The organism is Arthrobacter jinronghuae (genome assembly GCF_025244825.1).
Classification (GTDB): Bacteria; Actinomycetota; Actinomycetes; order Actinomycetales; family Micrococcaceae; genus Arthrobacter_B; species Arthrobacter_B jinronghuae.
Window position 1 is genome coordinate 3,141,281 of the sequence record NZ_CP104263.1, and the last position, 55,942, is coordinate 3,197,222.

General features: G+C 66.5%; 55 protein-coding genes and 1 tRNA gene (2 of these 56 cut by a window edge). 19 read left to right on the forward strand and 37 right to left on the reverse strand.

The window, feature by feature from the left end:
- The 10 genes from N2K98_RS14745 to N2K98_RS14790 all read left to right on the forward strand — a co-directional run.
- A protein-coding gene (locus tag N2K98_RS14745) for a M4 family metallopeptidase (RefSeq protein ID WP_255864863.1) crosses the window boundary here: on the forward strand, positions 1–912 show its 3' portion. Its footprint begins 156 nt before the window's first position; 912 of the gene's 1,068 nt are visible here — the last part of the coding sequence; its start codon lies off the left edge, out of view; it ends in the stop codon at positions 910–912.
- A complete protein-coding gene (locus tag N2K98_RS14750) occupies positions 909–1,190 on the forward strand; it encodes a protealysin inhibitor emfourin (protein WP_255796781.1) in 282 nt (93 codons plus the stop codon). Before N2K98_RS14745 ends, N2K98_RS14750 begins: the two co-directional genes overlap by 4 nt.
- 116 nt (positions 1,191–1,306) lie before the next feature.
- A tRNA-Gly gene (locus tag N2K98_RS14755) sits at positions 1,307–1,380 on the forward strand.
- Positions 1,381–1,499: 119 nt separating this feature from the next.
- The gene (panD, locus tag N2K98_RS14760) at positions 1,500–1,961 is read left to right on the forward strand and encodes an aspartate 1-decarboxylase (protein ID WP_255796780.1); all 462 of its coding nucleotides are present in this window, start codon (positions 1,500–1,502) and stop codon (positions 1,959–1,961) included.
- Between the two features lie 9 nt (positions 1,962–1,970).
- Entirely contained in the window at positions 1,971–2,897 is a 927-nt protein-coding gene (locus N2K98_RS14765) for an AEC family transporter (RefSeq protein WP_255796779.1), read from the forward strand.
- 140 nt (positions 2,898–3,037) lie between these two features.
- Complete coding sequence (locus tag N2K98_RS14770; RefSeq protein WP_255796778.1) at positions 3,038–4,360, forward strand: extracellular solute-binding protein; 1,323 nt, start codon at positions 3,038–3,040, stop codon at positions 4,358–4,360.
- Positions 4,357–5,319, forward strand: coding sequence for a carbohydrate ABC transporter permease (locus N2K98_RS14775; RefSeq protein WP_255864862.1), 963 nt, complete (start codon positions 4,357–4,359; stop codon positions 5,317–5,319). Before N2K98_RS14770 ends, N2K98_RS14775 begins: the two co-directional genes overlap by 4 nt.
- A complete protein-coding gene (locus N2K98_RS14780) occupies positions 5,320–6,162 on the forward strand; it encodes a carbohydrate ABC transporter permease (protein WP_255796776.1) in 843 nt (280 codons plus the stop codon).
- 40 nt (positions 6,163–6,202) lie between these two features.
- Positions 6,203–7,462: an ABC transporter ATP-binding protein gene (locus N2K98_RS14785; RefSeq protein ID WP_255796775.1), complete on the forward strand. Its 1,260-nt coding sequence runs from the start codon at positions 6,203–6,205 to the stop codon at positions 7,460–7,462.
- A gap of 104 nt (positions 7,463–7,566) precedes the next feature.
- Complete coding sequence (locus N2K98_RS14790; protein ID WP_255796774.1) at positions 7,567–8,544, forward strand: hypothetical protein; 978 nt, start codon at positions 7,567–7,569, stop codon at positions 8,542–8,544.
- Between the two features lie 102 nt (positions 8,545–8,646).
- Here N2K98_RS14790 and N2K98_RS14795 read toward each other — a convergent pair whose 3' ends face one another.
- From N2K98_RS14795 to N2K98_RS14840, 10 genes are all read right to left on the reverse strand, one after another.
- A complete protein-coding gene (locus tag N2K98_RS14795; RefSeq protein ID WP_255864861.1) occupies positions 8,647–10,605 on the reverse strand; it encodes an NHL domain-containing thioredoxin family protein in 1,959 nt (652 codons plus the stop codon).
- Positions 10,605–12,815: a cytochrome c oxidase assembly protein gene (locus N2K98_RS14800; protein WP_255864860.1), complete on the reverse strand. Its 2,211-nt coding sequence runs from the start codon at positions 12,813–12,815 to the stop codon at positions 10,605–10,607. Before N2K98_RS14800 ends, N2K98_RS14795 begins: the two co-directional genes overlap by 1 nt.
- A 177-nt stretch (positions 12,816–12,992) precedes the next feature.
- Positions 12,993–13,280, reverse strand: a complete 288-nt coding sequence (locus tag N2K98_RS14805) for an HU family DNA-binding protein (RefSeq protein WP_269440137.1) — start codon at positions 13,278–13,280, stop codon at positions 12,993–12,995.
- 1,283 nt (positions 13,281–14,563) lie between these two features.
- A complete protein-coding gene (gene rpsN, locus N2K98_RS14810; protein WP_227919276.1) occupies positions 14,564–14,869 on the reverse strand; it encodes a 30S ribosomal protein S14 in 306 nt (101 codons plus the stop codon).
- A gap of 2 nt (positions 14,870–14,871) precedes the next feature.
- Positions 14,872–15,039 (reverse strand): 50S ribosomal protein L33, encoded by a 168-nt coding sequence (gene rpmG / locus N2K98_RS14815; protein ID WP_227919278.1) that lies wholly within the window; start codon positions 15,037–15,039, stop codon positions 14,872–14,874.
- On the reverse strand, positions 15,039–15,275 hold the full coding sequence (gene rpmB / locus N2K98_RS14820; RefSeq protein WP_146360594.1) for a 50S ribosomal protein L28: 237 nt from the start codon (positions 15,273–15,275) through the stop codon (positions 15,039–15,041). Before rpmB ends, rpmG begins: the two co-directional genes overlap by 1 nt.
- 373 nt (positions 15,276–15,648) lie before the next feature.
- On the reverse strand, positions 15,649–16,791 hold the full coding sequence (locus tag N2K98_RS14825) for a glucose-1-phosphate adenylyltransferase family protein (RefSeq protein ID WP_255796771.1): 1,143 nt from the start codon (positions 16,789–16,791) through the stop codon (positions 15,649–15,651).
- A gap of 98 nt (positions 16,792–16,889) precedes the next feature.
- On the reverse strand, positions 16,890–17,384 hold the full coding sequence (locus tag N2K98_RS14830; RefSeq protein WP_255864859.1) for a MarR family winged helix-turn-helix transcriptional regulator: 495 nt from the start codon (positions 17,382–17,384) through the stop codon (positions 16,890–16,892).
- A gap of 182 nt (positions 17,385–17,566) precedes the next feature.
- A complete protein-coding gene (locus N2K98_RS14835; protein ID WP_255864858.1) occupies positions 17,567–19,147 on the reverse strand; it encodes an MFS transporter in 1,581 nt (526 codons plus the stop codon).
- Between the two features lie 213 nt (positions 19,148–19,360).
- Complete coding sequence (locus tag N2K98_RS14840; RefSeq protein ID WP_255864857.1) at positions 19,361–20,137, reverse strand: SGNH/GDSL hydrolase family protein; 777 nt, start codon at positions 20,135–20,137, stop codon at positions 19,361–19,363.
- A 129-nt stretch (positions 20,138–20,266) separates the two neighbouring features.
- On the opposite strand from N2K98_RS14840, the gene N2K98_RS14845 reads away from it, so the two are divergent.
- Positions 20,267–21,229: a diacylglycerol/lipid kinase family protein gene (locus tag N2K98_RS14845; protein ID WP_255796767.1), complete on the forward strand. Its 963-nt coding sequence runs from the start codon at positions 20,267–20,269 to the stop codon at positions 21,227–21,229.
- A gap of 30 nt (positions 21,230–21,259) precedes the next feature.
- Here the strand turns inward: N2K98_RS14845 and N2K98_RS14850 are convergent, their stop codons facing one another.
- The 9 genes from N2K98_RS14850 to N2K98_RS14890 form a co-directional block, all read right to left on the reverse strand.
- Complete coding sequence (locus tag N2K98_RS14850; protein ID WP_255864856.1) at positions 21,260–22,159, reverse strand: M23 family metallopeptidase; 900 nt, start codon at positions 22,157–22,159, stop codon at positions 21,260–21,262.
- Between the two features lie 309 nt (positions 22,160–22,468).
- Positions 22,469–23,536, reverse strand: coding sequence for a FecCD family ABC transporter permease (locus N2K98_RS14855; protein WP_255864855.1), 1,068 nt, complete (start codon positions 23,534–23,536; stop codon positions 22,469–22,471).
- Positions 23,533–24,606, reverse strand: coding sequence for a FecCD family ABC transporter permease (locus N2K98_RS14860; RefSeq protein WP_260553714.1), 1,074 nt, complete (start codon positions 24,604–24,606; stop codon positions 23,533–23,535). Before N2K98_RS14860 ends, N2K98_RS14855 begins: the two co-directional genes overlap by 4 nt.
- A gap of 13 nt (positions 24,607–24,619) precedes the next feature.
- A complete protein-coding gene (locus tag N2K98_RS14865) occupies positions 24,620–25,648 on the reverse strand; it encodes an iron-siderophore ABC transporter substrate-binding protein (protein ID WP_255796731.1) in 1,029 nt (342 codons plus the stop codon).
- 72 nt (positions 25,649–25,720) lie between these two features.
- On the reverse strand, positions 25,721–26,722 hold the full coding sequence (locus N2K98_RS14870) for a siderophore-interacting protein (RefSeq protein ID WP_255864853.1): 1,002 nt from the start codon (positions 26,720–26,722) through the stop codon (positions 25,721–25,723).
- 119 nt (positions 26,723–26,841) lie between these two features.
- Positions 26,842–27,753, reverse strand: coding sequence for an ABC transporter ATP-binding protein (locus N2K98_RS14875; protein WP_255796730.1), 912 nt, complete (start codon positions 27,751–27,753; stop codon positions 26,842–26,844).
- Position 27,754: 1 nt separating this feature from the next.
- Entirely contained in the window at positions 27,755–28,828 is a 1,074-nt protein-coding gene (locus N2K98_RS14880; protein ID WP_407079991.1) for a FecCD family ABC transporter permease, read from the reverse strand.
- Entirely contained in the window at positions 28,825–29,913 is a 1,089-nt protein-coding gene (locus tag N2K98_RS14885) for a FecCD family ABC transporter permease (RefSeq protein WP_407080028.1), read from the reverse strand. The genes N2K98_RS14880 and N2K98_RS14885 overlap by 4 nt, the downstream gene beginning before the upstream one ends.
- A gap of 155 nt (positions 29,914–30,068) precedes the next feature.
- Positions 30,069–31,127: a glutathione S-transferase family protein gene (locus N2K98_RS14890; protein ID WP_255864828.1), complete on the reverse strand. Its 1,059-nt coding sequence runs from the start codon at positions 31,125–31,127 to the stop codon at positions 30,069–30,071.
- Between the two features lie 129 nt (positions 31,128–31,256).
- On the opposite strand from N2K98_RS14890, the gene N2K98_RS14895 reads away from it, so the two are divergent.
- Positions 31,257–32,303: an NAD-dependent epimerase/dehydratase family protein gene (locus tag N2K98_RS14895; protein ID WP_255864827.1), complete on the forward strand. Its 1,047-nt coding sequence runs from the start codon at positions 31,257–31,259 to the stop codon at positions 32,301–32,303.
- Between the two features lie 7 nt (positions 32,304–32,310).
- Here the strand turns inward: N2K98_RS14895 and N2K98_RS14900 are convergent, their stop codons facing one another.
- A complete protein-coding gene (locus N2K98_RS14900; RefSeq protein WP_255864826.1) occupies positions 32,311–33,288 on the reverse strand; it encodes an NAD(P)/FAD-dependent oxidoreductase in 978 nt (325 codons plus the stop codon).
- Between the two features lie 65 nt (positions 33,289–33,353).
- Here N2K98_RS14900 and N2K98_RS14905 point away from each other — a divergent pair, with 65 nt between their 5' ends.
- Positions 33,354–34,733, forward strand: a complete 1,380-nt coding sequence (locus N2K98_RS14905) for an APC family permease (protein ID WP_255796725.1) — start codon at positions 33,354–33,356, stop codon at positions 34,731–34,733.
- Between the two features lie 81 nt (positions 34,734–34,814).
- On the opposite strand, the gene N2K98_RS14910 is transcribed toward N2K98_RS14905, so the two are convergent.
- The 8 genes from N2K98_RS14910 to N2K98_RS14945 form a co-directional block, all read right to left on the reverse strand.
- Complete coding sequence (locus tag N2K98_RS14910; RefSeq protein WP_255796724.1) at positions 34,815–35,888, reverse strand: YihY/virulence factor BrkB family protein; 1,074 nt, start codon at positions 35,886–35,888, stop codon at positions 34,815–34,817.
- A gap of 118 nt (positions 35,889–36,006) precedes the next feature.
- A complete protein-coding gene (locus N2K98_RS14915; RefSeq protein WP_255796723.1) occupies positions 36,007–36,318 on the reverse strand; it encodes a PRC-barrel domain-containing protein in 312 nt (103 codons plus the stop codon).
- A 111-nt stretch (positions 36,319–36,429) separates the two neighbouring features.
- Complete coding sequence (locus N2K98_RS14920) at positions 36,430–37,665, reverse strand: mechanosensitive ion channel family protein (RefSeq protein ID WP_255864825.1); 1,236 nt, start codon at positions 37,663–37,665, stop codon at positions 36,430–36,432.
- A gap of 143 nt (positions 37,666–37,808) precedes the next feature.
- A complete protein-coding gene (locus N2K98_RS14925) occupies positions 37,809–38,858 on the reverse strand; it encodes an iron-siderophore ABC transporter substrate-binding protein (RefSeq protein ID WP_255864823.1) in 1,050 nt (349 codons plus the stop codon).
- 159 nt (positions 38,859–39,017) lie between these two features.
- Positions 39,018–40,259, reverse strand: a complete 1,242-nt coding sequence (locus N2K98_RS14930) for an NAD(P)/FAD-dependent oxidoreductase (RefSeq protein WP_255864851.1) — start codon at positions 40,257–40,259, stop codon at positions 39,018–39,020.
- Positions 40,259–40,603 carry a bifunctional 3-phenylpropionate/cinnamic acid dioxygenase ferredoxin subunit gene (locus tag N2K98_RS14935; protein WP_229950529.1) on the reverse strand — a complete coding sequence of 115 codons (345 nt, stop codon included), beginning with the start codon at positions 40,601–40,603 and terminating at the stop codon, positions 40,259–40,261. The genes N2K98_RS14930 and N2K98_RS14935 overlap by 1 nt, the downstream gene beginning before the upstream one ends.
- 53 nt (positions 40,604–40,656) lie before the next feature.
- Positions 40,657–41,160, reverse strand: a complete 504-nt coding sequence (locus N2K98_RS14940) for a MarR family winged helix-turn-helix transcriptional regulator (RefSeq protein WP_255864822.1) — start codon at positions 41,158–41,160, stop codon at positions 40,657–40,659.
- A 108-nt stretch (positions 41,161–41,268) separates the two neighbouring features.
- Positions 41,269–41,898: a TIGR03085 family metal-binding protein gene (locus tag N2K98_RS14945; protein WP_255864821.1), complete on the reverse strand. Its 630-nt coding sequence runs from the start codon at positions 41,896–41,898 to the stop codon at positions 41,269–41,271.
- 200 nt (positions 41,899–42,098) lie between these two features.
- On the opposite strand from N2K98_RS14945, the gene N2K98_RS14950 reads away from it, so the two are divergent.
- Positions 42,099–44,072, forward strand: a complete 1,974-nt coding sequence (locus N2K98_RS14950; protein ID WP_255864820.1) for an acyl-CoA dehydrogenase family protein — start codon at positions 42,099–42,101, stop codon at positions 44,070–44,072.
- Positions 44,073–44,075: 3 nt separating this feature from the next.
- Here the strand turns inward: N2K98_RS14950 and N2K98_RS14955 are convergent, their stop codons facing one another.
- Entirely contained in the window at positions 44,076–44,687 is a 612-nt protein-coding gene (locus N2K98_RS14955; RefSeq protein ID WP_255796715.1) for a TetR/AcrR family transcriptional regulator, read from the reverse strand.
- A gap of 120 nt (positions 44,688–44,807) precedes the next feature.
- Between N2K98_RS14955 and N2K98_RS14960 the strand changes: the two genes are divergently transcribed.
- Genes N2K98_RS14960 through N2K98_RS14970 form a run of 3 tightly spaced genes read left to right on the forward strand, consistent with a single transcriptional unit; the run spans position 44,808 to position 47,990 of the window.
- Positions 44,808–45,596: an SDR family oxidoreductase gene (locus N2K98_RS14960; protein ID WP_255864818.1), complete on the forward strand. Its 789-nt coding sequence runs from the start codon at positions 44,808–44,810 to the stop codon at positions 45,594–45,596.
- Positions 45,597–45,627: 31 nt separating this feature from the next.
- Positions 45,628–46,887 carry an acyl-CoA dehydrogenase family protein gene (locus N2K98_RS14965; RefSeq protein WP_255864817.1) on the forward strand — a complete coding sequence of 420 codons (1,260 nt, stop codon included), beginning with the start codon at positions 45,628–45,630 and terminating at the stop codon, positions 46,885–46,887.
- A gap of 5 nt (positions 46,888–46,892) precedes the next feature.
- Entirely contained in the window at positions 46,893–47,990 is a 1,098-nt protein-coding gene (locus N2K98_RS14970; RefSeq protein ID WP_255864816.1) for a phosphotransferase family protein, read from the forward strand.
- 9 nt (positions 47,991–47,999) lie between these two features.
- Here N2K98_RS14970 and N2K98_RS14975 read toward each other — a convergent pair whose 3' ends face one another.
- The gene (locus N2K98_RS14975) at positions 48,000–49,037 is read right to left on the reverse strand and encodes an NAD(P)-dependent alcohol dehydrogenase (protein ID WP_255864815.1); all 1,038 of its coding nucleotides are present in this window, start codon (positions 49,035–49,037) and stop codon (positions 48,000–48,002) included.
- 118 nt (positions 49,038–49,155) lie between these two features.
- Here N2K98_RS14975 and N2K98_RS14980 point away from each other — a divergent pair, with 118 nt between their 5' ends.
- Positions 49,156–49,668, forward strand: a complete 513-nt coding sequence (locus N2K98_RS14980) for a hypothetical protein (protein WP_255864814.1) — start codon at positions 49,156–49,158, stop codon at positions 49,666–49,668.
- Here the strand turns inward: N2K98_RS14980 and N2K98_RS14985 are convergent.
- The 3 genes from N2K98_RS14985 to N2K98_RS14990 are packed head-to-tail and all read right to left on the reverse strand — an operon-like array spanning position 49,662 to position 51,625.
- Positions 49,662–50,084, reverse strand: a complete 423-nt coding sequence (locus N2K98_RS14985; RefSeq protein WP_255864813.1) for a DUF5956 family protein — start codon at positions 50,082–50,084, stop codon at positions 49,662–49,664. The genes N2K98_RS14980 and N2K98_RS14985 overlap by 7 nt on opposite strands.
- A gap of 33 nt (positions 50,085–50,117) precedes the next feature.
- Positions 50,118–50,219, reverse strand: a complete 102-nt coding sequence (locus tag N2K98_RS17305) for an MFS transporter small subunit (protein ID WP_442860062.1) — start codon at positions 50,217–50,219, stop codon at positions 50,118–50,120.
- Positions 50,219–51,625: an OFA family MFS transporter gene (locus N2K98_RS14990; protein ID WP_255864812.1), complete on the reverse strand. Its 1,407-nt coding sequence runs from the start codon at positions 51,623–51,625 to the stop codon at positions 50,219–50,221. The genes N2K98_RS17305 and N2K98_RS14990 overlap by 1 nt, the downstream gene beginning before the upstream one ends.
- Positions 51,626–51,949: 324 nt before the next feature.
- Here N2K98_RS14990 and N2K98_RS14995 point away from each other — a divergent pair, with 324 nt between their 5' ends.
- Positions 51,950–53,584, forward strand: coding sequence for a hypothetical protein (locus N2K98_RS14995; RefSeq protein ID WP_255864811.1), 1,635 nt, complete (start codon positions 51,950–51,952; stop codon positions 53,582–53,584).
- Between the two features lie 119 nt (positions 53,585–53,703).
- Here N2K98_RS14995 and N2K98_RS15000 read toward each other — a convergent pair whose 3' ends face one another.
- The 4 genes from N2K98_RS15000 to N2K98_RS15015 form a co-directional block, all read right to left on the reverse strand.
- On the reverse strand, positions 53,704–54,459 hold the full coding sequence (locus N2K98_RS15000) for an IclR family transcriptional regulator (protein ID WP_255864810.1): 756 nt from the start codon (positions 54,457–54,459) through the stop codon (positions 53,704–53,706).
- 80 nt (positions 54,460–54,539) lie between these two features.
- The gene (locus tag N2K98_RS15005; protein WP_255864809.1) at positions 54,540–55,169 is read right to left on the reverse strand and encodes a dihydrofolate reductase family protein; all 630 of its coding nucleotides are present in this window, start codon (positions 55,167–55,169) and stop codon (positions 54,540–54,542) included.
- Positions 55,170–55,263: 94 nt separating this feature from the next.
- The gene (locus tag N2K98_RS15010) at positions 55,264–55,812 is read right to left on the reverse strand and encodes an acyl-CoA thioesterase (RefSeq protein WP_255796704.1); all 549 of its coding nucleotides are present in this window, start codon (positions 55,810–55,812) and stop codon (positions 55,264–55,266) included.
- 108 nt (positions 55,813–55,920) lie between these two features.
- On the reverse strand, positions 55,921–55,942 hold the 3' portion of the coding sequence (locus N2K98_RS15015; RefSeq protein WP_255864807.1) for an NAD(P)-dependent alcohol dehydrogenase. It continues 1,085 nt past the right edge of the window; 22 of the gene's 1,107 nt are visible here — the last part of the coding sequence; its start codon lies beyond the right edge, outside the window; it ends in the stop codon at positions 55,921–55,923.

Consider the following 55,942-nt stretch of genomic DNA (forward strand, 5'->3'; position numbering starts at 1 on the left):
GCGCCGCACTCTGCGCCGTCCCGCGGATCAGGCACGGCGTTCACCCCGTCCCTGCGCCGCACGATCTCCGATGCCCTGGGCCTGGAGGAACTGCCGGGCACGGTAGTGCGGTCCGAAGGCCAGCCGGACACGGGCGACCCAGCCGTGGACGAAACCTATGCCGGGCTCGGCGCCACTTACCGCCTCTTCAGCGATGCCTACGGACGTTCCTCGCTCGACGGCGCGGGGCGGGCGTTGGAGGCCACCGTCCACTATGGACGTGCCTATGACAACGCTTTCTGGGACGGCTCCCGGATGGTGCTCGGCGACGGCGACGGCGAGGTGTTTGAACGCTTCAGCAAGTCCCTCACCGTGATCGGCCACGAGCTGACCCACGGCATCATCCAGTACACCGCGCAGCTGGACTACCGCGACCAGGCCGGGGCGCTCAACGAATCAATAGCCGATGTTTTCGGCGTACTGGTCGAGCAGAAACTGCTGGGACAAACAGCGGACCAGGCGAGCTGGCTGGTTGGCGAGGGCCTGTTCACGGATCTGGTGCAGGGGCAGGCACTGCGGTCCTTGAAGGCGCCGGGCACTGCGTACGACGACGACGTGCTTGGCAAGGATCCGCAGCCGGGGTCCATGGCGGACTTTGTGAAGACCGCGGCGGACAACGGCGGTGTGCACATCAACTCCGGAATCCCCAACCGCGCTTTCTACCTGGTGGCTGAAGCCCTGGGCGGGTATGCCTGGGAACGCGCCGGCCAGGTCTGGTACGACACCATCACCGAACGCAATTTCCCCGCCGACGCCACCTTCGCCGTCTTTGCCGCCGCCACGCTCACCGCAGCGGAAAAAAGGTACGGAGCGGGGACGGAGGAAAGTACTGCTGTGCAGGCAGCGTGGAAAGAGGTTAACGTCTTGGTATGAAACTGGTTGTAGTGCGCAGCGGCGGCTTTGCGGGCATGCAGCGCACCTGGAGCACGCAGGTCAGCTCCGAAGAAGCACAGGAGCGGTGGCTGCCGCTCCTCAGCGACCCGCCCGAAGCCCCGGACAGCGAACCGGACCGGTTCATGTACGAGATTTCGGTGGGCCCCACCGCCGTCACCATCCCGGAACGGCAAGTCAAGGGCAGGTGGCGCGAACTCGTGGAGCGGGCCCGGGCCGGCGCCGATTCTGAACCCGGCGAGGGCTCCTCCGGAGACTAGTCCGGCGGTGTTTAGCCGACCAGTCCGGAAACACTTCGGCAGCACCCGCAAACGAATTAGGCAACCGGCAGGTTCCATGTAAAGTTAGGAGCTGTGCCGGATTCCTTCCGGACACTGCGGGCGTAGCTCAATGGTAGAGCGCTAGCTTCCCAAGCTTGATACGCGGGTTCGATTCCCGTCGCCCGCTCCATTTCGGAGCAAGGCTCCACCCCCTCCCCCTCCCCCCTGCACCGCACGGCATGCACTTTCGCTGTCAGCGTGTCAACCCCCGGCTCAAAGTCCGGGGTAATCGGCGTAGACTTGTCCGCGATGAACCGGAAAATGTTTAAGTCCAAAATCCACCGCGCCACGGTGACCCATGCCGACCTGCACTACGTGGGGTCCGTGACGGTTGACCTTGACCTCCTCGAAGCCGCGGACATCCTGCCCGGCGAGCTCGTCTCGATCGTCGACGTCGACAACGGCGCCCGGCTGGAGACGTACACCATCGCCGGCGAGCGCGGCTCGGGGGTGCTGGGCATCAACGGTGCAGCGGCCCACCTGGTGCACGTGGGCGACACGGTCATCCTCATCACTTACGCAGATATGACCACCGAAGAGGCCCGCTCCTTTGTGCCGACGGTAGTCCATGTTGATTCCGCCAATCGGATCCTGGAGCTGGGCACCGACCCGGCCGAGGCCGTGACGGAAGGCACCGAGCGTCCTCCGCTGGCTCTGGACAACACCCAGGTCATGGCCGGCAACCCGGGCGCCGCAGCCGAAGCCAGATAGCAGCATCCGGTGCTGGGGGTACTCACCGGATTCGCCGTTGTCTGGATCATCATCCTCACCGGGTATGCCATCGGCAGGCTCGGCGTACTGGGGGAAAACGCACAGACCGTACTGAGCCGCCTGGCGTTCTTCGTTGCTTCGCCGGCGCTGCTGCTCATTACGCTCAGTGATGCCGATCTGCCCACGGTCTTCTCGTTTCCGCTGCTGGTGGCCGCCGCCAGCGCCTTGGCCACGGCGCTCCTCTACGTGCTCGTTACCCGCTGGTGGCTGCGCCGCCCGTTGCCGGAAATGCTTATTTCCGCCATGTCCTCATCCCTGGTAAATGCCGCCAATCTTGGGCTGCCCATCTGCGTATACGTCCTCGGGGATGCTGCCTATATTGCACCCGTGCTGATTTTCCAGCTCGCTTTCTTCACCCCGTTCTTCCTGATGATGATGGATTCGGCCACCAGCGGCCGGCGTACCTCGGTTCGGGTTTTTGCCGGGCAGGTGGTCCGCAATCCGATAATCGTCGGCTCCCTGATCGGCCTGCTGCTGGCCGCCACCGGCACGCAGCTGCCCGAAATCATCCATGAACCGGTGTCCCTGATCGGCGGTGCAGCGGTTCCCGCCATGCTCCTTGCCTTCGGGCTTTCACTGGTGGGGTCGCGGCCCCTGACCGCCGACGGCGGCAGACGGGCCGACGTCGTCCTCGCCTCTGCCTTCAAGCTCCTGGTCCAGCCGCTGCTGGCTTTCGTACTGGCCCGCTTCGTCCTTGGGATGGAAGGTCACCTGCTTTTCGCCGTCGTGGTCACCGCGGCCCTTCCCACTGCACAGAATGTTTTCGTTGCCGCTGCCCGCTACGAAGAAGGTGTGCTGGTAGCCAAGGACACCGTGCTGCTCACCACCATTGCCTCGCTTCCCGTGCTGGTCCTGGCCGCTGCCCTGCTGACCTGAGGCAACACCCGGTTTGGCCGGTATGGATGTGGCATAAATTACGTTCAAGGCATATGGTCAAAGCGAAGGCCGCTTAGTGTGCGGTACGTTCCATGCAACGCCGCAGGGGACGCTTACGACGAGGTGGAGGCACAGTACCGATGCCAAAGGACGCAAGATACTGGGGGCATACCCGGAAAGGGGCACGGGCTGCTGCCGGCGTTGCTCTCGCCCTGGGTGCGACTCTCCTGACCGGCTGCGGAACCGATGAGGGCGCAGCACCCACATTGACCTGGTACATCAACCCGGATGCGGGCGGGCAGGCAGAACTCGCGAAGCAGTGCAGCGACGCCTCGGGGGGTGCCTACACCATCGAGACCTCCCTGCTGCCAAACGATGCCGCCTCCCAGCGCGAACAGCTGGCCCGACGCCTCGCGGCCGGGGACAAAAGCATGGACATCATGAGCCTGGATCCACCCAACGTCCCCGAGTACGCGGAACCGGGATACCTGGCACCCGTACCGGACGACGTAGCGGAGCGGACCACCGAGGGTGTGCTGGAAGGCGCCCTCGCTGGAGCAAAGTGGAAAGACGAAGTGGTGGCCGTTCCCTTCTGGGCCAACACGCAGATCCTCTGGTACCGCAAATCCGTTGCGCAAGCCGCAGGTCTTGACATGACCCAGCCGGTAACCTGGGACGACATAATTGCCGCGGCCGAGAGCCAGGACAAATACATCGGCGTCCAGGGCGCCCGGGCCGAGTCCATGACGGTGTGGGTGAACGCACTGGTGGCGTCCGCCGGCGGTGAAATTGTGCAGAACCCTGACGCATCGGCGGATGAACTCAAGCTAGGACTCGACTCCGATGCCGGAAAGCAGGCGGCGGACGTAGTCTCCACGATCGGCAAGGAAGGCCTGGGCGGTCCCGGACTGCCCACGCAGACGGAAAACACCTCCATGATCCAGTTCCAGGGTGACCAGGGATCGTTCATGGTCAACTATCCCTTCGTCTGGCCGGCCACCAACGCGTCGGTCGAGGAAGGCGCGCTGCCTGAGTCCCTCATCGAGGACATCGGCTGGGCTCTTTACCCGGCCATGAACGAGGGCGAGGATACTGCTCCCCCGCTGGGCGGCATCAACCTCGGAGTGGGCTCCAACAGCCAGCACCCTGATCTGGCGTTCCAGGCCATTGAATGCATCGTCTCGCCCGAGAACCAGGCGCAGTACTTCACCACCAACGGCAACCCGCCGTCGAACGAAGAGGCCTACAACGCACCGGGGATCGAAGAGACATTCCCGATGGCCCCGGTCATCCGGGACTCGCTGGAACTGGCCGTGCCGCGGCCGCAGACGCCGTACTACAACGAGATCTCCACGGGCATCCAGCAGACCTGGACTCCGCCGAGCGAGGTCAACCCCGACACCACCCCGGCCGAGAGCCAGGAATTCATTCTGGAAGTCCTTAGAGGGGAGAAACTGCTGTGAGCACTTCCGTCGAAGCGGTCCGGGAAGCCCCGGCCAAGCCCACCCCGTCCAAACAACCCCTCAGTGACCGCGCCAAAGCGGAGCGGCGGCTCGGTTTCTGGCTCGCCGGGCCCGCCTTCATCATCATGCTGGCGGTCACCGCCTATCCGATCCTTCTGGCGCTCTGGGAATCGCTGTTCAAGTACCGTTTGACCGCTCCGGCGGACCGGGAGTTCGTGGGACTGGGCAATTACGCCACCATCCTTTCGGACGGATTGTTCTGGCGGGACCTGGGTGTCACGGTGCTGATCACGGTCATCACCGTCGTCATTGAGCTGATCCTCGGTTTTGCCCTGGCCCTGGTGATGAACAGCGCGCTGAAGGCCGTCCGCGGGTGGCTGCGCACCGCGATCCTCGTGCCGTACGGCATCATCACCGTGGTTTCCGCCTTCGCCTGGTTCTATGCCTTCGACATCAACTCCGGGTACATCAACAGCTGGTTCAACTGGGTGCCCGGGATCGATTCGGACCTGAACTGGTTTGCCGACACCTGGACGGCTCTCTCCGTCATCATGGCCTCGGAAATCTGGAAGACCACCCCGTTCATCTCCCTGCTGCTGCTCGCGGGCCTGGCCCAGGTTCCCGGGGAGCTGACGGAAGCGGCAGAGGTGGACGGCGCTTCCTGGTGGCAGCGGATGTCCAAGGTGATCATCCCCAACATGAAGGCCGCCATCATGGTCGCCGTCCTGTTCCGGGCACTGGACGCCTTCCGCATCTTCGACAACGTGTACATCATGACCAACGGCGCGTACGGCACCGAGGTGCTGTCGCTGCTGGCCTACCGAACCTCGATTACCCGCCTGGAAATCGGCATGGGCTCGGCCGTTTCGGTCCTGCTGTTCATCTGCGTCATCATCATCTGCTTCATTGCCATCAAGCTGTTCAAAGTGGACCTTTCCGGTGCTCGAGGGGGTAAATAAGTGAAGTCCTCACCTGCCAAACGGCGGACCGTTTGGACCATTGTTTCGATACTGGTCGTCCTCTACGCACTGTTCCCGGTGGCGTCGATCCTGGCGACTTCGTTCAAGCTGCCCAGCGACCTGACGTCCGGGACCTTCCTCCCGACCAACTGGTCATGGAGCAACTACGAACAGATCCTGGTCGGCGACGCGCAGGGCCTGTTCCTGAGCAGCCTGCGCAACTCCATCGGCATCTGCCTGATCGCCACGTTCATCGCGGTCATCCTGGCCACCCTCTGCGCCTATGCCATCGCCCGCCTGGACTTCCCGGGCAAGAAACTGGTGCTGACCACGGCTCTGGGTGTCTCGATCTTCCCGGTGATCTCCATCGTGACCCCGCTGTTCAACCTGTGGCGCAACATCGGTCTCTATGACACCTGGCCCGGCCTCATCATCCCCTACCTGTCCCTGACGCTGCCGATCTCCATCTGGACCCTGGCAGCCTTCTTCCGGCAGATCCCGTGGGAGTTGGAGCAGGCAGCCCAGGTGGACGGGGCCACCACGTGGCAGGCGTTCCGCAAGGCCATTGTTCCGCTCGCTGCACCGGGCGTCTTCACCACCGCGATCATTGCGTTCTTCATCGCCTGGAATGACTTTGTGTACGGCATTTCGCTGACCTCCACCGAGGCGGCGCGGCCGGTTCCGGCAGCCCTGGCGTTCTTCACCGGCGCTTCACAGTTCGAGGAGCCCACCGGCGCCATTTCCGCCGCGGCGATCATCGTCACCATTCCCGTAGTTGTCCTGGTGCTCGCGTTCCAGCGCCAAATCGTCTCCGGCCTAACCCAGGGCGCCGTCAAGGGCTAGTTCCCCTCGGCACCCGGACTGAAGAAAAGGATCCCTAACCATGGCATCTATTACCCTTAACCACCTCGTCAAGAAATACGGCGACGGTTTCCCGGCCGTCAACGATGTCAGCCTGGATATTGCCGACGGAGAGTTCATCATCCTGGTGGGCCCCTCCGGCTGCGGCAAGTCGACACTGCTGCGCATGATCGTGGGCCTCGAGGACATTACCTCCGGTGATCTGCTGATCAACGGAGAGCGCGTCAATGACAAGGCACCCCGCGACCGCAACCTGGCCATGGTGTTCCAGAACTACGCGCTCTACCCGCACCTCACGGTCTACGAGAACATCGCGTTCCCGCTGCGGCTGAACAAGGGCAAGTACAACGACGAGCAGGTCCGCAAGCTCGTGACCGACGCAGCAACCACGCTTGAACTGACGGACCACCTGGACCGGAAACCGGCCAACCTCTCCGGCGGCCAGCGGCAGCGGGTGGCCATGGGCCGTGCCATCGTCCGGCAAGCCGATGCCTTCCTCTTTGATGAGCCGCTCTCCAACCTGGACGCCAAACTGCGCGGCCAGATGCGTGCCGAGATTGCGCAGATGCAGCGCCGTCTAGGCACCACCAGCGTTTACGTCACCCACGACCAGACCGAGGCCATGACGCTGGGAGACCGGGTAGCAGTGCTGAAGAAGGGCATCCTGCAGCAGGTCGCTTCCCCGCGCGAGCTCTACGAACAGCCCATCAACCTTTTCGTGGCCGGCTTCATCGGTTCCCCGTCCATGAACTTCCTGCCGGCAACGCTGGAGAACGGAGTGCTGAAGACAGCCGTCGGCGACCTCCGCATTCCCGAGGAAAAGGCAGCGAAGGCCGCCGGCAGGCAGGTTGTCCTGGTGGGCATCCGTCCCGAGTTCTTCGAGGATGCTTCCCTGGTGGAGGAACACAAGCTGCAGCACGGCTCCACGTTCACGGCACCGATCACGCACACGGAGTGGCTGGGCAACGAACAGTACGGCTACATCCACTTCGATCCCACTCCCGAGGTCCGTGAGCTGCTGAACAACCTCGCGCGGGACATGGATGCCGACGAACTGCGCCCGCAGGTGGTGGTTACGCTCGACGCCGCCAGCCGGATCCGCGGCGGCCGCGACGCCGAACTGTGGCTGGACACCCGCAAGGTGCACCTCTTCGACCCCGAGACCGGCGAGAACCTGACCCGCGATGCGGCTGCCGGTGCGGAGCTGACGGAGGAAGCCAACGCCCACCGTGCCGAGGAGATCGCCGCTGCCCACGAGTCGGTCCCAGCGGCCGCTTCCTAGCCGCCCTGTCAGGGACACAGGTGCCCGGCCGGGGCACCTGACACGAAGGCCGGAGCGGGAAACCGATCCGGCCTTCGTCCGTCCGGGCAGGTAACGTAAGAGCAGTGCAGGGAACATCACCGGTAATCAAGGCAGTAGCCGCCTGGCTGCTTGCCCTCATGCTCACCATCGCGGCCGCCGTCGTCGTGATCTACTTCGTTAACACCAAGGCGTACGGCCCCGAGAAGCAAGTCGATAGCTATCTGCAGAAGCTGGCCGACGGCGAGGGCGAACAGGCGCTGGGGATGCTCAACGCGCAGGTCCCCGAGGCAAACGCCGCACTGCTGGACGGCGATGCGCTCCGTGCCTCCGTGAAGGGGCAGCAGGTGCGCGAAATCGGTGACGCCGAGGAGATCGGCGGGAACCGCGTCGAGGTTGCGGTGGACTACGCCTACGGCGAGGCCGAGGGAACCACCAGGTTCGTGCTGGAGAACACCGGCAAACGCTGGCTCTTCTTTGACACCTGGGACTTCGTGCCGGCCACGCTGCCGACCGTGCAGGTCACCGCCCCGGCACTGCGGGAAGCGACCCTCAACGGTGTCCGGGTAACGCTCCCGGACGGTGCCAATACGTTCGCTGCCTTCCCTGCCTCGCGGGTGGCGGCCTCCTATGAGAGCCAGTACCTGGCCGCTGCGGAGCGGGAGATCCTGGTGTCCGACGACGGCGAGCCGCAGCTCACCCTCGTGCCGGAGGCAACCAAGGAACTGGTTTCCAAGATTGATGCCGGTATCCGCGAGTTCCTCGACGGCTGCACGGCCGCTGACCGTCTGGCGCCTCCGGGCTGCCCGTTCTACCATCTCACCAACAACCGGGTGGACCAGCCGATCAGGTGGAGCATCACCGACTACCCGGACGTTGAACTCACGCAGGCTGAGGGTGCCTGGGTGCTCAGCCCGTTGAGCGGCACAGCGCAGGTCACGGCCACCCAGGTGGATCTCTTCAGCGGCGACAAGAGCCCGCTGGTGGCCGACGAGCCCTTCACGTTCAATGCCTCCCTCAGGGTGGACGGGGAAAACGTGACGCTGAGCCCGCAGGTCGACTAGCAGCTCCTGAACAAAGCGCAGGCGGCGGCTTGGAAATCCATGCCGCCGCCTGCGTCGTTAAGCAGATCCAGTCCGGGCAGCCCGGTCCGTGAAGAGCGGTGCTCAGTCCAGTCCGCGCAGGTCCAGGACCAGCTCGGACTCGCCTCCGGCCTGCAGCACTACCGGAATGCCCCAGTCCTGCTGGTACATGTGGCAGGCCGCGTGGTCAGGGATCTCCCCGCCCGGCTCTCCGTCGCAGGCGGCAGCACGGGCGGTGATGTGGAGTACTCCCTCCGTCACTGTGTCTGAAAGCACGAGTTCACGGGTCAGGCCCGTAGCCGTGCCGCCGCCGGAGACAAGCAGCCCCTCCGGGGAGGCGGAGATCTTCAGCTGCGTGGGATCACCCCAGCGGTCATCCAGCTTCTGGCCCTTGGGTGCGGCGAAGCGCACCGTCAGCGACATTGGGCCGGCTTCCACGGCGGTCTTCGGGCGCTGCGTCTGCCGGGCGCCTTCATCCACGGACTGGGCTTCCTTCGGAATGGGCAGGCGGACCAGCTGGTGCCGGTTGGACTCGACCACAATCAACAGCGGTTCGGCGGCACTGTTGTCCACCAGCACGTCCGAAGGCTCGGAGAGTCCGCGGGCAAGGGTGGAGACGGTGCCCGTCACCGGATCGTAGCGCCGCACCGCGCCGTTGTAGGTGTCCGCAACCGCCACGGAACCATCCGGCAGCACCGCTACACCCAGCGGGTGCTGCAGCCGGGCCACAGAGGCGTCACCGTCGCGGAAGCCAAAGTCGAACAGGCCGGTGCCGACGGCGGTTTCCACTTGGACGCTTCCGCCGGTGCCGTCCAGGTTCAGCCTGCGCAGCGCGGATGTTTCGGAATCGGCTACCCAGAGGTTGCCGTCGCCGTCTTCGGCAAGGCCGGAGGACTGGGCAAACCAGGCAGCGGAGGCTCCGCCGTCGAGCAGGCCTTCCAGTCCCGTGCCGGCCAGGACGGCTACGGCCCCGGTCACCGGATCGAAACTGAAGATCTGGTGGGTGCCGGCCATCGCGATGACCAGCCGCTGCAGCTTCGAGGACCAGACCAGGTCCCACGGCGAGGACAGCGAAATGTTGAGCGGGTCGGCGCCCAGCAGATCGGAGGAATCGGAGGGGGCGCTGTCCCCGGCGGCTTCACCGGACCCGGCGGATGCCGCACCCGCCTTCGTCTGGTTCCCGGCGTCCAGCAGCCGCTGCACTCCGTTGCCGGCGATGGTCTGAACGGCACCCGTAGCGAGGTTCACCGAGCGCAGACGGTGGTTGACCGTGTCCGCCACAACGACGTCGTACCCTGCCTTTTCCGCCACGTCGGCAGGCAGCAGGGCCACACCCTGGGGTTCGTTGAAGCGGGCGGTCCCGGCATCGCCGTCCTGCCAGCCCTTGGTGCCGTCGCCGATGGTCCGGCGGACGCCCGCCAGGTCCGCATCCAGCTCCACGAGGCGGTGGTGGCCCGTATCGGCGACCAGGAAGGTCCCGCCGGGCAGGGCGGTCACCTTTCCCGGGAACCGCAGGTCTCCGGCGGTGGGTTCTGCCGGGACGTAGGGGCCGTCGCCGCGGTGCAGCGTCCCCTTGGCCTCGTGTTCCTCCACGAGCTCTGCCACAAGCGATTCCAGGCCCGCTGCGTGTCCTTCACCGGACAGGTGCGCCACGATGTACCCCTCGGGGTCCAGGACCACCAGGGTGGGCCAGGCGCGGGCCGTGTAGGCCTGCCAGGTGAGCAGCTCCGGGTCATCCAGCACGGGGTGGTGGATTTCGTAGCGCTCCACCGCGGCGGCCAGGGCCACCGGGTCCGCTTCGTGCTCGAACTTCGGGGAATGGACTCCCACCGTGACCAGCACGTCGGAGAACTTTTCCTCGAGGGGCCGAAGCTCGTCCAGCACGTGCAGGCAGTTGATGCAGCAGAAAGTCCAGAAATCCAGCAACACGATCTTGCCGCGGAGATCCTCCAGGTTCAGCTGCCGGCCGCCGGTGTTCAGCCAGTTGCGGCCCTCGAGCTCCGAGGCCCGCACCCGGTATCCGGCGCGCACGGTTTCAGTCATTAACGATCTCCTTGATCCGGGGTCCCGGCATCACGCTGTGCCAGGTTTGCAAACATGTTGTTGTAAGCAGTCAGATCGGCGTCATTATTCCGCTCTGCTGCGCGGTCCAGCCGCTTGGTTTCCCTGGCATCGCTCTTGGACCACTGATAAGCCACCCCGATGGCCACGAACAGGGTCGGGATTTCACCGATGCCCCACATCAATGACCCGCCCAGCTGCTGGTCCGCCAGGGCAGACAGTCCCCATTCCCGGCCCATGTTCCCGAAGTAGGAAGCCTGGATCAGTGCCGTTCCGCCCATCACCGCCACTCCGAAGAAGGCGTGGAAGGCCATGGTGGCGAGCAGGATCACCAGGCGCAGCGGGTAGGGCGCGCGGCCGGGCAGCGGATCAATCCCGATCATCGTCAGGATGAAGATGTAGCCGGTCAGCAGGAAGTGCACCACCATCAGCTCGTGCCCCACGTGCTCCCGCAGGGCCAGGCCGAAGAGGTCCGAATAGTAGAAGACCACGATGGAGCCGGCAAAGTTCACAGCGGCCACAACCGGGTTGGTGATGATCTTCGAGAAGCGTGAATGCACCCCGATGAGGATCCATTCCCGGATCCCGCGGGTACCGTCGGTGCGGGGCGTCAGTGCCTTGAGTGCAAGGGTGACGGGTGCACCGAGCACGAGGAACAGCGGCACCACCATGGTCAGGGCCATGTGCGCCAGCATGTGCGTGCTGAACAGGACCATGCCGTAAACCTGCGGTGCGCCGCAGGTGATGTAGCCGAGGGCCAGCAGGCCAACCAGCCAGCAGGCCGTACGCCGGACCGGCCATTTGTCTCCACGCTGGCGGAGCCGTACCGCGCCGATGAGATAGGACGTGGCCAGGGTCAGGATGACAGCCACCCAGAGCCAGTCCGGCCGCCACTCGGTGAGGTAGCGTTCCGGGGTCAGCTCCGGCGGCAGGTCATAGCCGGTGAGGATACGGGCCGGTGATGCATCCTGGGGGAGCTCTTCGGAGCGCGGCGGCGCGGTGCGGCCCAGGGCCACAGCCACGCCGGACACGGCGCCCATGACGGCCAGTTCCACGGCAATGAGCTGCCAGAGCACCCGTTGGGCCGACAGCCCGCCGTTGGGGGCTGCGGTTCCGGCCGGAACCGGGGTGCGGGACGGGTGGGAACCGGCGAGACGCGGAATGATCCAGTTGCGGTGCATCAGCCCCAGGATGCCCAGAAGCAGCGTGAGCCCGGCTTTGGTGAGCACGAGGCCGCCCCACGGCGTCCCCAGCTGGTCCAGCGAATTGATCCGCAGGGACGCATTGACGACGCCGGAGAGGAACACCAGCGCGAAGGCGAAGCCCGCGAGGGCGGAGAACCGCGCCAGTACTACGCCGGTGATGGAGCCGAGCTGCCGGGATACCACGGCCAGGACGATGATTCCGCCGATCCACAGGCATACGCCCAGCAGATGCAGTCCAATCGAGTTCACCGCCGCGGCATGATCGTCTCCGCCGGCGGAATGCCCGATCAGGGCAGTGGGGAGCAGGGCGCCGACGGCGAGGACCAACGTGAAGGCCAGCATGCCGAGGGACCGCACCCCGAAGGACAGCGCGGTGACGACGGCGGCGATGATGCTCACTGCCAGCCAGGCCCGTCCGGTGGAAAAGTCGGTCAGGAAGGACGCCAGGCCCGCCGTGTAGGTGGAGTCTGCGCTGAGCGGCAGCCCGGATACATCGGAGTAGGTGAACACCATGACGGCCAGTGCGGAGAGGGTCCACGCGACCGCGGCGACCGAGGTCAGGGCCAGTGCACGGGTGAACGCCGGATGCTCGGGTTCAGCCGGTGCCGGCCGGCCGGACGCGTTTTTTCGTACGCGTCGAAAGTTGAGGCTCTTGGGCAGGATCGTCACGGCAAAAACCAGCGAGCCGATGACGGCAGCCATGGAAATATTCTGCACGGCCTTTGCTGCGGGAAGTGCCCAGCGGGTCAGCGATCCGGGGTCTCCCAGCTGCGACGCTCCGGCGGCACCGGTGAAAAGCATGGCCGCTGCCAGGGCGATGAAGACGAGGGCGCCTGCAGCTGCAAGCCAGCCGGTGCGCACGGCGGGAACAGCGCTGCCGTTCTGCCCTGCTGAGCTAGGGTCGCCCCCGTTGCCGTGCTGCGGAAGCCGCGAACTGCCGGTGGGGCGGTCGGTCTGGGTTTTGACGGATTTTGGCACAGTACCCATTCTCTACCCGCTGTAAAAATAGGGCCAATCATTGTTGCCGCTATCACGGGTTTACAGCCGGTGTGCCGCAGCAATATTCGGCTGCGCTCCCGGATATGCGCTTAAAAACACGGGAGGGCCGGCATCTCCGCGATGCCGGCCCTCTCAAATGCTGCGGCAGGTTGCCGCTACGTTCTGCTACTTCTTGGTGGAAACGGCAGCCTTCAGCTTGGAGCCGGCGGTCAGCTTGACGCTGTGGCCTGCCGGGATCTGAATGGTTTCGCCGGTCTGCGGGTTGCGGCCCGTACGTGCAGCGCGGTCGGTGCGCTCAACTGCCAGCCAGCCCGGGATGGTGATCTTCTCGCCCTTGGCAACGGAATCTACGAAGATGTCGAAGACGGCATCCAGCACGCCGTTGACTGCGGTCTGGCTGTTGCCGGACTTTTCTGCAACTGCGGCAACAAGTTCACTGCGGTTCATAGCCAATTTATGTCCTCCTGGACTGTGGGTAACTCGAGCGGATCGCGGATGCGAAACCGCCGCTGTTCGAAAACTTACCAGCTTGGACCCCCAACTCCGGCAAAAACCCCTGCATTTAGCGGATTTTTCCCGATAATCGGGCCGAAAAGTGGCTTTTTGCCCTCAAAGACCAGTCAACTCGCTTGGAAGCTGGTCTCGTGATACGCGGTTGCCTTTGGCACGTTGGACTGGGTCCCGGCACCCCCTGAATCCGGGGCGGGAGTCGATCTGCTGGCTCGTGGTGCCGGTTCAATGCACACGGCGGGGATGGTCATTCGCTGGCCCTCCTACGGGCCTCGCCGCTGGTCTTGGTTCTCCGCCGCTGCTGCCCCGGACCCCCGCCGCAGGCCAGAGGACGGCACCGGATGTCCTGGGCCTAATGGGCGTCGGTTGTGCGGCCTCTGAACCGAATGCGTCCGGCGCCGTCGACGCCGGACCAGGCCGCGCGGCACAGCTAGCAAGGCTTGGTGGGGATGCAGCAGGCCGCCGATGTACACATAACGGGCTTATCCGGTCCGACCCCGCACCCGATGTACAGATAACGGGCTTATCCTGTCCGGCCCCGCACCCGATGTACAGATAACGGGCCTAACCGGCGCCCATAACCCCTTTATCTGTACTACCAGTGTCCGAGCACCGGCGTTGTACAGATAACGGGCCTATCCGGTCCCACCCCTCACCCGATGTACACATAACGGGCTTATCCGGCGCCCGTAACCCCTTTATCTGTACTACCAGTGTCCGAGCACCGCCGTTGTACAGATAACGGGCCTATCCGGCGCTCACCCCGCACCCGTTGTACAGATAACGGGCCTATCCGGCGCCCATAACCCCGTTATCTGCACACTGGATCGCGCCGCACCCAGGGCCGGACGGGATTGAGAGGTGCCTCGGCACGGAATCCCGGCCGTGGGGCCGGACCGGTGGACGTGATCACTCCCGGAACAGCAGCACCAGCAGTGGAATTCCTGCTCGGCACGTCCCTCCAGCGACGGATTCGGGGTCCTTGCTGCACTAAATGTTCACAGTGCAGTAGATGCCGCCTGAGCGGGGCATGGAGCGCATGAGCTGTGCAGTAGGCGCTGACTCCGCATGAGCCCTTCCCTCCGCCCCCGGCCAAAGACCGGACCGCAGCCGGAGGGAACGGCAACGTAAGGCAAGGCCAAGCCAGACCAGGCCGCAAAAGCCCGGTTAACAGCAAGAAGGACGGCCCCACAAGGGACCGTCCTTCTTGAAGCGGTAGGCAGTGCTTACCAGCTGGACTTCTTGATACCCGGCAGTTCGCCTGCGTGGGCCATGTTGCGGAAACGCACACGCGAGATACCGAACTTCTGGAGGGTACCGCGGGGGCGACCGTCAATCTGGTCACGGTTGCGAAGGCGGACCGGGGAAGCGTTGCGCGGAAGCTTCTGCAGGCCGAGGCGTGCAGCTTCGCGGGCTTCGTCGGTAGCGTTAGCGTCGACCAGAGTCTTCTTCAGTTCGAGGCGCTTGGCAGCGTAGCGCTCAACAATAACCTTGCGCTGCTCGTTGCGGGCAATCTTGGACTTCTTTGCCATTCTTAGCGCTCCTCACGGAAATCGACGTGCTGGCGGATCTTGGGATCGTACTTCTTGAGAACCATACGATCCGGATCGTTGCGACGGTTCTTGCGAGTTACGTAGGTGTAGCCGGTGCCCGCAGTGGACTTCAGCTTGATGATCGGACGTACGTCCTTGTCCTTAGCCACTACAGCTTCACACCCTTCGCGATCAGGTCGGTAACAACAGCGTCGATGCCGCGGATGTCAATCGTCTTGATGCCGCGTGCAGAAACCTGCAGCGTCACGTTGCGACGCAGGGACGGAACCCAGTAGCGCTTCTTCTGAATATTCGGGTCGAACCGACGCTTGTTGCGGCGGTGCGAGTGCGAAATGCTGTGACCAAAGCCGGGGATGGCTCCGGTTACCTGGCAGTAAGCTGCCATGATCTCTCCTCCAGTTGTAGTAAATATGACGGTCCTCAAAAAACAGACACAAGGCGGAAGCGCCTAAGCACCTGCCATAAAGAGCGTCCCGCCACCAGTTTTGACACCGTTATTACTGCGACTTTCCGGAGGTTAACCTGGCGGGGTGAGATCCAGCCGAAGTGCCTCGCCGCGGGGAAGACGGTGAAGTTCAGGCAGCCGAACGGGGAACCCGGCTCGACAGCCTTCAATTCTAGGTTTATACGGGTGGCCGTGCAAATACTCCCCTGCCCGCGCGAAGCGGAACAGGTTAACACACACACGACTTAACGCCTCTCTATCCTAGGGCCAACGGGCGTTTCGTTCAAACTCGGAGGTACCTGCGTGCCGGGTATCACGACGACGGCGCGTCCGCCTTTGAATCGCGCCCCACCACTGCCACGCCGTTTTCGGGATCCAGCTCCGCGCCGTCCAGTTTCCGCCCACCGCCGATCACCGTTGTGGAGTCCACGATCAGGTTCGCGATCCGCGCTCCGGACCGGACCACCACGCCGTCCAGCAGCACGCAGGAATCCACTTCGGCACCGGCCTCCACCACTGCACCGGCGCTGAGAACGCTGCGGCGTACGCTGCCTTCAACCCGGGCGCCGGGAGACAGCAGGCTGTCCGTGGCCACACCGTTCGGCCCGACATAGGCCGGCAGCCGCCGCGGGCTGGCGGAGAGGATGGGCCACTGCGGATCATCGAAGTCCAGGCCGTTGCCTTCGATCAGGTCCAGGTGCGCCTGGTGGTAGCTGCGCGGGGTGCCCATGTCCCGCCAGTATCCCGGCAGGCGGTATTCCACTACTTTTTCCTGCTCCACCAGGTAGGGAATCAGTTGGTCCCCGTAGTCCTCGAGCTGGCCGTCACGCTGCACCAGGGTTTCCAGTGCATTCAGGAGCACATCCGTGTCGTAGAGGAAGATCTCCGCCGCCACCAGGTCCGTCTTCGGGTTCCGGGGCTTGTACTCGAATCCGGTCACCAGCCCGTTGGTGACCTCGACCACTCCGTGGTCACCCGGGTTGTTGTTGATTTTCGTGGTGACCAGGGTGAGGGCCGCCCCGTTCTCCTGATGGGCCTCGACAACGTCGCGGTAGTCCAGGCGGTAGAGATGGTCCGCGCTGAGCACCAGCACGAGGTCCGGATCAAATTCGCGGATGTAATCCACCTGGCGGTACAGGGCGTCCGCGTTGCCCTGGGCGAAGCCTTCGCCGTCGCCGCCTTGGAAGGGCGGAAGCACCCGCAGCCCGCCCTGGGTGCGGTCAAGGTCCCAGGGCCGTCCGCTGACCAGCTGGTCATTGAGGGACTGGGGCTTGTACTGCTCCACAATCCAGACATCGCCGAAGCCGCTGTTATGCAGGTTGGAAAGGGAAATGTCGATGAGGTTGTAGGACCCGGCCACCGGAATGGCCGGTTTCGCTCGGTGGTCCGTCAAGCTGCCCAACCGTCCGCCGGCACCGCCAGCGAGGATTACGGTCAGGATTCGGGGTACGCGCATGCTCTGGTGCCTCTCATCGTGCCGTGGATATCGTGCGTTAGCTCGGTGTTAACCACGCTAACAAGGACAGGCACTCGGGCAACAAGTTGACTTTGGCGCTACGGTGCCTGGCTGGGCCCGAGAATGCCATTGCCGGGGTCCAGCCGGGCGAGTATTTTCTTCCCCACGCGTTCCAGATCGGCAACATCTTCGTCGGAGAGGCCGTCAAAAACCGCCTTCCGGACGGATTCCACATGTTCCGGTGCGAGTCCCTCGAGGGCAGCCATGCCTTCGTTCGTGAGGGCCGCCGTCGTCACCCGGGCATCCGCAGGCGAGGGGGTCCGGGTCATCCAGCCGCGCTGCTCGAGTTTCTTGACCACGTGGGAGAGCCGGGAGAGCGATGCGTTGGAGCGCGCCGCCAGCTCACTCATCGGCAGGGCCCTGCCTTCGGCCTCGGAGACCATGGCCAGGACGTGGTAATCGAAGAGGGTGATCCGCGCGCGGCGGAACAGATCGGCGTCGAGCGCGGCCGGGAGGAGGCCGGATACGGCGTACAGCGCCAGCCAGGCCTGCCGCTCCTGGGCGTTCAGCCAGCGGGGGGCGCTCTCAGTCATCCCGGGATTCCTCTCGTTTAAAGCTTTACGTTTCAATGATCGCAGGGTTGGGTCCGCACTCCAACAGGTGCCAAACGGCAGGAGCCGGCCGGACGCGCGGGGCGTCCGGCCGGCTCCTGCGGCTGGCGGTACTGCGGTTAGCGGTACTGCGGTTAGCGGTACTGCGGTTAGCGGTACTGCGGTTAGCGGCTGACGCCGGGCTCCGCGCGGTTGTCAGCGGGCTGCGCGGGCGCCTGCTGGCTCCCCAGTGTGTCGAACGGCAGCGCGTCGACGTCGAGCAGCGGGTTCTCATCCTGGCCGGCGACCAGTTCGCGTGCCTCGGCGTGGGTGTCCACGCTCGGCATGGAACCCGGCATCGGCCGCTTGGCGGATTCCTTCATGAATACGACGGCGATGCCACCGGCCACGGAGGTGAACATCAGCCAGTACGCCGGCGACATGTCGTTGTCCGTGAGGGTGATCAGGCCCTGCATGATCAGCGGAGCAGTACCGCCGAAGATGGCGGTGGCAAGGTTGTAGGAGATGCCCATGGCGCCGTAGCGGCTGGAGGTCTGGAACAGGGAGGGCAGCGTGGCAGCGAGGTTGCCGACATAGAAGGTCACCGGGACGGCGAGCAGCAGCAGGCCGATCAGCGTAGTGGCAACCGGACCCTGGTCAATCAGCACAAAGGCAGGAACCGCCAGCACGATGGTGGATCCCGCACCGATCCACAGCACGGGGCGGCGGCCGATCCGGTCTGACAGCTTGCCCGCGAGCGGAATGCACAGGGCCATCAGCACCAGGACGGGGATGGTCAGCAGGGTGCCGTGGACCGGGTCGTAGCCCTTGGAATCGGTCAGGTAGGACGGCATGTAGGACGTGAGTGCGTAGCCCACCGAGTTGACGGCGGCCACGAGGACCATGGCCAACACGATCGGACGCCAGTAGGCGCGGAAGATTCCGGCGGTGCCGAGGGATTCGGTTTCGTCACCGGCCTTGGCGCTGGCCTCCTGGGCGTCCAGCGTGGCCTGGAAGGCCGGGGATTCTTCGATTTTCAGCCGGAAGTAGATGGCGATGAGACCCAGCGGTCCCGCAATGAGGAAGGGAATGCGCCAGCCCCAGGCGACCATGTCGGACTCGGAGAGCAGCAGCTGCATCACCGAAACGACGGCGGCACCCAGGGCGAAGCCCATGTAACTGCCCAGGTCCAGGATGCTGGCCAGGAAACCCCGCCGCTTATCGGAGGCGTATTCCGAGACGAAGGTGGTGGCACCGGCGTACTCGCCGCCGGTGGAGAAGCCCTGCAGGAGCTTCATAAGCACCAGCAGGATCGGAGCCCAGATGCCGATGGTGTTGTAGCTGGGCAGCACGCCGATGGCGAAAGTGGAAGCGGCCATCATGATCAGCGTGATGGCCAGGGTCTTCTGCCGGCCGACGCGGTCGCCGAGGCGCCCGAAGACGATGCCGCCCAACGGGCGGGCGATGAACGTGGCCGCGAAGACGCCGAGGCTGAAGAGCAGCTGTGCGTCCTTGTCGGCGTCGGACAGGAAGACGGCACCCATGGTGACGGCGAGGTAGCCGTACACGCCGACGTCGAACCATTCCATGGTGTTGCCGACGACGGTGCCGCCGACAGCCTTCTTCATCATGGATTTGTCGACGACATTTACGTCGTCCACTTCAAGGCGGCGGCGCCGCAGGGGGGACCTGCGGGTCTTACGGGCCGCCAGTGTGGACGGTGAATCCGGGGTTCCGGAAGCGTGGGGCGGTGCATCTTTCGACATGTGGGCCTTCCCTCATTAGAAGTCGGCTGCTGGAGACAAAAGCAACCACCCGGCACCACACGGTGTCGGGCAGGCCTACTAGTTTAGGAAAAACGCGGCGCATCCACCGAATCGGGGAACCGTTTTTCCGCGCATTGGCGCGGACGCCCAAGGCGTTCCGGGTATATAAAACAAGGAACCTATCCCCCCATATGTGATTTCCCGCACAAATGGCTATGAAGCGGGCAGCGGAGGGTGCGTCAACTCCGGATAACGGGGGCTGAGGTTGTCCCCGGAAGACACTCCGCGGAGCCGCCTGCTCACCCACGGACCGAGGTATTCGCGCGCCCACTGCGCATCCCGGCGGAGCTGATCCACCCGGTTGCGGGCGGGCAGCTCCTCCAGCTCCGGAGTATCAATGGCGTCCGTTCCACGCAGTACTTCGAGCACCTTTTTTGCGGTCAGCATGTGCCCGGCCGGAGACATGTGCAGCCGGTCGACGGCCCAGTACCGTTCGTCCTGGAGGTTCTTCATGCGCCAGTAGTCCACCAGCACGGCGTCGTTCTTCTCCACCGCCTCGCGGACCAGTTCGTTGTAGATCGCGGTGCGTCCGCGGGTGCGGCCGAAGACCGGGGAGTTGCCGGAATCGAATCCGGTGAAGACCAGCACCGCGGCACCGCTGGAGCACAGCTTGGCGATCCCGGCATCGTAGGCAGCCACGATGGCGTCAATGTCCACCTTGGGACGCAGGATGTCGTTGCCGCCGGCGTAGATGGTCACCAGGGTGGGCGACAGGGCGATGGCGGCGTCCACCTGCTCGTTCAGGACCTGGTGCAGCTTCTTGCCGCGGATGGCGAGGTTCGCATACCCCCAGGAACTGTCGGCCAGCACCAACTGCTCGGCCACGCGGTCCGCCCAGCCGCGCACGCCGTTGGATCGGGTCTCATCCTCGTCCCCCACGCCTTCCGTAAACGAATCACCCAGGGCCACGTATCGCTGCTTGAAAGTCACCACCACAGATTACAAGCTTCTTGGAAGAGCCAGTGTTCGAACCAGCAGCCGCATCAGCCTCCGCCCGGCCGCGTGCCGGGCTAGACTCAGAGCCGGAACTATAGTTCGCCTGCTTACGATAAGGACACCATGACCAGCCCAGACACCCAGTCGCGTCCCCGTGCCGCCGTCATTGTGAACCCCATCAAGAAGACGGACTTTGACGTCCGGGTGCGGGTTGCGGAGATCTGCGCCGATGAAGGCTGGGATGAGCCACTGTTCTTCGACACCGAGGAAGCGGACCCGGGCCACTCCATGGCGCGCAAGGCCATGGAAGCCGGAGTGGACCTGGTGATTGCCGCCGGCGGAGACGGTACCGTGCGCTGCGTCGCCGCAGAGCTGGCCGGCACGTCCTTCCCCATGGGCCTGCTGCCGCTGGGCACCGGCAACCTGCTGGCCCGCAACCTGGACATCGGCGTCGACGACCCGGAGCAGGCGGTCCGCGCCGCCCTCAACGGCACGGAGCGGCGCATCGACGTCGTCCACGTCACCGTTGACGAGGCTGTGGACAGCGATACCTTCCTGGTGATGGCAGGGCTGGGCTACGACGCCGGCATGATGGCGGACACCAAGGACACGCTCAAGGACAAGATCGGCTGGTTGGCGTACGTCGACGCCGGCATCCGGAACCTTCCCGGCAAGCCCGTAAAGACGACAATCTCGATTGATGGCGGCAAGCCGATCCACCGCCGTCTCCGCAGCGTCATGGGCGGAAACTGCGGCAAGATCACCGGCGGCCTGGAGATCTTCCCCGGCGCCCGGCTCGACGACGGACTGCTGGACATCCTGACCCTGGCGCCCAAGGGCAAGCTGGGCTGGGTAGGCGTGGTAACCGGGCTGCTGCGCCGCGGCAAGGGCAGCAGCACCGCGGTGGAGTACTACCAGTGCAAGCGCGCCGAGGTGTGGACGGAGTCCCCGCTGGACTTCGAAATGGACGGCGACCATCTGGGCAACGCCACCCATATCCTGTTCGAGATGGATGCCAACGCCCTGCGCATCCGGATGCCCCACGGCAAGAAGGACCCGGCGGTCCTCACCAACCCGGTGCCGTAACCCTAACCGGGCCGTTTGAAACGGCCCGGTTTAGAGCCAGCCCATCGGGTCTTCGTAGTTCCCGTGCCGCAGCACTTCGAAGTGCAGGTGCGGGCCGGTGGAGTTGCCGGTGCTGCCGATTCCGCCCACTACTGCGCCGGCATCCACCGCCTGTCCCACACTCACGTCAATGCTGTTGAGGTGGTTGTAGGTGGTCTGCAGGCCGTCGCCGTGGTCGACGACCACGCGCAGCCCGCCGCCGCCGGTGGTATGCCACCCGGCTTCGGTGACGGTGCCGCCGAGCATGGACTTCACGGGAGTCCCGGTCACGGCGCCGAAGTCCGTTCCGGTGTGGAATTCCAGGGCGCCCGGGGCCATCGGGTTATCCCGGTAGCCGAACGGAGACGTGACCACCATGTCATCCACGGGCGGGACAGGCCCCGGGTCCGGTTCGGCAACCGGTTCCGGTTCCGGTTCCGGTTCCGGTTCCGGCTCGGGTGCCGGTTCCGCAGCGGGTTCCGCCGCGGGCGCCGCTTCGGCAGCCTCAGTGTCCGGTACCGGACCGCCGTCCGGGCCGTCCCCGCTCTGGACTGCGGGCTGCACCACAACCTGGCGGTCAATCCGCAGGTCCGGTTCAGCTGATTCAGCCGTACCGGTGACGAGCCCGCCGATAGCGACGGCAGCGGCAATGGACAGCGCGCCGGTCCGCCGGTTGGGGGCATCGTTCTCCTGGATCCATTTCCGAGTCTGTGCGCCCAGCCCCTTGGCGTAGGCCCCCAGTTCCTTTGCCCGGGCGCCCGCTTCCTTGGCCGCACGGCTGCTCAGGTCTTCAGTCCGGGTACGGAGCGTTCCGGCCTGGGTACGCAGGCCGGTACGCAGATGCTCGGTGCGGGCGCGCAGGCTTTCGGCGGTGTTCTTTGAATTTTCGGAGTCTAAAAAGTGCTCGGTCAACAATCACCTCGGTGTGCGTTGGTCAAGGACTCTTCTGTGATCCGGACTTTTCTGCCGTCCGTGGCGTTCCGGTCCCGGGCAGCCTTCACCGGGTTCCCTGGAGCGCTGAAGCCGGACTGGAACGTATCTGCGGGACCATCCCGGTCCACCGCCTGGCAATCCGACCCGGTTTTAATTCTAGAAACCGGGCCCGCCGCGGTCCCCCTTTTGTGGCCAATCCCAATGCCGCTGGTGACCTATGTCCGGCACTCCCGTGTCAGAGGTCTCGCTACCACCGGGCCCACGGCCGAACCGGCTCAGGGCACGTGCTCAGAGCACGCCCTTCCGCGCTTCCCCGAACAGGAGGTACCCCAGATAGAGGCTGCCCAGAGCCGCGGTGAAGATGCCTACGGGCAGGGCTGCGCCGACGTCGATCTGCTGGACGGTGAAGTCGGACAGCGTCAGTACCAGCGCCCCCACCAGCGCCGGTGCAACCACACCGGGTGCGGAAACCCCGAGCAGGCGCAGCGCGATCTGCGGGGCAACCAGGGCCACGAACGCTACGGGCCCGCACACGCTGACGGCCGCGGCAGCCAGTACCACCGCCAGGAGGATGGCGACCGTACGGGTACGGACCACCCGGACGCCGAGCGCCTCGGCCATGTCATCGCCGAGGGACACCAGGTTCAGCTGCCGCTGCAGCGCTGCCGCGGCGGGCAGGACGAGGACCAGGGCCGCGGCGATCGTGGCCACGTGGGACCAGGACCGGGACGCGAGGGACCCGTTGAGGTAGAAGGCCAGCGTCTGCGCCTGCTGCTCCCCCACGGTCGTCATGGCCAGCGAGGTCAGGGCGGTTGCCACAGCGGAAATGCCGATGCCGGCCACAATCAGCTTCCCCGGCCGCGCGAACCCGCGGCCGGTGCTGAGCCAGACCAGTCCCACTGCGATGGCACCGCCCAGGATCGCGGCGACGGGCACGGGAAGGTAGCCCGGCCAAAGCGTGGTTGCGGCAGCTCCGGCAGCCGCACCGCTGGTCAGCCCAACCACCTCCGGGCTTCCCAGCGGGTTGCGGGTGACGGTCTGGAACAGGGATCCGGCCACGCCGAACGCGATACCGGCGCCCACGGCGGTCAGGAACCGCGGCCCGCGCAGCCGTTCGAGCACAAAGGAAGCGCTTCCCTGCGGCGGGGAGACGGCTAGTCCGAACAACTCGCGCCAGGTCAGCCCCAGCTCCCCGGCGGTCAGCGTGAATGCTCCCACCAGGATCAGTGCGATGGTCAGGAGCAGACAGATCAGGACACTGCGCCTGCGGTACTGGAAGCTCAGGCGCTTGCCAAGGCGGAAGGTGCGCGGCCCGGGCACGGTACGGTTCCCGGTCAGGGTACGGACGCCGCTCATGCCACGGCCCGCATCCGGCGGACGGCCAGGATCAGCAGCGGTGCGCCCAGCAGTGCGGTGATCACGCCGGTAAGCATTTCCCCGGGCTGCGCCACAAGGCGGCCGGCGACGTCCGCAAACAGGAGCAGCGCGGGCCCGACGACGGCGCTCAGGACCAGCAGCCAGCGGTGGTCCGGGCCGGTAAAGCTACGCACGATATGCGGCACCGCCAGGCCGACAAAGCCGATGGGCCCGACGGCGGCGGTCGCCGAAGCGCACAGGAGCGCGGCGGCCAGTGCACCGGTGACCTTGGCGGTCTGCGGCCGCAGGCCGAGCGATGCCGCGGCTTCCTCGCCCAGGGCCAGGGCGTTCAGGGTCCGGCCGGTGGCGAGGGCGGCGATCAGTCCGACGAGGAAGAACGGCAGGACGTCATAGGCCTGCTCCATGGTCCGGCCGCTCAGGGACCCCACTGCCCAGAACCGGTACATGGCGAACACATCCGGCCGGGTCAGGGCAATGGCTTGGATGTAGGAGAGCAGCACCGCGGAGATCACGGTGCCGGCCAGGACCAACCGGACCGGCGTCGAACCGCGCCGGCCGGAGGCGAGGCCGTACACCACCAGCACGGTGAGCAGGGCGCCGGGCAGGGCCACCCAGACATTCGCGCTCGTGGCGCCGAGGCCGAAGAACGCCATGCCCGTCACCATGGCGGCTGCGGCTCCCGCGTTGACGCCCAGGATGCCCGGATCCGCGAGCGGATTGCGGGTCAGGCCCTGCATGATTACCCCGGCCACGGCCAGGGCGGCGCCGGCCACGATCCCCAGGACGGTCCGCGGCATCCGGCTGGCCACCACGTCATCCGCGTACGTGCTGCCGGTGCCGGTGATTTCCGTCCACAGCGACGCCGCGACTTCCGCCGGGCTCAGCTGGTGGGCGCCGACGGCGAGGCTGGTGATGACGGCGAGGAACAGCAAGCCCAGCCCTGCGGCCAGCAGTGCCGTCCCGCGCCCGGCGCCCAGCAGCGGACGCCGAAGAGCGGCCGGTGCACCTGCACCGGCCGCTCCCGGGTTTCCGGCCTGCGCCGGAACCAAGACAGGCGTCGAATTAGTCGACCTTGGCAACTGCTTCTTCAATCATCGGCTCGAACCGATCCAGGACCCACGGAACGCTCAGCGGCGTCAGGAAGCTGGAGGCCATGCCGACCTGGCGGTCCAGGCTGCGCACTACGGAGCCGCGTTCAACGGCGGGAATCTGTGCGAAAAGCCGCTGCTCTTCGGTGCGCTGCTGCTCGGCTTCGTCGTTGTACCAGGTGAACAGCACGTCGACGTCGTTGAGCTTGCCGGCGTTCTCCAGCCCCAGGTCCGAGGTGAAGCTTCCCTCGCTCGAGGGAATGTCCTGCACCTCGGGGGCCACGGTCATGCCCAGCGCGGTGAGGATATCCACGCGTGCATCCCCTTCGTTGTAAAGCACCAGCGAACCGGGGGCGCCGCCGCCCCAGACGTAGGCGAAGGTCTTGCCGGCGAACTCGGGATGCTCGGCCGCGCTGTCCGCCAGCGACTGCCCGATGCCGTCAACCGCGTCCTGTGCCGCTTCCGGTTCGCCCAGGGCCTTGCCGATGAGTGAAATCTGGTCATCCCAGCTGATGTTCCATGCCTGCTCCGGGTAGGCCACGGTGGGAGCGAGATCGTTGAGGATGTCGAAGTCCTCCTGGGTGATGCCGGAGTTCGGGGCCAGGATCAGGTCCGGCTCCAAGGCGACAATGGCGTCAATGTCAATGTCCTGTCCCCCGGTGAAGGTGGCGGGGAAATCGTCGCCGCGTTCCTCGATGGCTTCGCTGACCCACGGGTAGTTGCCGTGGTCGTCGTTGCCCCAGGTGACTTCTTCCACGCCCACCGGCGTGGTGCCCAGCGCGACGGCGGTGTCCGCGGAGCCCCAGCCGATGGTGACCACGCGTTCGGGCTTTTCCTCAATCACGGCCTGCCCCAGGGCGGAGTCGATGGTGACCGGAAAGTGCTCCGACCCTGCGGTGCTTGACCCGGCCTCCGGGCTGTCCCCCGCGTCTGCACCGCAGCCGCTCAGGGCCAGCAGGACCGCAGGGACCGCCAGCGCAGCGGCAATCGGAGTTCTTTTCATGGTTCTTCCTCTCAGGAGGACGGGCCCGCCGTGTGGCAGGCCCGTCAAACAAAAAATCGGGTGCGGGATTCGCTAGGAAAGCTCGGCGCGGCCCTTGCGCCAATAGCCCATAAAGGCCACCTGCTTGCGGTCGATCCCGACGTCGCGCACCAGGTAGCGGCGCAGGCCGCGCACCACGGCGGCCTCGCCGGCAATCCAGGCGTAGAAGGGAAGGGCGCCGGACGGGGCGTGCGGGTTCCGCGAGGCTTCCACCACCGCAGGATCGAGCCGCTGCGGGGTTTCCCACAGGATGGCCTCGTCCACGTTGACTTCCTCGGGTTCCCGCAGGGTGGGGCTGGGACGGAACGGTTCGCCGTCGGCGGTCTCCACCGAGGCCCAGCCGGGCAGCGCCACGACCTGCCGCACCGCGGCGTCGAGCAGTTCCCCGTGCGGCCGGGAGCCGCGGGCCAGCCAGATCATCTGCACGCCGGAGTTGGTGCTGACCTCCTGGCGGTCACCGCTGGAAGGAATTTCCATCAGGGCGTGGCCGGTGACGTCTTCGGGCAGCGACTCCAGGATCGCGGTGATGGCCGGTACCGCCGTTTCATCACCGGCGAGCAGCACGTGCCGGGCCATGCCTGGACGCCATTCGATGCCTCCGTAGGACTCGGCCGTGACGCACTGGGCAACGTTCGGTCCGATGATGCAGACCCGGTCCCCGGGTTCTGCAGAGGCCGCCCAGCTGGAGGCCGGCCCGCCCTTGCCCTCCTCGTCGAAGTGCATCACGAAGTCGACGTCGATCTCCGGTTCTGGTCCGGAGCAGCGGGCACCGCGGACGGTGTAGGTGCGCATGCAGCCGCGGGTGGCCGGATCCAGCTTCAGCCAGTCCTGGTACCAGCCGGCGTCCAGCGTGGAGAGGTCCGGCAGCGGCAGGGAGGTGCCGGCTGCGTCGACGCAGGGCACAATCACCTTGATCCGCAGGTCGTGGGTCAGTCCCTGCACGCCGAAGTCGGCGAGGCAGGGACCGGCGAAGGTGACGCGCTGGAAGTTGGCGCCCACCCGGACAATCCGTTTGACCTCAACGTCGAAGGACATCACGGCCCCGGCGCTGCGGGCCCGGCGGCCCGTGCGCGCCGGGACGGCAGGGTCCGCCGGGGCGGCCGGGGCGGTTGCAGCGGACGCGGCAGTTGCCCCGTTGGCGGAGCGGACGTGCGTCATGATGCGGCCTCCATGGGCTCGTTGATGTCTGACCGGCGCTGGCCGTCCCCCGGGTTGGGCAGGTAGCCCTGTGGTTTTTCAGGTTCCGGTTCGGGTTCTGCCTCCGCTTCCGGAGCGGCGCTGTGGTGGCGTCCCAGCGGGACGACCATCGGCGTGCCGGACACCGGGTCCGGGATCACGCGCGAGGCAAGCCCGAAAACGCTGCCCACCAGCTCCTCGGTTACGACGTCGGCCGGGGCGCCTTCTGCGGCAATCTTCCCGTCCTTCATCGCCACCAGGTGGTCCGCGTAACGGGCTGCCAGGTTCAGGTCATGCAGCACGATGGCCACGGTGGTGCCGGCCCGCCGGTTGAGGTCGGTAATCAGGTCCAGGACCTCGATCTGGTGGGTGACATCCAGGAAGGTGGTGGGTTCGTCCAGCAGCAGGATGTCCGTTTCCTGTGCCAGGGCCATGGCAATCCAGACCCGCTGGCGCTGGCCGCCGGAGAGCTCGTCCACGCTGCGTCCGGCCAGGTCCACCGTGTCCGTGGCGGCAAGCGCCGCTGCCACCGCGTCGTCGTCGGCGGCTGTCCACTGCCGGAACCAGCCCTGGTGGGGGTAGCGGCCGCGGCCCACCAGGTCCGCCACCGTGATCCCCTCGGGTGCGGTGGGCGTCTGCGGAAGCAGTCCGAGCGTGCGCGCCACCTGCCGGCTGGGCACGGCGGAGATGTCCTTGCCGTTCAGGTAGACGGTGCCGGCGGTGGGCTTCAGCAGCCGGGCCAGTCCCCGCAGCAGCGTGGACTTCCCGCAGGCGTTGGCACCGACGATGATCGTGATTTTCCCGGCGGGGAGGGTGAGCGAAAGCGAGTCCACCACTTTGCGCTCGTCGTATCCGAGCTCCAGCTTTTCAGCGGAAAGCAGGTTCTCCATGTCAGCCTCCTTGGCCTACGCGGTTTGACGTGACCAGCAGCCACAGAAGAAAAGGTGCCCCGAGGGCGCCGGTCACCACACCCACGGGCAGGGTGGCTCCGGGGATGAGGTTGGCGCCGACGAAGTCCGCGGCCAGGACAATGCAGGCACCGACCAGTCCGGCGGTGAGCAGCGTGCCTTCCCCGCCCATCAGCCGGCGGGCGATGGGGCCGGAGAGGAACGCGATGAAGGCCACCGGGCCCGCTGCCGCGGTGGCGACGGCGGCCAGGCCGACGCCGACGATGATCAGGGCCAGCCGCGCTGTTTCGACGCGGATGCCGAGGCCGGCAGCGGCGTCGTCACCGAGTTCCAGTCCGCGCAGGCTGCGGGCAAGCACGGCCGCGGCGGGAAGCAGCACCAGCAGGAAGGCGGCCAGCACCGCTGCACGGTCCCAGCTGCTGTTGTTCAGGGAACCGTTGAGCCACACGAGCGCTTCGGAGGCGGTGCGGATGTCCGTCCGGGTCAGCAGGAAACTCACCAGTGCCTGCATTACGGCGGCGAAGCCGATGCCCACCAGCACCAGCCGGTAACCGGCGGCACCGCCGCGGCGGGAAAGCAGGTAGATGGCCATGGCCACCACCAGCGCTCCTACCAGCGCGACGACGGACACCGTGGTCCCGGCGGCGCCGAACAGCACGATTGCACACACCGCGCTGGCACTGGCCCCGTAGCTGATGCCGATGATGTCCGGGCTGGCCAGGGGGTTGCGCAGCAGCGTCTGGAATACCGCCCCGGCGATCCCGAACCCCACGCCGATCAAAGTGCCGATGACGGCCCGGGGAAGCTTGCTCTCCATCAGGATGTAGCTTGCGCCGGGGATTTGCTCGCCGAACAGGATCCGGAAGAAATCCGGGATGGTGAAGGTATAGGTGCCCAGCAGGACGTAGACCGCGAACAGCACGAACACCGAGGCGGCCAGCAGCGACGGGACGAGGACCCGGCGTCGTCGTCCCTGCCGCCGGGCGGCCCGGACCGCTTCTGCCGCACCGGCGGGCGCGGCGCGGGGTCCGCGGGGAGTTTCCACGGCGGTGCTCACAGCTCGGCCAGCTTCCGCCGCCGCACGAGCCAGATGAAGACCGGCGCGCCGATCACGGCGGTAGTGACCCCCACGGGGATTTCCCCCGGGGGCAGCAGGACCCGGCCCACCACGTCGGCGGTGACCAGCAGTGCAGGGGCGAGAAGCATGGAGAAGGGCAGGATCCAGCGGTAATCCGGGCCGGTGAAACTACGCACCACGTGCGGGATGACCAGGCCGATGAACGCGATGGGTCCGGCCGCGGCGGTGGCCGCGCCGCACAGCAGCACTACGCCGAGGGCGGTGATCCCCCGCGTGAGTCCGACGCGCTGGCCGAGCCCGCGGGCAACGTCGTCGCCCAGGCTCAGGCCGTTCAGGGCCCGCCCGGCGAAGACGGAGATCAGGGCGCCGGCCGCCAGGAACGGCAGCACCGCCGCAATGGTGTCCCAGTCGCGGCCGGACACGCTGCCCACTTGCCAGAACCGGAAGGTGTCCAGGGTCTGCTGGCTGGAGACCAGCACGGCGCTGAGCAGGGACATCAGCCCGGCGCTGAGCGCGGCGCCGGCCAGGGCCAGCTTGACCGGCGTGGCGCCTTCCCGGCCGAGGCTCGCCACCAGATAAACGACGACGGCGGCTCCGGCAGCACCGGCCAAGGCAAACCAGATGTAACCGTTGAGGTTGGTGATGCCGAAGATGTAGATGCCCACCACCACCGCAAACGCAGCACCGGCGTTGACGCCCAGGATGCCGGGGTCTGCCAGCGGATTGCGGGCTACGCCCTGCATGGCCGCACCGGCCAGGCCGAGGGCGGCGCCGGTGACCAGACCCAAAACCGTGCGCGGGACGCGGGAGTGGACCACGGCGTGGTCTCCGTTGGCCGGATCGAAGGCAGTAAAGGCATCCCAGACAGTGCCGGGGGCAACCGGCCGGGCACCGATGGCGACGGACGCGGCGCATGCCACGGCAAGGAACGCAAGGGTCAGGAGAAGCAGGCCGGCACGTCGTCCGGATCCGCGGTTTCCAGCGGTATCCGGGCCGGAAACGACAGGTTCAGTGCCGGGACCGGCAGCCTTGCCCGCGGAGGAATCCGCTTCGGTGAGGTGCACGCGGGAGCCGCGCTGGCGGGGAACGCCTGACGGGCGTGCGGCAACGCTCACGTAGGCACCTCCCTAGGGCAACGGGCAATTTCTTAAGTAAGGCTAGCCTATGGTTACTGCCTTTAAGAAACGTTTATGTTGCGTATTAGGACGGCTGCCGCAGGTTACCTCTCGGCACCGTGTCCCGGGGCAACCCGTTCCGATTCGCGCACCGGCCCAGGTGCGGTTCCGTCGCCGAAGGGGCGGCCTCCCAGCCCCTCGCGGCCGTGCTCCGAAAGCCAGTTGGACAGGTCCGGGCCCTTGGGCACAATCCCGGTGGGATTAATGTCCTCGTGGACTATGTAGTAGTGCGCCTTGATCTGCTCGAAGTCCACGGTGTCCCCGAAGCCGGGCGTCTGGAACAGGTCGCGGGCGTACCCCCACAGGGCGGGCATCTCGGTCAGCTTGTTCCGGTTGCACTTGAAGTGCCCGTGATAGACGGGATCGAAGCGCACCAGGGTGGTGAACAGCCGGACGTCCGCCTCGGTGATGGTGTCCCCCACCAGGTAGCGCTGCCTCGAGAGCCGGTCCTCCAGCCAGTCCATCGCGGCCCACAGCCGGTCATAGGCCGCGTTGTAGGCTTCCTGCGAGCCGGCGAACCCGCACCGGTACACCCCGTTGTTCACCTCGGTGAAGATCCGTTTGTTGACCTGTTCCATTTCCGCCAGATGTTCGGCGGGCAGCAGGTCCGGGGCGCCCTCGCGGTGGAACTCCTTCCACTCCGTGGAGAAGTCCAAGGTGATCTGCGGGAAGTTGTTGGTCACCACGGCACCGGTGGGCACGTCCACGATCGCCGGGACGGTAATCCCGCGCTGATAGCCGGGGACCCGCCGGAAGAAGGCTTCCTGCAGCCGTTCGATGCCCAGCACCGGGTCCCGGCCGTCCGGATCCAGGTCGAAGGTCCAGCTGCGCGCGTCATGGGTGGGCCCGGGCAGGCCCAGCGAGATGGCGTCCTCCAGGCCCAGCAGCCGCCGGACAATGATGGTCCGGTTGGCCCACGGACAGGCACGGGCTGCGACCAGCCGGTAGCGCCCGGCCTCCACGGGATAGCCGTCCCGGCCGTCCCTGGTGATTCGGGTTTCGATGTAGTTCGTGTCCCGCGTGTATTCGGTGCCGCCGGTGACATAGGCGCCTTTGGTGCTGTGCGCGGAGCTGTCCGCCGGGGCTGATCCCTGAGGTGTCATGCCCTCCAGACTAACGCGTTCCGCCCTCCCGCAGGCGGTCTGCCGATGCGCCTGGGGGCTGCCGGAAAACGGGTGCGGCGGTAGAGTCGAGTGCAGTGCCGGGAGCAGTGCAACGGAAGGATCTGGACCATGCGAGTAGCGGTTATCGGAGCAACCGGAAACGTTGGAACGGCTATCCTGCGCCGGCTTGCCGCGGCCCGCAGCGAACGCGGTGGCCTGGAGGTGGTGGGGATTGCCCGCCGGATTCCGGATACCTCGCTGCCTCCGTACAACGACGTCGAGTGGCACAGCATCGACCTCGGCGACGCCGCCAACGTGGACAAGTTGACCGAGGCGCTGCGCGGGTCCGATGCGGTCATCCACCTTGCCTGGCTGATCCAGCCCAACCGCGACGAAGCCGAGCTGCACCGGGTCAACGTCAAGGGCACGGAGAATGCGCTGGCCGCGGCGGCCGCCGCGGGGGTCCGGCAGTTTGTCTGCGCCTCCTCGGTGGGTGCGTACAGCCCGGCTCCGAAAGACCGGCTGACGGATGAATCCTGGCCGGCGCGCGGCATCGCCAGCTCGCACTACAGCAGGCACAAGGGCGAGCAGGAAGCGCTCCTGGACCGGTTCGAACTGGAGTACCCGGAGATCGCCGTGGCCCGGCTGCGGCAGGGGCTGGTCTTCTCCTCCGACGCCGGAAGCGAGATCGGCGTCTACTTTGTGGGCCGGGTGATCCCCAAGTTCATCCTCAACAAGCTCCGCTTGCCGTTGATCCCGCTGCCCAGCGAGTTTGTTTTCCAGGCGGTCCACGCCGATGACATGGCCGACGCCTACTGGCGCGTGGTGGACCAGCGGGCGGAGGGTGCCTTCAACATTGCCGCCGATCCAGTCATCACGCCCGAGCTCCTGGCCGGGGTGCTGGGCGCCAAGCGGGTCCTGAACGTGCCCGTGAAAGTGGTGCGCGCCGTCGTCGGCCTGACCTGGGCGGCGCACCTGCAGGCCTCGGATCCGGGCTGGATCGACTTGGCCGCCGGTGTGCCGGTAATGGACACCACCCGGGCACGTGAAGAGCTGGGCTGGCAGCCGCGGAGAACCTCGCTGGAGTCCCTGAAGTTCGTGCTGGACGGGATGAGCACCGGCGACGGGGTGGCCGGCTCTCCGCTGCTGGCACCCCGCAGCCAGGTGCGCCCCTAGCCGGTATCTAGACCGCTGCGCGCAGGTCCGCTGCTTCGACCATGCCTGCTGCCGGGCGTGCGGCGGCCACCGCCAGCCCGAGGTCCTCTTCGAGCAGCTTGGCATTGACCACCACTGCCAGCCGGTACGCGTCTCCGGCGGCGGCGACCACCTGGGCGGAGGGATCGGTGGCATTGCCCACGGCCCAGATCCGTTCCTGGCTGGTCCGCCCCAGCTCGTTGGTGACAATGCAGCCGTCGTCATCCGTTTCGAGATGCTCGGTCAGCCCGGCGTCCATCTCGGCTGCGGGCTCCAGGAACAGCGCTTCGCAGGGAACTGTTTGGCCGTCGGCCAGCACCAGGGCCGCCAAGGCATCGTTCTCGACGCTCAGCTCCACCACCGTGCCGTCCACCACCCGGACACCCATGGCAGCCAGGCCGGAGGCATCCTCTTCGCTGAGGGAAATGTCCCCGTGCAGCACCAGCACCACGTCCTCGGAGAAGCTGCGGACCAGCTGGGCCTGCTGGATGGAGGTTTCCCCGGTTCCCAGCACGGCCAGCTTTTTGTCCACCGTTTCGTAGCCGTGGCAGTAGGGGCACTGCAGCACGTCCCGGCCCCACCGGGAGCGCAGGCCTTCGATGTCCGGCAGGACGTCCCGCAGTCCGGTGGCCAGGATCAGCTGCCGGCCGCGGAACTCGCCGCCGTCGCCGGTCCTGACCGCACCGGAGGCGTCCACGGAGGCCACCGTGGCCTCCGCCAGTTCCACGCCGTAGCCGCGGACCTCGGCGCGGGCGAGCTCAAGCAGTTCGGCGGGCGGCATGCCGTCACGTGTGGGGAAACCATGAACATGGCCGGCAGGAGCGTTGCGCGGGGAGCCGGCGTCGAGCACCACCACCCGGCGGCGGGCCCGCCCCAGGACCAGCGCAGCGGTCAGTCCGGCTATGCCGCCGCCCACAATAACAACGTCGTACTCGGGAGCAGAAGGGGAAGATTCAGAACTGGTCATAGCTAATTTTTACAGGATGGCAGGGGAATCATCAGCATTCTTACTATCTTGCATAGACTTTCCCTATGGAAGAAACGACGCAGGAAAAGCCTGCCTCCAAACTCAAGCAGGGCATCACCGGCCCCATGCTGTATCTGTTCATCCTCGGCGACGTACTTGGTGCGGGTATCTATGCCCTGGTGGGCGAAGTTTCGGGTGAAGTAGGCGGTGCCATCTGGGTGCCGCTGCTGGTCGCCCTGGTCCTCGCACTGCTGACCGCCGCCTCCTATGCCGAACTCGTCACAAAGTACCCGAAGGCCGGCGGCGCAGCGGTGTTCGCCCAGCGCGCCTTCAAGGTTCCGGCCATTTCGTTCCTGGTCGGTTTCGCCATGCTCGCCGCCGGCGTGACCAGTGCCGCCGGACTGGCATTGGCATTCACCGGTGACTATCTGAGCCCGTTCCTCGACGTACCCTCCGTTCCCGCAGCCATCGTGTTCCTGCTGCTGGTGGCGCTGCTGAACGCCCGCGGCATTTCGGAATCGGTGCGCAGCAACGTGGTTATGACCGTTATCGAGCTCTCCGGGCTGGTCCTGGTGATTGTGCTGGTTGGCCTGATGCTGGGCCAGGGCGAGGGGTACCCCGAGCAGATCACCGAATTCCCGGTAGGCGTGAATCCCGGCACCGCCGTCCTTGGCGCGTCCGTCATTGCGTACTACTCCTTCGTGGGCTTCGAGGTTTCGGCCAACGTTGCCGAAGAGGTCCGCGACGTCCGCCGGGTGTACCCGAAGGCCATTTTCGGAGCCATGCTCACCGCCGGTCTCGTCTACGTCCTGATTGGCTTGGCTGCCTCGATTGCGTTGCCCACCGCGGACCTGACGGGATCCTCCGGCCCGCTGCTCGACGTCGTCAGCGCCACCGGATTCGGCGTACCGGACTGGCTCTTCAGCCTGGTGGCCCTGGTCGCCGTGGCCAACGGCGCCCTGCTGACCATGATCATGTCCTCGCGGCTGACCTTCGGCATGTCCGAGCAGGGGCTGCTTCCCGCCGTTTTCGGCCGGGTGCTGCCCAACCGGAGGACCCCGTGGGTGGCCATCATCGCCACCACCGCCGTCGCCATGATCCTGACCATGACCGGCGGGCTGGCGTCACTGGCCGAGACCGTGGTCCTGCTGCTGCTCTTCGTCTTCCTGAGCACCAACGTCGCAGTGATTGTGCTGCGCAAGGACAAGGTGGAGGAAAAGCATTTCAAGGCCCCGATTGTGGTGCCATACCTCGCCATTGCCTCCTGCCTGCTGCTGCTGACCCAGCAGGACGGCACCGTGTGGCTGCGGGCGGGTGCCCTGATGCTGATCGGGCTGCTGTTGTTCGGAGCCCGGTTCCTGGCCAAGGGCAAGAACCTCGGCGCCAAGGGCCGCCGCGGTGCGGGCAAGTCGATGGAAAGCCCGGTGGAATCGAAAGAGCAGTAGTTCCGGCACGCAAAAACCGCCCCGGACCAGCTGGTCCGGGGCGGTTTTTTGAGTTTGCGCGGCTTTACAGTGCGCTAAGGCTTACTCGTGCAGGTCGTCGTCGTAGTCCTTGCCGGCATGCTGCTGGCGCAGCTTCCGGCCCTCGGCGATGTCCTTCTCTTCCTGTTCCTGGCGCTTCTCCGTCTGACGGGTATCGCGCGGGGGAAGCTGCACGGATTCCTCGGCCTGGATGCCGGCCTGCAGTTCGCGGCCGCGTTCCACCTCGGCGTCGAACTCCGCGCCGAAGAGCAGGGACACATTGGCCAGCCAGATCCACAGCAGTAGGACGATGACGCCGCCGATGGCGCCGTAGGTGGCGTTGTAGTTGCCGAAGTTGGCGACGTAGAAGCTGAAGCCAAGGGTCACGATCGCCAGGATCACGAGCGCAATCAGCGAGCCCATGCTCATCCAGCGGAACTTGGGCTGCTTGACGTTCGGGGTGGCGTAGTAGAGGACTGCGATGATCAGCACCGCGAAGATCACCATGACCGGCCACTTGGCGATGTTCCAGACGGTTACCGCTTCGCTGCCCAGACCGATGACATTGCCGATCGCTTCGGCGATCGGGCCGGAAATCACCAGCATCAGCATCAGTGCGGCGGCCATCAGGACCAGGACCAGGGTCACAAGCAGCTGCGTGGGAAGCAGTTTCCAGGCGGGCCGGCCTTCCTCGACTTCGTAAATGCGGTTCAGGGAACGGCCAAACGCCTTCACGAAGCCGGAGGCGGACCAGAGGGCACCCAGGATACCGATAATGAGCGTGAGGCCGGCAGCGCTGGAAGAGGTCAGCTGGGCAATCGGCCCTTCCACTACGTTGACTGCTTCACCGGGAGCGAACTGCCGCACGAGGTCCAGCAGGGCCTCGGTGGTGCTTTCGGCCTGGCCCACCAGGCCGAGAATGGAGACCAGCGCCAGCAGGGCCGGGAAGATCGCCAGGACGGTGTAGTAGGTCAGTGCCGCTGCAAGGTCGGTGCACTGGTCCTTGGAAAACTCGCGGACTGTCTTCTTGAGGATGTACTTCCAACTGGGCTTGGAAACCTCGGTGGGTTTATCGGGCTTGCTGGCATCGTCCGGACTGGGTGCGGTCTCGGCTTTGCTGTTGGTGTCCTGTGCCACTGCGGCCTCCTGCTGGAATGGATGTTCTGACCCCCATCGTATTAGTAAGCGTTCTTACCAACAAAGGGATCCCGCTCCGCTCCCGGATCCCTTGGACGTCAGCGGAACCCGGCGGAGCTCAGCGGAGCCGGTAATAATCCATCAGGACGGACTCTTCTGCGGGGCTCAGCGGATTCTCCGGGTTCGCCCCGGGCGAGTGGGACACCTGCTCCCTGGAGTAGTTCACGAAAATGTCCTGCCCGTCGCGGCGGGCACCGGTGAGCGGAACGTAGTGTTCCTCGGTTTCGAACAGGCCCAGGTCAACCGTGATCCAGACAGGCTCGGCGGTGGCGCGGTCCAGATGCACTTCGCCCACCAGCCCCAGCCGCTCGCCGTCCTTGGCCCAGACGCTGGAGCCCTGGATTTCGTGGAGCGTAAATGCATCCGCCATTGTCTCGTCCCTTTCGCCGGCCCGGCCGAACTGCCGGGGTTCTTATTGCCGCCCGGCGCGCGGCCCGCTGTCAACACCTGCGGGCGTACCGCCCGGCGGGAGGCGGGGAAGTCAGCGCCGTTCGTCGTCGACGGCGTTTCCCTCCCGTTCGGCAAAGACCTCTTCACCGGGGCCGGAGAAGTTCACCCGGCGCTCCACGGCATCGATGCTTCCGGTGAAAAGCTGCGAGTCGCTGGTGTCCTCGTTGCGGGGAACCGACGCGGCGCGCGGGCCGCTGTGCACGGCGGCGCCGGCGGGACGGACTTCTTCCCACCGCTGGCGCGGCAGTGCCTCCGGATGCCATTCCTGCAGATAGGCGACCATGCTTTCGCGGATGAGGCAGCGCAGGTCGAACAGGGTTCCGCTGTCCGCTGCGCTGACCAGGATGCGGATCCGCACCATGCCCTTCACGGCGTCCGTCACCTGCAGCACGCTGGTGCGCTGGTCCCACAGGTCGGTGTCCGCGAGGATTTCCTTCAGCAGGGTGCGCAGGTCCCCCACCGGTACACGCCAGTCCAGGTCCAGTTCCACCGTGCCCAGGATGTCCGACTGGCGGCGGGTCCAGTTCTGGAACGGCGTGGTGGTGAAGTAGGTGGAGGGCAGGATCAGGCGCCGGTCGTCCCAGATGTGGAGCACCACGTAGGTCATGGTGATTTCCTCGATGGTGCCCCACTCGCCTTCCACCACGACGACGTCGTCCACCCGGATCGCGTCGGTGAAGGCCAGCTGCATCCCGGCGAAAACATTGGTCAGCGTCCCCTGCACGGCGAGGCCGGCCACAATGGAGAGCACGCCGGCGGAGGCGAGGATGCCGGCACCCAGTGCGCGCACTTCGGGAATGGTCAGCAGCACGCAGGCAACGGCCAGCATAATCAGCACTGCGATGCCAACCCGCCTGCCCAGGATCACCTGCGTCTTCAACCGCCGCAGCCTGCGGTTGTCCCGGGTGTCCGTGCTGTACTTCGTGAGGATCATGGCCTCGATCACCAGCAGCAGGACCACTGCCAGCCACGCCACGGCACCGATCAGCCCCAGCACCAGCACGTAGTCCACCGCCGGCAGCCACAAGGTGCCGGCTGCGGTGGCTCCGAGGGCAATCCGCGCGCCGATCAGCGAGAGCCCCAGCCGCAGCGGGTTGCGGGCCTTCACGGTGATCTCCCGGATGCCCGGCGTCTTCCGGAAGGCCCGATGGACCACCTCCCGCAGGATCCGGGCCAGGATCAGGGCGACACCCACTGCCACCAACACGGCAAAGAGCGGTTTGAAACTGACAGCAAGCGAGAGCAGGTCTTCCATGGAATCGATCATTGCAAACAGCCGTGGGTGGCTGTCCAATCAGGTCCCGCGGCGGGCCGGGCGGATTATGCCTGCCGGGCGGTTAAACAGCGGACACCCCGGAGGATTCCGGGGTGTCCGCTGTACCTTCTTGGAGAAGGCAGCTGTAACGGGTCCTACTTCGAGTCGTCGGCTGCCGTCGCGGCGTCGGCGATCATCGGCACCACGTTGTCCAGCGCATAGGGGATGCTGAGCACGTTGATAGCCGAGGTGGAGAAGACGCGCGTCGGGTCGGCGTCGGCCACGAGGCCGCCGTTCTTGACCGCGGGGATCTGCCCCAGCAGCGGATCGGAGGCAATGCTGTCCGCAACCTCGTCGCTGGCTACCCAGCTGACAAAGATGTCGGAATCCAGCTGGTTGAGGTTTTCATCCGACCAGGGGATGTAGAACTCGTCGCCCTTGGTGTTCTCCGCGACCACCGGCGCCATAGTGAGGCCCAGGGATTCCATGAACTTGGGCCGGTTGTCCAGGGCGGTGTAGACGGAATTCTCCGCGCCCGGGGCGAGGTTGCCGTAGATGAAGGACTTGCCCTCGAGCTGCGGGTATTCGTCCGCCTTGTCGGTGATGGCCTGCTCGGTGTCCGCCACGAGCTGCTCGGCTTCGTCGCTCTTGCCGAGGGCTTCGCCGATCATGGTGGCGGTGTCCTGCCAGGAGGTGCCCCACGCGGTTTCGGGGTAGGCGACCACGGGAGCGATCTTGCTCAGCTTGTCGTAGTCTTCCTGGGACAGGCCGGAGTACGCGGCGAGGATGACGTCGGGGTCGGTGGCGGCGACGTCGTCGAAGGCAATGCCGTCAGCCTCGGAGTACTGTACCGGAGCGTTTTCGGACCCGATGGGAGCGTCCAGGTCTTCGAGTGCCTCGTCAATCCACGGGGTGGTGCCCTGGTCATTGCCGCCGAATTCGATCAGCGGCATCCCCACGGGAACCACGTCCAGTGCCAGTGCGGTTTCTGCGTTGGCCCAGGCCACCGCGGCTACCCGCTCGGGAACGCCTTCGATGGTGGTCTCACCGAAGGCATGCTTAATGGTTACGGGGAACTGGTCTTCCGCAGCCGCAGCGCTGCCGGAGGATTCATTTTCCCCCGCAGCACCGGTGGAGCAGGCGGAAAGGGACAGAACGGCGACGGCGGCCGCAGCGGCGACGCGGCGCATCCGGGTCAGGGCCATGTTGGGCTCCTTGGATCACTCAAACGGACGGAACGGACCCGGCGGTCGCGGATCCAAAAGTAAGGTTAGCCTAGGTTTTCCCCAATTACGCAACGCTAATCTTTCGTAATCCATCCGGCGCACTGTAATTGCCCCTCCGACCCCGTCTGCGCGCCTGTTTTACGGCTTCGCGCGGGCCAGCCGGCGCAGGTCGACGGCCGGATCCTGCAGCAGCACCGGGTCGAGGATGCGGCCGGATTCAATGAGCTTCCGGGCTGCCCGGACAGCGGTTCCGCCGTCGACGGCGGCCGCCCCCGCCAGCGCCCCGTTCAGGTCCAGGCGGAACACCATAAAACCGGAACCGGGCTCGCCGCGGAGCACGGTCTGCCCGGGAACGGCCATGCTGCCGGCCACTTCCAGGTGCACGCCGTAGCGGTCGGACCAGAACCAGTCCGCCGTGCCGGCGGGAGGTTCGGCGCCGAGCATCCCGGCGGCGGCCGCTTCACCGGTGCGGCGGGCTGCGTCCCAGTGTTCGAACCGCCGGCCGGGCGCACCGTCGGGGCCTAGTCGCCGGGAGGAATCACCGGCGGCGAAAATGCGCGGATGAGAGGTGCGGCCGGATGCATCCACCAGCAGGCCGGCGTCCACGGCGAGTCCTGCGGCTTCGGCGAGCGCCGTTTCGGGCTCGCTGCCCGCGGCCACCAGGACGGCGGTTCCGGACAGCCTGCTGCCGTCCGCCAGTTCCACCCGCAGGACGTTCCCGTCCGAGGTGATCCCTGCCGCCGCACCCCGCCCGTATTCGGTCCCGTGCGCAGCGTGGAGGCTCTGCAGATAGCCGGCCATTGCGGGGCCCACGGCCTGCGCGAACGGAAGCTCGGCGGGATCCACCAGAGTGACGCCGGCTCCCAGTCCGCGGGCAGTACCCGCCACCTCGGCGCCGACCAGTCCCGCGCCGAGGATCACCAGATGTGCGCCGGAAGCCAGGTGCCCCTGCAGGGCCAGGGCATCGTCGGCGCTGCGCAGGGTGAAGACTCCGGGCAGGTCCATTCCGGGCAGCGGCAGCCGGCGTGCGCGGGCACCGGTGGCGAGCAGGACGACGTCGGCGGCGAGGTCCCTGCCCGAGGCCAGCGCAAGGACGGGCGCCTCGGTGCCGTTGCCGGCGTCGAGCTTGTCCACGGTGTCGGCGAGCACCGTAATACCGTTGTCTTCGTACCACTGTTCCGGGGCAAGCTGCAGGCGGAGCCGGTCCAGACTCCCGGCGAGGAACGCCTTGCTCAGCGGCGGCCGGTCGTAGGGCAGCCCCGCAGGGTCCACCAGGGTCAGGGCGCCGGCATAGCCGCGCCGACGGAGCTCACGGACGGCACTGAAGCCGGCGACTCCGCCGCCCACCACAGCAATGGACGCGGGGGCTGCGAGGACCATCAAGCGTTGAGCGGGCTCTCGTTCGGGTACAGCCACACCGCACCGTCGCGCACGTCAACGCGGTGCGCCTTGGTGTTGATGAGGGCGGGCAGGCACAAAGCTTCCCCGGTGCGGAGGCAGAACCGCGCGGAGTGGATGGGGCATTCCACCTCGTCCCCTTCGATCCACCCGTCGGCAAGGGAGGCATCCTCGTGCGTGCAGGTGTCATTCAGGGCATAGAAGTTTCCATTGTCGCTGTGGAATACAGCTATATCGTCCGAGGTGCCCGCCGTTTCGGCATCCACCGTCAGGGCCTCGCCCTCGTCTATCTCGTCAACATCGGCAACGCGGATACCCTCGCTCATGCCTTCCTTCCCCGGCGCCCAGGCCAATAACGTGCTGCTCTTAGGTCAACACGTTACCCCGGCAGCGGGGGCTCGGAGGCCGCGCTCAACGGGTTCCCGTCCTGCTGCGCAGCGGCCAGCGGCGTACCGGAGGGCCGCTGCTGCTTGCCGTGCTCCAGACCGCGGATGAGCGTGATCAACTCCGAGCGCAGCTCCGGGCCGATCCCGGCCGTGGAATTGTCCTGCTCCAGGTTTTCGGCGTCGGCCAGCAGCTTCTGCCCGCGCTCGGAGATGGCCATCCACCGTCCGGAGCGGCCTACGGTCTCGGCCGATACTTCTTCCACGAGACCCTGCGCCGCCATGCTCACCAACGCCGTACCCAGGGTCTGCGCGGTGACACGCAGGCGCCTGGCCAGTTCCGCGCGCCGCATCGGCCCCTCGGCCAGGAGCACCCGCAGCACTGTCACGCGCTCCTGGGTGAGCCCCACGGTGCGGAGCTTGTTATCTACTTCTCGTCTTACCAGTCTTGCAGCCGTTGAGAGCAGCCGCACGGGTTCCCAGTCCCCCTCGTTCTGCATCTTCCTGCTTCCCTGATACGTCATTGGTAGGCGGTTCTGCTCCGCTGAAACAATCAGTGTGCTTACTATTTCAACGGCAAAGAGGGGGTACTTGTCAAGCCGGTGAAGTTAGCGGGCAGCCCACTCGCGGAACGCCCGGACGGAATCACCCCCGCCTTCAATGCTCACATTGGCCGCCGCGCGCCTTCCCATGGCGTGCAGGGCGAGATCCACCACATCTCCGGAAATCAGCACGGACGGGGTGCCGCCCTTGACCCGGCGCCGGCCGGAACCGGGCGCCGCCAGTTCCACACCCACCGGGCTGCTGCGGTAGCCCAGCCGGGCCATGAGGCCCAACTGCTTCCACAGGGCCTGCTGCTGTCCTGCGGGAAGTTCCCGCGGCGCTGCCATTGATTCCCCGCGGCGGATGTCCTCATGGTGGATGACGTATTCCACCAGGTTCGCCGCATCCAGCCGGAACGGTGAAAAACGGGCCGGTCCGGCGGCGAACCGGTCCACCAATGACGCATAGCCTTCGGGGGTGCCCGCGGCGGCAGCCCAGACGCCCAGCTGCTTTTCCTGGCCCGGCTTGGGCCGGCGCACCGCATCGGCGGCGATCTTCCAGGGCGCCTGCTCACGGAGCACCAGATGGGCCAGCAGCCGGCGCACATCCCACCCCTCGCACAACGTCGGCGCCAGCGGATCCGCCTCCCGCAGCGTCCGGACCAATTCCGCGCGTTCCGTTTCCACCCATGCCATGTCGATCTCCTTTATGTTGAACGCCGCCGGGTTTCTCCCTCATCCGGGAGCTTTCCTCCGACTTTGCGGCCTGCGGCCAACATTAGCCACCGCACGCCCTTTACCCCTACCTACTGACGCGTAGCATGGTCCCCACAGTGGGCTGCGAGGCCGGACACGGTGCCGGATCCACGGTGCAGCCATGACGGAGGAGAAATCCCATGAGCACCACTGATACTTCCCAAGATGCCAGCCGCAACCGAAGTGCCCGCAGAATCAAAGAGCGCGTGGTCACTGAACAAGACGCCCGCAACGCCACCGAAGCAGCACGCGACACCGGAGAATCCCGCCCGAGTTTCGCCAAGGGGATCTACCTCGGCAACTACAACCTGGATCTGGTCGGCTCCCTGCCGCCGGCGGACCTCGACGAAGAGGCCCGGGCCCAGCTGTTCCTGGAAGCCTTGACCGAGTACTGCCGGACCATGGACGGCCTGGCGATTGAACGCACCGGACTGATTCCGGACGAGAACCTGCGCGGACTCGCGGACCTGGGGGTGTTCGGCATCAAGATTCCCCGGCACTACGGCGGGCTCGGACTGTCCCTGCTGAACTACGGACGTGCCTTGATGGTCCTGGGCAGCGTGCACCCCAGCCTCGGGGCGCTGGTCTCGGCCCACCAGTCCATCGGCGTGCCGGAGCCGGTGAAGGTCTTCGGGACCGAGGAACAGAAGGAAGAGTACCTGCCGCGCTGCGCCGCCGGGGCGGTGACCGCCTTCCTGCTCACCGAGCCCGACGTCGGGTCCGACCCCGCGCGGCTGCGCACCACTGCCATCCCCTCCGAAGACGGCAGCGAATACGTGATTGACGGCGTCAAGCTGTGGACCACCAACGGCGTGATTGCCGAGCTGGTGGTAGTCATGGCCGCCGTTCCGCCGCACGGCAACTCAAAGGGCGGCATCAGCGCGTTCGTGGTGGAAATGTCCTCCCCCGGCATCACGGTGGAGAACCGCAACAACTTCATGGGCCTGCGCGGCATCGAGAACGGGGTCACGCGCTTCACCAATGTCCGCGTTCCGGCGGCCAACCGGCTGGGCCGCGAAGGCCAGGGCCTGAAGATTGCCCTGACCACGCTGAACACCGGCCGCCTCTCCATTCCGGCCATGTGCGCGGCCTCGGGGAAATGGTCGCTGAAGATTGCCCGCGGCTGGTCCGGCGCCCGGGAACAGTGGGGCCGGCCAATCGGCCGGCACGAGGCTGTGGCCAAGAAGCTGGCCTACATTGCGGCCACCAGCTTCGCGCTGGAGGCGGTCTTCGAACTCTCCGCCCAGCTGGCCGACGCCGGCACCAAGGACATCCGCATCGAGGCGGCGCTGGCGAAGCTCTGGGCCAGTGAAATGGCGTACAACGTGGCCGACGAGCTGGTGCAGGTGCGCGGCGGGCGCGGTTTCGAGACCGCTGATTCCCTCGCCGCCCGCGGCGAGCGCGCGGTCCCGGCGGAACAGCAGCTGCGGGACCTGCGCATCAACCGGGTGTTCGAGGGATCCACCGAGATCATGCACCTGTTCATTGCGCGGGAAGCCGTGGATGCGCACCTTTCCGCGGCCGGGGACCTGGCGGTGGCGGACGCCCCGGTGGGCGCCAAGGCACGGGCGGCACTGAAGGCCAGCGGCTTTTACGGCAAGTGGCTGCCGACGCTCGCCACCGGCAAGGGCAACGTCCCCACGTCCTACAGCGAGTTCGGCCTGCTGGCCCGGCACCTGCGCTACGCCGAGCGGGCGTCCCGCCGGCTGGCCCGCTCCACCTTCCTCGGCATGGCCCGCTGGCAGGCCGGACTGGAGCATCATCAGGTCTTCCTGGGGCGGATTGTGGACATCGGTGCGGAAATCTTCGCGATCTCGGCCTCGTGCGTCCGTGCCCTGAACATTCGGCGTGAGGATCCGGCGGAGGGCGCGGCCGCGTTCGAACTTGCGGACGCTTTCAGCCGGCAGTCCCGGGTGCGGATCGAGTCCCTGTTCGACGGCCTGTGGCACAACTCCGACGACGCCGACCGGCAGCTGTCCAAGGGCATCCTGGCCGGGCGGTACACCTGGCAGGAGAAAGGCGTGCTGGATGCGTCGGAGGGCACGGGCCCGTGGATTTCGGAGACGGCCCGCGGCGGCGAACCGAAGGAGAACCTGCACCGCCGGTACCGGTGAGCCCTAGGACGCTCCCACCGCGCCGCGGCAGATCTGCACATAGCGCACCGCCAGTTCCTCCGGGCTGAGCGGACCTCCGGCGCGGTACCACTGGGACACTCCGGTGCACATGGTGGTGACCGCCCGGCTGGCGTCCTTCGGATACCCGGTGGCGAAGCGGCCGCTGCTGACCGCTGCCGACACCACGTCATCGAGGAGTTTCTGCTGCCGGTCCCGGGCCGCTATGTGCCCGTCGCGGGCCGGCCCCTCCAGGCTGCGGATCTCGCTGGCCGCGATGAATGCGTGTTCCCAGCGGTAGGCATGGACCAGGACAAGGCATTCGATCAGGAGGGCAAACCGGTCTTCGACGTCCTCGCCCGCCTCCGCGAGGGCGGCGGTGCTCCGTACGTAGAGATCCGCCATCGCGGATTCGGCTATTCCCACCAGCAGCGCCTGCTTGGACGGATAGTGGTGGTAGAGCCCCGGCACCGACAAGCCGGCCCGGGTGGCCACGGTGCGGATGCTGGTTCCGTGGTAGCCGTGCTCCACGAAGCAGTCCAGGGCATTACGCAGCAGCGGGGGCAGGGCGGGCACGGAAAAGTCCCGCCAGTCGGGCTGCGTACGGACTGCGGTCATGGCGTCCCCTCGATGGTCGAATACCCGGATGTGATCCTTGACACTTTCCGGGGCCTGCACCAGACTAACCATACCGAGCGGTCGCTCGGTAGTGGATGGAAACGGAAGTTGGCGGAGCACATGACCGAACCGGAGAAGTCTGCGGGCAGGCCCCGCCTCGAGGGCAGGACCGCCATTGTCACCGGGGCCAGCCGCGGCATCGGCCTGGCCATTGCCCGCCGCCTGGTGGCCGAGGGGGCGAAGGTCTGCATCACTGCCCGCAACATCGGTCCGTTGAAGGAAGCCGCTGCAGAGTTCCCGGAAGGCAGCGTCCTGGCGATAGCCGGCAAGTCCGATGACCCGGACCACCGCACGGAGGTGCTGGACACCGTCGCCCAGACCTGGGGCCGGCTGGACATCCTCGTCAACAACGCCGGCGTGAACCCGGTGTACGGGCCCCTGAGCGAGCTGGACCCGGAGGCCGCCCGCCGGATCCTGGACGTCAACGTGCTGGGCACCCTCGCCTGGGTTTCGGCCGTGTGTGCGCACGAGGCACTGGATTTCCTGGGCCGCGGCGGATCGGTGCTGAACCTCTCCTCGGTCTCGGCGCAGACCCCGGCCGCCGGCATCGGCTTCTATGGCATCAGCAAGGCCGCCGTGGAGCAGCTCACCCGCACCCTCGCCGTCGAGCTGGCCCCCACCGTGCGCGTGAACGCACTCGCGCCCGCCGTCGTCAAGACGCAGTTTGCGCGCGCCCTGTATGAGGGCCGCGAAGAAAAGGTCAGCTCCACCTACCCGCTGAAGCGGCTCGGCACCCCGGAGGACGTGGCCGGTGCGGCCGCCTTCCTGGCTTCCGACGACGCCGCCTGGGTCACCGGGCAGATCATCAACCTCGACGGCGGCCTGCTCGTGGCCGGCGGCGCGGCCTGACCGCTCCCACCGCACCCCCTAAGGACCCCTCATGAGCACTGTTTCCCTGCCTCCGGAAATCGAAGACCTCCGCCTGCGCACCCGCGAGTTCATCCGTGGCACCGTGATGCCCGCAGAACCGCGGCCGGGCGCCGTCGTTCCGGAGGCACTGCTGGAGGAACTGCGCGCCGCCGCCAAGGCCGCCGGGGTCTTCGCCCCGCATGCACCGCGCGAATACGGCGGGCAGGGGGTGCCGCTGGCGTACTGGTCCCCCATCTTCCAGGAGGCCGGTTATTCGCTGATCGGCCCCTCCGCGCTGAACTGCATGGCCCCGGATGAAGGGAACATGCACATGCTGCACCTGATCGGCAGCGAGGAGCAGAAGCGCCGCTACCTCGCCCCGCTGGTCTCCGGCAAGGCCCGCTCCTGCTTCGGCATGACCGAGCCGCACCCGGGTGCGGGTTCGGACCCCGCCGCCCTGCGCAGCAGCGCCGCGAAGGTGGACGGCGGCTGGCTGATCAACGGGGAAAAGCGCTTCACCAGCGGCGCCAACAATGCCACGTTCTGCATTGCCATGGTGCGCACCGACGCGGTGGACGGTGCGCCCGCCGGGGCCACCATGCTCTTGGTGGACATGGACACTACCGGCGTGCGGATCGGCGAGCAGCTGCACACCATGGACCGGGCAATCGGCGGCGGGCATCCGCACGTGCACTTCGAGGATGTGTTTGTGCCGGACGCCGCCGTGCTCGGCGCACCCGGCGAGGGCTTCCGCTACGCGCAGGTCCGGCTTGGTCCGGCCCGGCTGACCCACTGCATGCGCTGGCTCGGCCTGGCCCGGCGCTCCCTGGACATCGCGCTGGACCGCACCAACCGGCGCGAGATCTTCGGCTCGGTGATGAACGAACTCGGCCTGGCCCAGGAAATGATCGCGCAGTCCGTCATCGATATTGAAACCTCCGATGCCATCATCACCAAGACCGCCGCCCTGCTGGAAACCGATGCCAAGGCCGGCTCGGCGCTGTCCTCGGTGGCCAAGGCCCACACCTCGGAGGCGGTGTACCGGGTGATCGACCGGAGCCTGCAGCTGTGCGGCGGCGACGGCGTCACCGACCGGCTGCCGCTGGCCTCCTACCTCAACGAGGTCCGCGCCTTCCGCATCTATGACGGCTCCAACGAAACGCATAAATGGGCCATAGCCCGCCGCGCTTCCGCCGGCCGCCGCCGGGAAGCGGAGCGCGGCGCTCCGGATCTTGCCGATGTGTCCCGCCCGGCGTCCGACGCCGGAACCCCCGCCGAAGCGAAAGCCTGAACCCCATGCACACCACTGCCGACGGCACCGAAGTTGTAGCCACCCGTTCCGAGGCCGAGGCACTGGCCTCCCCTCCGCTGCTGATCCTGGATGAGGTCACCGCGTTCTTCGACGCGCACGGGCTGGGTTCGGGGCCACTGTCCTGGGCGCAGATCGGGGACGGGCAGTCCAACATCACCTACCGGATCCGGCGCGGACACGACGACTTTGTGCTGCGCCGCGGCCCGCGCCCGCCGCTGCCCCGCTCCACCCATGACATGGTCCGCGAGGCCCGGATCCAGCAGCTGCTGCGCGTGCAGGGTGTGCCGGTGCCGGAAATCCTGGCGGTGTGCGAAGACGAGTCGGTGCTCGGGGTGCCGTTCTACGTGATGGGTTTCCTTGACGGGCTGGTCATCACCAACACCATCCCGCCCGTGCTGTCCTCAATGGAGGAACGCCGGGCCACCAGCGCCGCCGTCGTCGACGCCCTGGTCCGCATCCACTCCGTGGATGTCAGCAACGGGGACCTGGCCTCCTTCGGCAAGCCGGAGGGGTACCTGCAGCGCCAGGTGGCCAGGTTCTCCGGGCTGTGGGAGGTCAACACCATGCGCAACCTTCCCGAGGTGGCCCGGATCGGCAGCTGGCTGGCGGACAACGTGCCGGACAGCCAGGCCGCCTCGGTGCTGCACGGGGATTACCGGCCCGGGAACCTGATGTTCGCCCCGCAGTCCCCCGCCCGGGTGATTGCCGTCCTGGACTGGGAAATGTCCGCCATCGGCGACCCGCTGGCGGATCTGGGCTACCTCACCGCCACCTACTCCGAACCCGGCAGCGTCGCTACGCCGCTGGAGCTGACCGGAGTGACCCGCAACCCGGGCTATTACTCCCGGGAGGAAGTCATTGAGGCGTACCGGCAGCGGATGGACCTGGATCTGGAAGCGCTGCCCTGGTACCAGACCCTGGCCCTGTGGAAGGCATCCATTTTCTGCGAGGCCATCTACACCCGCTGGCTCAAGGGCGAGCGCCCCAATGACCGGGTGTTCGCCCCGTCGCTGGAGGCCGGCGTGCCGCAGCTGCTGCGGGCCGCCGCCGGGTTCGCCGGACTGGCAGCGGCACCGCTGTAGCTTCCGGCGTTACGGCACGACGACGGCGCGGCCGAGGAGCTGGTTGTTCTTCAGCTTTTCGTAGGCCGCCGGCGCTTCGTCCAGGCTGAACACCTCGGTATGCACGTTGATGCCTTCGCCCCGCGCGAGGTCCAGCACCTCGAACAGCTCCGACCGGGAGCCCCAGTACGGGGCACGGATGGAGGTTTCCCACGCCGCGGTGGCGCCCAGCCCCACCGGCAGGGTGCCGGCGCCTACGCCCACCAGCACCTGGTCGCCCTGTGATCCCACCATCGCCTGGCCCAGGTCCAGCGTGGCCTGGTTGGTCACGAAGTCGAAGACGGCGTCCACGCCCCGCCCGCCGGTCAGGTCCCGGACCATATCCACCGCGCCGGGCTCGGACGGGAAGGTGTAGTGCGCGCCGACATCGGTGGCGAGGTTCAGTTTCGCCTCGTCAATGTCCAGCGCCACCACGGTGGCCGCGGTCATGGCCCGCAGGATCTGCACGGCCACGTGCCCCAGCCCGCCCACGCCGATGACGACGGCGGTCGCACCGGAGGGCAGCTTCTCCAGCGAGCCTTTGATCGCGTGGTACGGGGTGAGCCCGGCATCGGTCAGGGACACGTTCTGCACCGGATCCAGGTCCCCGAGCGGGAGCAGATGCCGGGGGCTGTCCACAATCAGGTATTCGGCCATGGCCCCCGGCGCACCGAGCCCGGGCGGAACAATGCCGAATTTCGCGGCGTTGCGGCAGTAGTTTTCCCGCCCGCTGGAACACTCATAGCAAAGCCCGCAGCCCCACGGCCCGTAGACGGCCATGGACGCGCCCTCCTCGATGTACTGCACGCCGTCGCCCACCCGGTCCACCACGCCGGCACCCTCGTGCCCCAAGGTCAGGGGCAGGCCGTAGATGTACTCCTCCTCGGGGAGGCTCATGATGAATTCGTCGGAGTGGCAGACCCCGGCGGCGGTCACCTTCAGCCGGACCTGCCCGGGGCCGGGCTCGGGGGTATCGATCTCCACCACTTCGGGCGGCTGGCCGATGGCGCGGTATTGAAGGGCCTTCATGGCATACTCCTGCTCTCCGCACCGTTCCGCGACGGCACGATGGTTGGATTTGCACGTTAATCGTTGCACCCGCGTCCCCGGTTCCACAGCCCTTCCGGCAGCAGGTAGCGTGTGGGCCATGAAGAATCTTCCTCTGTCCCTCGCGCTCGCCGCTTCCGTGGGGGCGTTCACCCTGTCTCGGCCGGCGGACTGGTCCCCGGGCCTGCGCCGCGCCTACGTTCTTGGTTCCGGCGCAGCCGCGGGTGCCGTCGTCGTTCTGGCACTCCGAAAAGGCCGCCGGAAAGGGAGGGAACTGGCTGCCGCCGGGACCGTTGACCTCGTCACCCCGTTCACGGCAGGGGCCGGGGGCGATTCCGCAACCGTGCCTTCCTACGTTGCCGCGCCCACGGCCGGGTCCCGGACGCGGATGCCGGAAATTGCGCTGACGGGTATGGCTGCACTGATGGGGGCAACCGTCAGCGGGATCACGGCACTGACCCTGGTGCTGGATGAGGCTGTCGAAACGTGGCTGGTTCGGCGCGGGGTGGCCCGTCCCCGTCGCGTCATGGCAATGGCAGCGGCGCTCTATTCCCTGGTCATTGACCGGGTGATGGATTCGCAGGACGCCAAGGATTCGAAGCCCAGTCAGTAGAGCCGCCGTACCGCTTCCGCGATGACCGGATAGGCCCCCGTCACATAGGCCGGGCCGTCGAAGTGGGGTATGCCTCCCACCTCATCGATCATTTCGTTCAGCCGCCGCCACAGGGCTTCATCGGAAGCGATCCCTGCGGGCCGGGCCAGGAACCAGACGTATCCCCGCGGAACAGGCGGAATGCCGACCAGCGCCAGGTAGTCGTTGGTCATTTGGTAAACCCGTTCCTCGTCCTCGGGGGCGAACAGCTCCTGAGTCGGCAGGGTTTCATACAGTGTGCCGGGCCGGCGGTAGGCGTATTGCGCCCGCGCCGCCCATCCCATCATGAGGAACCAGCCCGTCAACGGCAGCTGGGTATAGGCGTCCGGCTCGGCTGCCGGCGGCAGGATCCGAACCTCATTCCAGCTGCCGGGCATGTCCTCTCCTTTACCCTGGTCCCCGGGCGATGCTCAGCCGAAGAGCGCCGCGGCCCGGGTCAGGGTCTGGAATACCCCGTAGGCCAGGGGGATCCCCACCAGCAGCCAGCTCACCGTCAACTTTGCCTTGGTCATCAGCGTTCTCCGTCCTGGGTAGCGGCCTGCGCCGGGTCCGCCTGCGCGGGCTTCTGCGGTTCGTGATAGCGGGACGCCACCGGCGTCACCAGCAGATTGGCGATGAAGCCCACCACCAGCAGTCCCACCATGGTCAGCAAGGCGGGATAGTACGCGGCCGCCGTGAGCTCCCCGGGGGTGCCCTGCGCGTCCAGGAAGGAGTTGACGATCAGCGGACCGGCAATGCCCGCAGCAGACCAGGCCGTGAGGAGCCGGCCGTGGATGGCACCGACCTGGAAGGTGCCGAAGAGGTCACGCAGGTAGGCGGGAACGGTGGCAAACCCGCCGCCGTAAAAGGACAGGATCACGAACGCCAGGGCCACATAGAGGATGGTGGACGTGTCTCCGAAGAAGGACAACAGGACGTACATGACGGCGCCGGCACCGAGGTAGAGCATGTAGATGCGCTTGCGTCCGATCACGTCCGAGGTGGCCGACCAGACAAAGCGCCCGCCCATGTTGCCGATCGAAAGCAGGCCGACGAATCCGCCGGCGACGGCGGCTGTCACCAGCGAGGCGCCGTCGGGCTGGCGGAAGAAGTCCTGGATCATGGGCGCTGCCTGTTCCAGGATGCCGATGCCTGCGGTGACGTTGCAGAAGAGCACAATCCAGACGAGCCAGAACTGCCGGGTTTTGATGGCGTTGGCGGCGGAGACGTGATTGGTGGTGACCAGGGACTTGGAGGCAACGGTGGAGGGGTCGAAGCCCTCGGGCTTCCAGTCCGCCGCCGGCACCCGGATGCTCCAGGCGCCGTAGAGCATGTACACCAGGTAGAGAGCGCCCAGGGTGAGGAACAGCTTGCCCACGGCGTCGCCGCTGGCCACCCAGCCTGGCGTGCCGGATTCAGGGTCGAAGAACGTCAGCAGGGCCGAGGAGAGCGGACTGGCGATCAGCGCGCCGCCGCCGAAGCCCATGATGGCCATGCCCGTGGCGAGGCCGGGCCGGTCGGGGAACCATTTGATCAGGGTGGAGACCGGGGAAATGTAGCCGATGCCCAGGCCGATGCCGCCGATGAAGCCGTAGCCCAGGTACAGCAGCCAGAGCTGCCCGGTGAAGATGCCCACGGCTCCGATCAGGAAGCCGCTCACCCAGAATATGGCGGAAACGAACATGGCCTTGCGGGGCCCGTTGGCATCCACCCAAGTGCCCATTACGGCGGCGGACAGTCCAAGCATCACGATGGCGATGGAGAAGATGATGCCGATCTGGGTGAGGCTCGCGCCGAAGTATTCCACGAGCGCCGTCTTATAGACGCTGGTGGCGTAGACCTGTCCGATGCACAGGTGCACGGCCAGCGCAGCCGGCGGGATCAGCCACCGGTTGAATCCGGGTGGGGCGATGGTTCGGTCGCGGTCCAGCCAGCTCATACGGACTCCCTTGGTCTAAGGCCGATCCTGTCTGCACCCAACGATGCCCGGTGTGAGCTGGGTTACGCAGCTTCGACACGCTGGTTCCCTTTAGCGCAGCAAAACATACCGCGCAACCTACTCGTCGGTAACTAATTTGGAAAAAGCCTTGCTTTGTTACCCGCGGGTAGCTTAGATGTAACAGACATCACACTGGTCTTGACCGATTACGTCTCAACGTAGCGACGGACCCGGTCACCTTGCATCCGCGGAGGCTGCGCCCACAGGCGTGCTGCTCGCCGCTTAGTCAGTCTCGAATCGTAAGAAGCAGAAGAAGGATATTCAATGACGAGTTCCACGTCCGGGCGCGCCTCCAGCCGCCCCCATACACTTTTAACCGTACTTTTGGCGTTGTTCCTGGTCCTCCTCCTCGCCTTCTTCGTCCTCTTTACGGGCAAGGTTGCCAGCGGCGCAACGGAGCTGAGCGATGGCGCCGAGCGCGCCTCCACCGGCGCAGGAGACCTGGAAGCCGGCGCAGAGAAGGCACAGACCGGTGCCAAGGACCTCGCAGCGGGCACCGAAAAGGTTGACGCGGGCGCCAACACCCTGGCAAAGGGAATCGGCTCCGCCAAAGCGGGCGTCACCACCCTCAAGGAAGGCGCCACCACGCTGGATGAAGGAGCCGTCAAGCTTCTCACCGGCGCCGAGGCTGCCAATGAAGGTGCCAACAAGCTGGCCGCCGGTGCCACCAACGCCCGTACGGGTGCGGGCACGCTGGCTGCCGGTGCGAGCAGCGCTTCGCAGGGCGCCAGCACGCTGGCTGCCGGTGCGACGACGGCCCGTGAGGGCTCAGACAAGCTGACCACCGGTTCGAACGAGCTGTACACGAAGATGGCTCCCTTGGCTGAGGGGGCACCTGCACTGGCTGCCGGTGCGCAGTCGGTCGCCGACGGCATCGGCCAGCTTGCTCCGGGGACAACTGCTCTTTCCGGTGGCGTCCAGAAGGTATATGACGGCATCAACACGGTACAGCCCGGCCAGCCCGCAAGTCTGGCGGCCCAGATCCAGGCCGACATGGAAAAAGCAGGCAGTACCTACCACCCCGCTGGCAACTCCTATGGCGCTATGGAGCTGCGCGAATCTGCCAAAGAGCTTGATAAAGCAGCTATGATCCTCCCGCAGTTCGCGGGGGCCGGAGACCGGCTACGCGTTGCCGCAGCCAAGCTTGAGGGCTTGGAACGGGCCATCGTCAGCATCGACTACGGGTTGAAGGGTATTGATCCTGTGACCGGCGCTGAGTTTACTGGTCTTGTGGAAGGCTCCCAGCTCGTCGCTGGTGGCGTCGCCAAGCTCAACGATCCCGCTGCGGCTCCCACCCTCGCCGCCAAAGCCGGCGAAGCTGCCGCAGGAATTGAACTGCTCTACACAGGTGCCGGAACGCTTTCCGCAGGTGCCGCCGAGCTGAACACCGGCCTGAAGACCCTTGAGACCGGCGCGTACACCCTGGCAGAAGGCAACGGCAAGCTCGCCACCGGTGCAGGAACCCTGGCCACCGGCCTGGACACCCTGGAAACCGGCGCTTACACGCTGGCCGACGGCAACTACAAGATCTACGACGGCACCATCAGCCTCTCCGACGGCACCAGCCGCCTGGTCACCGGCACCGAGACCCTGGACGAGGGCGTTGTGAAGCTCGACGACGGCGGCAAGACGCTGACCGCCGGCACGAGCGACCTGAAGGAAGGCGCTGAGAAGCTGGCCGACGGCAACACCGAACTGGCCGAAGGCAGCAAGACCCTGGCCGACGGCAACGGCAAGATCTCCGAAGGTGCAGACACCATGCGGGCCAGCACCACGGCGCTGACCCCCGGCGAAATCTTCACCTCCCCGAAGATCCTGGCCGTACTGATCCCGCTGCTCCTGCTGCTGATTCCGATCGGCATGCTGATCGCCGGCACCCGCCGCGGCACCCAGCTCTAGGGTCCGGACAGCACACGGTTAGACAGCACCGCATCACCTCGCATCACTGAGAAAAGGGCAGGTACCGCAGCCGCGGCACCTGCCCTTTTCCGTGTCCGGGAAGGCTCCCGGGGAATGTCCTAGCGGTTCAGCTCGGCGGAGATCCGTTCCACGGCTTCGCGCAGCAGCGGCACCGCACGGTCCGCGAAGGCTTCATCCACGCGCGAGACCGGCCCCGAGACGGAAACCGCCGACGGCGTGGGTGCGTTGGGAACGGCCATGGCGAAGCAGCGCACCCCGAGTTCCTGTTCCTGCTCGTCCACGGAGTAGCCGCGTTCCCGGATGCCATCCAGATCAGCCAGGAGCGCATCGACGCTGCCCAGGCTGTGCCCGGTGGGGGTGGGCATTCCCGCCCTGCCCACGATGCTGCGGACCTGTTCCTCCGGCAGCTGCGCCAGGATCGCCTTGCCGACGCCGGTGTCGTGCGTATGCACCCGGCGGCCGACTTCCGTGAACATCCGCATGGAATGCCGCGAGGGAACCTGGGCAACGTAGACCACCATGTCGGCGTCGAGCACTGCCATATTGGAGGTCTCCCCCAGATCATCCGCAAGGCCCTTCAGCTGCGGCATGGCCAGCGCGCCGAGCTGCAGGTTGGCGCCTTCCCCGAGCCGGATCAGCTTCGGCCCGAGGGCGTAACGCCGGTTGGGCAGCTGCCGGGCGTAGCCCCGGCCCACGAGGGTGCGCAGCAGCCGGTGGATGGTGGGCAGGGGCAGGGAGGTGGAGGCGGCAAGTTCGCTCAGCGTCACAGCCCCGCCGGCGTCGGCAATCAGCTCCAGCAGCTCAAAGACCCGTTCCACCGACTGCACGCCGGATCCGGCGGCCCGTTCAGCCATGATTGCCCCTCCCCACGAATTGCCCCCACTTTATCGCAGAGCGGAAACTTTCTTCCTTATCCAGCACCGCGGAAAAGGCATCAAACGGAGATCCCGGGTCCGCTTCCGGAACCGGTTTCGGCCGGCAGCCCGGCTGGGTGCAGCGTCACGCAGACAGCGCCGGACCGCGTGGTCTGCGGCTGCGAGACGCTGTAGGAGGCCGTCTCGCGGATGTCTTCGAAGAGCCGCTTGCCCTGGGCCACCACCACCGGGAAAATCAGCAGCCGGTACGCGTCCACCAGCCCGGCCGCAGCCAGCGCCTGGACCAGCTGATAACTGCCGTGCACCTGGAGTTCGCCGCTGCGCCGGGACTTCAGCCGTTCCACGCTGGAGATCAGCTCCCCTTCGAGCAGGAGCGTGTTGTGCCAGGGCACCGGCGGCATTGTCGCGGAGACCAGATACTTCGGCAGGCTGTTCAAGGCTGTGGCAATGACGTCCCCGGGTTGGTTCGCGGCCTCCCAGTAGGGCTGCATCATGTCGTACGTGTTGCGCCCCAGCAGCAGTGCATCGGCCATGCCGTACCACTCGGAGACAATCTGCTCCAGGTCAGGGTCAGCAAGCGGCGTCAGCCACCCGCCGCCGGTGAACCCGCCGGACGGGTCTTCCTCCCTGCTGCCCGGGGCCTGCATCACGCCGTTCAACGTCAGAAAAGTGTTGACCGTCAGCTTCACCGAGCACCCCGTTCCTAGGTCCCCCTGCTTCTAGGTTCGGCCCGGCATCCGGGGGTGTCAACGGTTCCGGACAACGCCCGGGCGGCAGCTCCGCTTAGGCCCAGGTGTGCGGAGCGGGGCGGCGGGTGCTCGGCAGGGCGACGGCGGCACGCCACTCGCTGATCCACTCCGGCAGTTCCAGGTCCGACGGCGGAACGGCGCCCACGGCCTCGAAGATCTCCTCGTTGCTCACCGGTCCGTTCTTGGATACCAGGCGGGTGCAGATGACGGCGCTGGCGTAGATCTCTCCGTCCGCCACCATGCGCTGCTCGATGTAGATGGCCCGCTCATCGAACCCGATGACCCGGGTTTCAATGCTGTACTGCTGGTGCAGCTGCAGGGATTTGCGGAAGCTGATGGTTTCGTTGTTCGCCACCGGGCTCCAGCCGCGCTTCTTCATGATGTCCCAGACGCCGCTGCGGACCAGCAGGTCAAAGCGGCCCAGGTCCATCAGCGAGAAGTACATGCCGTTGTTCAGGTGCATCGCAAAGTCGATGTCCGTGACCAGGACCTTCATGGGTACCGAGGAGGTCTCGAAGAAGCCCAGCTTGGGCCGGCGTCGGGCGCGGAACAGGGTCAGGATGGTGCGCAGAATGAGGTGCATGCCCGCTATATTACCGCTCAGTAACTTAGTGTCGAGGTGCGCCGCGGAATTTTCTTTTCCCGCTCCGTTCCACGCGGACCGGATCCGGTGCCCGCACCGCCGCGCCCGTCAGCGCCACGGCTGGACCATG

Excerpts from the sequence above, each read along its gene's own strand:
- N2K98_RS14825 (WP_255796771.1), bottom strand. The coding sequence starts at position 16,791 with ATGCGCGTACCCCGAATCCTGACCGTAATCCTCGCTGGCGGTGCCGGC.
- N2K98_RS14935 (WP_229950529.1), bottom strand. The coding sequence starts at position 40,603 with ATGAGCGAGGGTATCCGCGTTGCCGATGTTGACGAGATAGACGAGGGC.
- N2K98_RS15010 (WP_255796704.1), bottom strand. The coding sequence starts at position 55,812 with ATGCACCTCATTCTGCGCACCATCCTGACCCTGTTCCGCGCCCGACGC.
- N2K98_RS14975 (WP_255864815.1), bottom strand. The coding sequence starts at position 49,037 with ATGAAGGCCCTTCAATACCGCGCCATCGGCCAGCCGCCCGAAGTGGTG.
- N2K98_RS14965 (WP_255864817.1), top strand. The coding sequence starts at position 45,628 with ATGAGCACTGTTTCCCTGCCTCCGGAAATCGAAGACCTCCGCCTGCGC.
- N2K98_RS14895 (WP_255864827.1), top strand. The coding sequence starts at position 31,257 with ATGCGAGTAGCGGTTATCGGAGCAACCGGAAACGTTGGAACGGCTATC.
- N2K98_RS14750 (WP_255796781.1), top strand. The coding sequence starts at position 909 with ATGAAACTGGTTGTAGTGCGCAGCGGCGGCTTTGCGGGCATGCAGCGC.
- N2K98_RS14985 (WP_255864813.1), bottom strand. The coding sequence starts at position 50,084 with ATGCCCGGCAGCTGGAATGAGGTTCGGATCCTGCCGCCGGCAGCCGAG.
- N2K98_RS14995 (WP_255864811.1), top strand. The coding sequence starts at position 51,950 with ATGACGAGTTCCACGTCCGGGCGCGCCTCCAGCCGCCCCCATACACTT.
- N2K98_RS14830 (WP_255864859.1), bottom strand. The coding sequence starts at position 17,384 with ATGACTGAGAGCGCCCCCCGCTGGCTGAACGCCCAGGAGCGGCAGGCC.
- panD (WP_255796780.1), top strand. The coding sequence starts at position 1,500 with ATGAACCGGAAAATGTTTAAGTCCAAAATCCACCGCGCCACGGTGACC.
- N2K98_RS14795 (WP_255864861.1), bottom strand. The coding sequence starts at position 10,605 with ATGACTGAAACCGTGCGCGCCGGATACCGGGTGCGGGCCTCGGAGCTC.
- N2K98_RS14945 (WP_255864821.1), bottom strand. The coding sequence starts at position 41,898 with ATGGCATGGGTGGAAACGGAACGCGCGGAATTGGTCCGGACGCTGCGG.
- N2K98_RS17305 (WP_442860062.1), bottom strand. The coding sequence starts at position 50,219 with ATGACCAAGGCAAAGTTGACGGTGAGCTGGCTGCTGGTGGGGATCCCC.
- N2K98_RS14970 (WP_255864816.1), top strand. The coding sequence starts at position 46,893 with ATGCACACCACTGCCGACGGCACCGAAGTTGTAGCCACCCGTTCCGAG.
- N2K98_RS14950 (WP_255864820.1), top strand. The coding sequence starts at position 42,099 with ATGAGCACCACTGATACTTCCCAAGATGCCAGCCGCAACCGAAGTGCC.
- N2K98_RS14940 (WP_255864822.1), bottom strand. The coding sequence starts at position 41,160 with ATGCAGAACGAGGGGGACTGGGAACCCGTGCGGCTGCTCTCAACGGCT.
- N2K98_RS14980 (WP_255864814.1), top strand. The coding sequence starts at position 49,156 with ATGAAGAATCTTCCTCTGTCCCTCGCGCTCGCCGCTTCCGTGGGGGCG.
- N2K98_RS14990 (WP_255864812.1), bottom strand. The coding sequence starts at position 51,625 with ATGAGCTGGCTGGACCGCGACCGAACCATCGCCCCACCCGGATTCAAC.
- N2K98_RS14890 (WP_255864828.1), bottom strand. The coding sequence starts at position 31,127 with ATGACACCTCAGGGATCAGCCCCGGCGGACAGCTCCGCGCACAGCACC.
- N2K98_RS14905 (WP_255796725.1), top strand. The coding sequence starts at position 33,354 with ATGGAAGAAACGACGCAGGAAAAGCCTGCCTCCAAACTCAAGCAGGGC.
- N2K98_RS14930 (WP_255864851.1), bottom strand. The coding sequence starts at position 40,259 with ATGGTCCTCGCAGCCCCCGCGTCCATTGCTGTGGTGGGCGGCGGAGTC.
- N2K98_RS14770 (WP_255796778.1), top strand. The coding sequence starts at position 3,038 with ATGCCAAAGGACGCAAGATACTGGGGGCATACCCGGAAAGGGGCACGG.
- N2K98_RS14865 (WP_255796731.1), bottom strand. The coding sequence starts at position 25,648 with ATGAAAAGAACTCCGATTGCCGCTGCGCTGGCGGTCCCTGCGGTCCTG.
- N2K98_RS14800 (WP_255864860.1), bottom strand. The coding sequence starts at position 12,815 with ATGGGTACTGTGCCAAAATCCGTCAAAACCCAGACCGACCGCCCCACC.
- rpsN (WP_227919276.1), bottom strand. The coding sequence starts at position 14,869 with ATGGCAAAGAAGTCCAAGATTGCCCGCAACGAGCAGCGCAAGGTTATT.
- N2K98_RS14785 (WP_255796775.1), top strand. The coding sequence starts at position 6,203 with ATGGCATCTATTACCCTTAACCACCTCGTCAAGAAATACGGCGACGGT.
- N2K98_RS15000 (WP_255864810.1), bottom strand. The coding sequence starts at position 54,459 with ATGGCTGAACGGGCCGCCGGATCCGGCGTGCAGTCGGTGGAACGGGTC.
- N2K98_RS14845 (WP_255796767.1), top strand. The coding sequence starts at position 20,267 with ATGACCAGCCCAGACACCCAGTCGCGTCCCCGTGCCGCCGTCATTGTG.
- N2K98_RS14925 (WP_255864823.1), bottom strand. The coding sequence starts at position 38,858 with ATGGCCCTGACCCGGATGCGCCGCGTCGCCGCTGCGGCCGCCGTCGCC.
- N2K98_RS14955 (WP_255796715.1), bottom strand. The coding sequence starts at position 44,687 with ATGACCGCAGTCCGTACGCAGCCCGACTGGCGGGACTTTTCCGTGCCC.
- N2K98_RS14870 (WP_255864853.1), bottom strand. The coding sequence starts at position 26,722 with ATGTCCTTCGACGTTGAGGTCAAACGGATTGTCCGGGTGGGCGCCAAC.
- rpmB (WP_146360594.1), bottom strand. The coding sequence starts at position 15,275 with ATGGCAGCTTACTGCCAGGTAACCGGAGCCATCCCCGGCTTTGGTCAC.
- N2K98_RS14920 (WP_255864825.1), bottom strand. The coding sequence starts at position 37,665 with ATGATCGATTCCATGGAAGACCTGCTCTCGCTTGCTGTCAGTTTCAAA.
- N2K98_RS14960 (WP_255864818.1), top strand. The coding sequence starts at position 44,808 with ATGACCGAACCGGAGAAGTCTGCGGGCAGGCCCCGCCTCGAGGGCAGG.
- N2K98_RS14915 (WP_255796723.1), bottom strand. The coding sequence starts at position 36,318 with ATGGCGGATGCATTTACGCTCCACGAAATCCAGGGCTCCAGCGTCTGG.
- N2K98_RS14835 (WP_255864858.1), bottom strand. The coding sequence starts at position 19,147 with ATGTCGAAAGATGCACCGCCCCACGCTTCCGGAACCCCGGATTCACCG.
- N2K98_RS14875 (WP_255796730.1), bottom strand. The coding sequence starts at position 27,753 with ATGGAGAACCTGCTTTCCGCTGAAAAGCTGGAGCTCGGATACGACGAG.
- N2K98_RS14900 (WP_255864826.1), bottom strand. The coding sequence starts at position 33,288 with ATGACCAGTTCTGAATCTTCCCCTTCTGCTCCCGAGTACGACGTTGTT.
- N2K98_RS14855 (WP_255864855.1), bottom strand. The coding sequence starts at position 23,536 with ATGAGCGGCGTCCGTACCCTGACCGGGAACCGTACCGTGCCCGGGCCG.